The following is a 57,671-nucleotide window of genomic DNA, read 5'->3' as shown; positions in this document are numbered from 1 at the left end:
GGCCAGGACGGTGCGGCTTCTCAGCGTAAACGGAAGTGCTGCTCCGGATCGCGGTGTGCGGGCTACCTCACCCGACAGGACGAACGCTCCGCCGGCCACGCCGGTCGTGCGTCTGCCACCCTCGGGCAGGTACTCGCTCTCGCACTTCGCCCAAGCCACCGACACCGGCAGCAAGACGGCTATCGCCGCCAGAACTCCCACTACGACGACAACCCGGGGCACTCGCAGCAATGCTGCTCCGCTTCGACGGCCGACTCGCCGACCACCCAGCGGCAGCCATCGAGGAGCTGCGCCACAGAGTTGTGGACGTGTCGGTGCGTCTCGGTCCGCTCGGTGTACCGGAATTCCTGATGGCCGGCAGGATATTGATCCTGTCGACGCCGGCGGACGTCGGCAAGTCCCACAATCGGATTTATACCGCCCGTTTTTCTTTTGCAAGGACTGTCAGACGCCCTCTGGCAGTCGTATGTGCTCGTCCTGTTTAATTCAGGCGTTGGCCGCCGATCCGGCGGTTCGAAGCTGCCGTCGTGCCTCTGATCCGCCGACCGGGGGAGCACATGGGCGGGCGGCCGAACCAGGAGGATGCCACCGATGCGACGCCACAGCCGATTGCGCGCCTTGTTCCTGGCCCTGACCGCCACCTGCGCCACTGTCGTGGCCTGGCCCGCCCAGGCGCAGGCCGCGCCCAGCGCCATCGGCGCGCCTTCTGCGGCTGCCGATACCGTCGGGCCCGTCCAGCTGCGGTACACGGGCAGCGGCAGCGGGCCTCTCAACATCGCCCAGCGGGCGGCGACCGAGGAGGCGCTGTCCAAGGCCGCCGCGACCGGCTTCAACGCTTCCCAGTGCCGACTCACCAACGGCGTGGACCACGCCCAGGTCGGGAACTACTGGTTCTCGGTCAGGGAGTACACCTGCGTCGGGGAACCGGCCGTGGCCGCACCCCGTCTGAACCTCTACCGCTACTTCAAGCCTTACAAGGACCATGTCAGCAGCGTCTGGCACGTCCCCGACGGCTACAACCGCGAAGGCAGCCTGGGACTCCTCCACACCGCCCCGGCTCCGGGTACCGGCCCCCTGTACCTGTGCGTCGTCCGTGGGGACAACTTCCTCTCACGCGATGTCAACTGCGAGGGTCAGCAGTACGTGACCCGGCTCGGCTGGATCTACGACGCCCCGCCCGCAGGCGTGGCGAGCGTGCCGGTCTACCGCTGCCTGGTCAACGGCGTCCGGGAGCTGTTCGAGTCCAATGACCCGAACTGCGAAGGCCAGATCATCGGTGGGCCCCACGGCTACGCACTCCTCGGCTGAGCCTTGGTGAGGCGAGCTCGGAGTGGGGGGTTCGCCCTTTGCGGTCCCGCGTCCAGCAGATCTGTCCAGCGCGTGACGCCGGCCGCTCTTTGAGTGAAATCGGCCTCAAGCAGGCTCCGCAGACACATACATCTATTTTTGCGGGGGGGGGTGCTGCACAACCCCCACGGGGCCTTCTGTGATTGGACACAGGTGGGCCCCTCCCGAAAGAGGGGGCCCACGAAAGTGCTTCCGCCAGTAGGTCAGGGTGATGCAGCCAGGGCGACCGGCTTCCCCTGGAGTCCCATCCCAGTCAGAGTTGACTGCGCCAACGTCTGCACGTTGACCGCTCGGGGACGAGACGGCTGCGCACGGACGGTTCCCCCCTTGGTCGAACGGCCGGGTGGGCGGCGCCGGCGGAACCGGGTTGCCAGGTTGCCGGTGGCGCCCACCCGCATGCTGCTACAACTGGTCCGGGCCCGTGGACCGTCGCGGCGTTGAGGCACACGACCGGCACCGGACACCGTCGGTCAGCACGGCCTGACCCGCGGAAGCCCACCGGCGAGACGCGCGCCGGACACCGGGCTCCCGCCCCCCACGCTGAGCAGGAGTACCCGCTGACCAGCCCCGGCTTCCCGCCCTATGCCTTCACCACGCCCGCGCCCTTGGTCGACGGTGATCACCGGGGTTGCCGAGAGCCGTCGCCGACAGCCTCAGCAGGTCCTGGCTCGGCGAATCGGCCGTCATCTTGCTGTACAGCCCCCTTGCCGCCGCCCAGCAGAGCGATCGCGCCGAAGCAGAGCTGCGGCGCAGGCGGGGCCCGGCAGTCCGCCAGGCTGGGGGGCGAGCGCGGCAGGCCGCGTTCAAGCCGTGGAGATGGTCCTGGCCCGTTCGCGGGCCCAGCTCTCTGCTGACAGGACGTCCTCGACGGTCAGCGAGGCTCCGTTTGTCGGTGTCCTGTGTTCGGAGCAGACCTTGGCCACCGTGTCCACGATCTCCGTGAACGCGAGCCTGCCCTGCATGAACGCCTCGACACACTCCTCGTTGGCCGCGTTGAATACGGCCGGCGCGGTCCCGCCGAGCTCGCCGGCCTCGCGGGCCAGGCCGACGGAGGGGAAGGCTTCGGTGTCGAGAGGGAGGAACTCCCAGCTCGTGGCCTTGGTCCAGTCACAGCCCGGCGCCGCGTCCGGCACGCGGTCGGGCCAGCTGATGCCCAAGGAGATCGGCATCCGCATGTCCGGCGGACTGGCCTGGGCGATGGTGGAGCCGTCGACGAATTCCACCATCGAGTGGACGATCGACTGCGGGTGGACGACGACCTCGATCTGCTCGAAGGGGATGTCGTAGAGCAGGTGTGCTTCGATCACCTCCAAGCCCTTGTTGACAAGGGTGGCTGAGTTGATGGTGATCACCGGCCCCATCGCCCAGTTGGGGTGAGTCAGCGCTTGCTCGGGAGTGACGCCCGCAAGCCTGTCCCGGCTCCACCCCCTGAACGGCCCTCCGCTGGCGGTCACCACCAGCTTGCGGACCTCCTTGCGGGTTCCGGCCATCAGGGCCTGGAACAGCGCGGTGTGCTCGGAGTCGATCGGTACGATCTGCCCCGGCTTTGCGATCGCCTTGACCAGCGGGCCGCCGACGATCAGCGATTCCTTGTTGGCCAGTACCAGCACCCGCCCCGCGCGCAGCGCGGCCAGCGTCGGTGCCAGGCCGATCGAGCCGGTGATGCCGTTCAGGACGGAGTGGCACTCCATACCTGCCAACTGCGTCGCTGCGTCCGGACCGGCCAGGATCTCCGGCAACTGCCTGCCGGTGGGGGAGGCAGCTGCCAGCGCCGTGTGCAGTGGTCCGGCCGCATCCGCACGGGCGACCGCAACGACTGCGACGCCGAGCCGGATCGCCTGCTCGGCGAGCAGCTCGATCCGCTCGCCCCCGGCCGAGAGCCCGACTACCCGGAAGCGGTCCGGGTTGCGCAGTACGACGTCGATGGCTTGGGTCCCGACGGAGCCTGTGGATCCGAGGATCACCAGCTCCCTGGGGCAGTCGGGGCCGGCCGTGACCGTCGGCTCGAAGCACAAGTGCGGGCTGGCGAGGAGAGTCACATCAATCCTTTGTCATGCCTGGTGAGGTGCGGTGGGCGAGCTCGAGGGCGAGCCGGGGCCGCTCCTCAGCCGGTGGCGCGCCGCGGCGCGGGGCGCCCGGTAAGGAGGTCCAGGACCTCCTGTACGGAGGGTCTGTCTGCGTGGGGGGTGAGGAGGTCCCGGAACCGGTCGGCGACTCCCGGCGGCAGGATGCCGGCGCGCTCGACGGCGTGGCGGGCGGTGGCTGCGGCTTCCTCGAGTCGGTCGGCGGCCAACTGGGCTTCCACGACCAGGCACAGGTCGATGACCGAATAGGGGGTCGGGGGCCGGTGCGAGGGCGTGCCGTCACCCGTCAGAGCGTCGAAGCAGGACAGTGCACGCATCGGCTGCCCCAGGTGCAGCCAGGTGGTGCCGCGCGAGAGGGCGAGGTATCCCTCGTCGATGCTGGCGCCCGTGGGGTCGGCTTCCGGGTCCCACGTCCGAGGGCTCGCGGCGAAGGCGCGTTCGGCGTGTTCCAGGGATCTCATGCTGGTGGTGGGTTCGCGGAGCCGAGCGAGGGCGAGGGCCCGATGGGTGTGCAGGAGGACGGCCAGTCGGGGGGTGGGGCGGGGGACGATGGTGCGGGCGGCCCGGAGCAGGGAGAGCACGTCTTCGGGGTGACCGCGGCGATGGTGCCTGAAGCAGAGCTGTGTGAGGAAGGCGGCGACGTGGCGGGAGGCCCCCGCGGCGGCGGCGGCGCTGATCGCCGCCAGGTTGTAGCGCTCGGTCCGGGCGTCCTCTCCCAGGGTGTAGCTCGTCCAGGTGCACAGTGTGGCGGTGCGGGCGGAGAGCAGGAGCAGCCGCGTGCCGGTGGCGCGGTCGTATCCGCCGCGGGTCAGGAGGTCGCCGATCAAGTGGTGTTCGGTGCGCGCGGCCAGGTGGAGGGCGTCCGGGGAGACGGGGGTGCCGGTCTCCAGTTCCTCGAGGGCGCGGATGCGGGCCTCGGCCCAGGAGAGTGTTTCGGGGGCGATGCGGGGGCCATCGCGCTCCGGCGGGAGGGAGCCGCTGTCAAGGGCTGCCACGGCGCCGCGGATCAGGGCGCCGAGGGAGGCACCGGTGGCGATCGGGCCGGAGCTGCGACTCCCTGTCGTGTCTGCGGCGAACCGTGAGAGGGCCATGGCACCGCGCGGGCTCCACGGCTGCTGGAGGAGGTGGTGGTCGCCTGTGGCGACCATGAGCCACTGCGGCCAGCCCAGGCGGAGCACGAGGTCGTTGTCCACCTGGTGGATGCGGGCGATGGCGAGTTGGGCGCTGAACTCCGGGGCGATTCGGCCGGATTCCCAGCGGGACACCTTCTCCCGGCGTGCGGCCATCTGTCCGTGTCCGAGCTCCGCGTGCGTGCGCGCTATCAGTTGCGCGTACGCGGTCTGCGAGAGGCCGGTCGAGGCTCTCAGCGCGGTAAGGGGGTGTGTTGCCATCTCGGTCCGTCGGGTCTGTCTGCCGAGCGCCTCAAAAGTGGGTCGGCATTGAGCAAATTGTTCACAAAGACTGGTGAACCTAGCGCCTGGTCTCCGGGGCGTCAACGCGAAGAGGCACTACCGGAGGCACCCCCGTCTGTCTCGCGTTCCTCGGAGGCAGTGAGCTTCCACCCAGTCGGGCGTTTCCTGCCCCGTGCCGACGCGGACCCGCACGCCGCAGAGTTCTCATGGAGGAAAGCCCGCATTCCTGGCCCAGCCCTTGGTAGAACAGGGACGGTCCGAACGGGGGCAGGATTGCGTCTGGTCAATCTCCGCCACACGGGCGAGCGCGAAGCAGGACCCTGGCTGCGAGGGGAAGCGGTGCGTCGGTACTGCCGACGATGTCCTCGACCGTCCGCGACGAGGCGAGCCCGGTCGGCGGGCCGACTCGCTGGAATCGGGCTGAGCCGAACGGGCGCTGGCCAGGATCATGTGGGAGAGGTGGGAATAGCACACAGTCGGAACAACCCCCTCCCGCCAGTAGTCCTGGGCCTGCGATAGGGCTGCCCTCCGGTCTGCCGGCTCGCGGACTGTCGGCGGGCGAGCGAGCGGGCGAGCGGGCGAGCGGGCTGCACGAGGGTGACCTCGATGGCGATCGCGCCCAGGGCTTCCCGTTCCCGAGCGCAGGCGCCCGACCGGCTCGACGGGCAGGTCGCGCAGCAGATGGGCCGGGCGCGTCACGTCGTGGCCCGCGTCCATCACGGCCAGGACGTCCCGGTTCCCGGGCTCACCGGATCGGGCGACGCGAATCCACAGCCCCGGCCGGCCGGGGCTGTGGATTCGGTGCTGCCGGGGCCTGACGGAACCGGTCGGACGTCGGGGCGCCCGCCCCCGCGCAACGTGGACGCGGATCACGTCCCAGGCCCGGGACTTCGGTGCGACAGCCGGCGACGAGTCGGGCGTCAGCCGTGGAAGATCGTGATCTGGAGAACGGCGTCGTCGAAGTCCGCGTCCGGCCCGGGGAGCGGCAGGTCGAACGTCTTCAAGTGGCCGTGTGGCGAGACGAGGGTGGCCCTGTTGCAACCGTTGCAACCCTTGATCGAGGAGACACCGCGAGCCCTGTCGGGGTCGTTGAGAATCGCCCGGCCTGACCGTTCGCTTCGGCGGACGTGTGCGGCGACCAGGTGAGCGACTACGGCGGCCTGGCCGTCCCGCCCGGACGCCGCCTTCACGGGCACGGCCACCACCTACCCCCACGGCAACACCCCGGCCATGCCGATCGCCCCGTCGGGGCAGGCGTCAACATGTTCCGCGCCGAGGTCGCCGCGGCGTCAACACCGAACCTCACCCTCACGGACAACTTCACCGTCGAGATCGGCACCGACGGTCAGGGCCGCGTCGCCTTCGCGACGCCGCAGCGCAGAGCCTTCAGCGAAGGCATCCCGTGCCACTCCGGATCCAGCCGCGTCACACAGATCTCCCGAATCCTCGCCGGTGCCGGCTGGAGGCGGCCGAGTTCGAGGTGTCCCGCGCCTGACCCTCTCCCCCAGGTGCGGGGAGACCGCCTTCGAAAGCAACACCGAGGGTGTTCGAGGGGCGCGTGCAACTCGGTCAGCGCTCAGCGTTCGCCGGTTGGGTCGCGGAAAGCACGGCACTGGGCCGTGCGGGGCCGGGTGGTGCGTGCGATAGGGGGACGGTCTGGGGTGGGATGCTCGGGTGGTGCCCTGGGCCGGGTATGTCCTGGCGCGGCCGATGCGCGGCCGCGTTGACCGGAGGGATCCCAGTGATGCGCCGTAAGTTCCTGTTCACCGCCGCCGCGGCCGCCGCCGTGTTCGCCCTGACCGCCACGACGCCGGCCTCGGCCACCGTCCCGCTGCCGGGCAGCACGGTGCGGCTGAAGCAGTACATGTCCGACCGCTGCCTGGAGAACGCCGGCGGCATCTCGGTCTCCACCAGCCTGTGCAACGCGCTGGAGAAGGACCAGCAGTGGAAGTGGACCCTGCTGGCCCAGGGCGGCCCGGTGACGTACACCAACCGGGCCAGTGGGCAGTGTCTGGACAGCGACGCGGACGGAACCGTTCACACCAGCCCCTGCACCGCGGGTGCCGCCTCCCAGCAGTGGAACTACCAGGAGGTGCAGGACGGCGCGTTCCAGCTCCAGGACGTCGGCACCGGCCTGTGCCTGATGGGCCAGGTCACCGGCGACGTGTTCACCGCCCCCTGCCAGAGCGTCGGCACGTGGGTACCCGCCCTGGCCCTCTGACCGGTCCCGTTTTCGGGCGGGTGGCCCGTCCCCGGAACCGGGACGCTGTTGGCCAATTCCGCCCCGCTGGACCTTGTCCAGCGGGGCGGAGTGTCGTGAAGCGGCTGGTGCGGGTGGGGGCTCGGCGTTGGCCGGTGAGGTGGGCATCGAAGCGGGCGAGGTTGATGGCGGCGCCGGTGAGCTGATGTTGGAGGCTGGTCTTGACCCAAGACGGGGAGGTTTAGGTTCGCCGTCGGCGTGTCCGATCGATGGCAGTGGTGCCCTCGATGGTGATCTTCGCGTTCTGGACCGGGATGCTCTTCCTGGTCATGTTGTAGGCAAACGTCGAGATCGGGCGCTTGACCCGGCGGGGTTGGATCCTGGTCTGGCGGTGTGCGGGGGAGAGTTCGCGGGGATGAAGGATGGCCCGGCAGGTTGCGGGCGCGGCTTGGCCGCCGCCTCGCGGGGTGATGCCGGTGCCGGTGATCACCCCGCGAGGCGGCGGCCCAGCGCCCGGCTCGAATGCAGCCTCCTGTTCTGCGCCGACGCCGAGTTCAGCGGCGGTTCGTGCGACTGGGCCACCCGCGACTACGACTCGGTCCCGCTGGAGGAGGGCGAGGTGCTGCGGATCGTGGCCTTCACGCCCTTCGCCTACCAGGGCGACCCCTCCCGCCGTCCGGCCTGACCGCCCCCAAACCCCGACCCCACCAACCGATCCTTCCACGCCACCCCACCTCCACCGGTCCCCGCCGGGGCCTTGGCGGGGCCTCCGCAGGTGGTGGGGGTGCCGCCCGGACGGGTGGGGGGTGGGGTGGGTGCGGCGTGGCCCGGCGGGTGTTCGGCGGCTGAGTGGTACCCCTTCTGTGTACACACCGCCGCACCGAATCGGGAACCCCCATGACCCTCCGCCGTCTAGCCCAGGCCGCGCTCGTCCTCGCCCTGGCCTGTCCGCTCGCCCCCGCCGCTCCCGCGCTGGCCGCCGCTCCGGCCGTCCGGGCGGTCATCCAACCCCCGCTCCCCGTCGAGGACTTCCCGGGGCAGGTCGAACGGGCCTGCCGCATCTGGCGGGGCATCGGGTGGCCCACCAACTTCCGCCCGGTCAACTTCAAGATTTCGGGCCCGGCGTACATCCGGGGCAGCGGCCCGTACCACAACCGCAGCGGGGACCTCCCGTCCGGCGGCGACTACCACGAGTACGACGTCAACCCCCACCCGACGCCCATCATCCTCCCGGCCGCCGAGCGCCTGGTCCGCGACGACAACACCGAGCGGACCTGGTACACCAACGACCACTACGCCAACTTCCGCGAGATCGCCGAAGGCTGCTGACGTGCCCGTGGCTTCCGGCCCCCCGCCCAGGTCCGGCCCGGTGGGACCTCCTGCCGGGCCGGACCTGGGCGGGCTTCGCCACCGGCGCGGACCGGCTCCGCCTCGTCCGGGGCGCGAACTGCCGGACCGCGGCCGCCCTGTTCGCCGAGTGGGCGCGGACGCTGGCGTTCCCCGGCTACTTCGGCCACAACTGGCCGTTACTGACCTTGAAGTCGTCTTGTCGTGGGGGCTGACGGTTGGTGATCGTCGCGGTATGCCGGGTGTATGAGGTATCCGCAGGGTGGGGGTCTGAGCGCGGAGCGGCAAGCGTTTCGCGAGCGGATCAGGATGGAAGCAGTCACCATGTTCGCCGAGGGGCGGGGAAACCCGGACATCGCGAAGGAGTTACGGGTCGGCGTGCGGTCCGTCCAGCGGTGGCGCCGGTCCTGGCGCAAGTGCGGTCGGGACGCGGTTCGTTCCCGTGGACCGGTATCCCTGCCGAAGCTGAGCGACACACTGTTCGCCGTGCTCGAAGAAGAACTGGCCAGGGGCCCGCTCGCTCACGGCCGGCCGGACCAACGGTGGACGCCGGCCAGGATCAAGACGCTGTCGGGCATCTCCCAGATGCTGCGGCGCCGAGGCTGGAGCCATCAGGTCCCGGCCCGTCGAGCCGTCGAGCGTGACGGGACAGCGGTGGCCGGCTGGGTGAAGGAGGCGTGGCCGCACCTGGAACCACCGCGGCGGCGCTCGGGGCCCGAGTCGTCTTCGAGGACGAAGCCGGGTCCTCGATGACGCCGCCGACCTCCCGCACCTGGGGAAAGCGCGGATCCACCCCGGTTGTCCGGGTGAGGGGCCGTTCCCAGCGCCGGTTCTCCACAGCCGCCCTGTGCTGTTACAGAGCCGGCGAACGCTCCCGCCTGATCCACCGGCCCAAACGGCACACGGACCACAGGAGCGGCGGCCGTCAAAGCTTCGCCCGGACCGAGTACCGAGACCTCATCATCGCAGCCCACCAGCAGTTGAACGGTCCGATCGTCCTCGTCCGGGACAACTTGAACGTCCATAAGGACCGCCGGATGCGGGCCTTCGTCGACGCACAGGACTGGGTCACCGCCTACCACCTGCCGCCCTACGCACCCGACCTCAACCCGGTGGAAGGCATCTGGTCGGTACTCCGTCGGACCACCCACGCCAACGCCGCCTTCACCGACCCCGACCACCTCATCCGGCGACTGCGACATGGTCTTCGCCAGATCCAATATCGCAGCGGCATCATCGACGGATGCCTCACCGGGACTGGTCTCACAATGGCGACACCACGACTTCAAGGTCAGTAGACGGGAAGGGCGACACCACGACGCTTCCCACGTTCACCACCATCCGGTTGTCGAGTGAGCCGCCCAGCTGTACCCCGGGCAGCTTCGCCGTGCCTACGCCACAGGCTTTCAGCACGGCCTCCCCGCCGGCGCACCTGTCCGGCTCCGGAGACGCCCCCGCGCGATTCACGGGGGTCGAGCACTGCTTCCCGGCCCCGATCCGCCAGGTCGGAGCCGGTTCAAGTGTTACGGGGCTTCAGGCGCTGGTTCCTCTCGTACGGCGTCTCGTCTCCCTTGCCGGGCCCGCACCGTCTGGCAGTGCCGATGCGTCCCGTCGTTGACAGGGCTGCTTGCCGCCCTTCCGCGCGTCTCCGCGGTCAGGCTGCCCTCAGCTTCGCCAGTCTGCTACGACAGACCAGCGGCAAGGGTCTCTCACCCTTGCCCGGAATGATGGCGCCTCGTGGCTCACGAGGGCGTACTTGGTCGATCCGCGCTCGCGCCGCCTCCGCAGCCTGCCGGTCGGTGAGCCCTTCCACGAACTGCAACACCAGTACAAGCGCCAGCCGGCCCGGTGACCAGGCAGGCTTCCCGCGCGCTGGGGACAGGTCCGCGAACTGCTCGTCGCACAACAGCGCTCCCAGCTCGTCCCGCACCCGGATCGCCAGACTCCCCTTCGGGAACGCGGCCCGCGCCACCCGAACTGTCTCCGCCGGGATCTCCCCAGACCGCTCCGGTCGCAGCGACATCGACACCCTCCCCGTACGACAACGTCGGTTCCCAGGACCACAACCAGGTCCTGGGAACCGACGTCACGGCGAGGCCGGAAGTAGCCAACAGCGTCCCGGAACCGGGGACGGGCCACCCGCGGTGTGCGGGCTCAGCCGCGGTAGACCTGGAGCTCGCGGACGCTGTCGTTGAAGGAGCCGAGGCTGAAGGCCGGCAGGTCGGGGTCGGGGTTCGACTCCCGCTGGTTCATGTTCCACAGGTGGACCTTGTTGCAGCCGTAGTAGCCGTCCATCGAGGACACGCTCAGCGCGATCTCGTAGTAGTTGACGAGGTGGTAGCCCTCCGCGTCGCAGCCGCCGGCGTCGCCGTAGAACGAGTAGATGCTGGTTTCGCGGTTTTCGTCCTTGTACTCATCCAGGAGCAGCGTGCGGACCGGGGTGTTGCGCTGGCCGGCCGTGCGGTTGGGGGCGTCCGCGAGGGCGAGGGCGTCCTCGCGGGACACGGCCGAGCATGCCTCGCCGAGGACACGGGAGTGCCCGGCGGGATCCAGGGTCTTGCTGACGACGGTCGCACAGTACTGGGCCGCCGTCCTGGACGGCGACTGCGGGGCGGGCGGGGCCGCCGCGACGGTTCCGCCCAGGGCCAGACACACCGCCACAGCGGGACCGACGAGCTTCGGGGACAAACGCATGGACTACCACCAGACGTGGGAGGGGACGGCGGCCGGAACGACCACCGTCCCTCATTTCGACAGAAGCCCCACCGCACCGCCGGATCGACACGCCGCACCACCCCCAGGGCCACCCACCTGCGACAAAGCGGGCCGGGCCCGCCCCCGCGCCGACCCGGACAACACGGCCCCGGCTTCGCGTCAGCGGATGCGCGGACCGCGCTGGTCCTGGCGGCCCCGCGGCGGCCGGACCTGGCGCGGATCGGCTGGACGCTGGTTCGGGGCCCGGTCCTGGCACTGGCGGACGGACTCGGCCCGACGCCCGGTGCGGGCCCAGTGGTCCACGTGAGCTGTCCGCCGCGCTGCTGGAGCCCTACGCGGTCGGCCCGACGCTCGGTCTGGCGGCCGGCTCGGCGGCGCTCGGCGAGGATGGGCCGACGCTGTTCCTCCGCCTGCGACTGCCCGGGCCGAACGACATCTTCTCCCCAAGAGAACTCACAACGACAGCCGAGAGCCTGGCATCCGGATACGTGCTCCCCGCGACGACGGCGGGGCCCGTCCGGTGCGTACCGGACGGGCCCCGCCGTCGTCGCGGGCCGTCAGTGCACCGGCACCGGCCGCTGCACCCGCACGGTGGCGACGGCGAGCGCGCTCTGTCGCAGGAAGCACCAGCCCTGGGCCGCGACCAGGACCAGGTTGGCCACCGCCAGGGTGGCCCAGAGCGCGGTGAGGCCGCCCAGTGAGCCGGCCGGCCCGGCCACCAGGGCGAGCACGCCGTAGCAGACCGCGAAGCAGACCATGCTCGGGAAGGTCCGCTTGACGCCGATCATCCCGAAGCCCAGCAGCGCCTGCAGCGCGTCCGCCAGCACCGCGAGCAGGATCAGCGGCAGCAGGTCGGTCACCCGGGTGTGGATCACCGGGTCGGAGCTGAAGATTCCGAGCACCGGGCCGTGCACGGCGACCAGCAGCCCGCCGAGCAGCACCACGGCCAGCCCGGACACCACCAGTCCGGCCCGCACCCGCAGCCGCAGGCCCACCAGGTCACCGGCCCCGTGCCGCTCGGCGACCAGCGGGATGGTCGCCTGGCCCACCGCGACGGCGGCGGTGAACATCAGGTTCACCAGCGAGAGCGCCACCGAATGGGCCGCGGCCGCCTGGGTGCTGACCCTCGCGGCCACGAAGGCCAGCACGCCCAGCACGGCGAACTTGATCAGCACGGTGGTCGCCAGCGGGAGGCCGACCCTGGCCAGCTCCACCACCTCGCGCACCCGCACCGGCCCGGTGGCGGGCTGCCGCAGCTTCGGCATCCGGCGCAGCGCCACCTGGGCGACGGCCGCGTTGATGCCGGTGGAGGCGGCCATCGCCACACCGGCTCCCGCCAGGCCCAGGGAGGGGACCGGACCGATCCCGATCACCAGCAGCGGGGAGAGCACCAGCGCGGCCGCGGTGCCCGCCAGGCCCGCCCGCATGACCACCTTGGCGCGGTCGAGCCCGATCAGCGTGGCGGAGGCCGCGCTGTCGATCGCGGTGAAGAGGGCGCTGAGCGCCAGCAGCCAGGGGAGGGCGCCGAGCTGGTCCAGCGTCGTGCGCGGTACGCCGCCGGCCCGCCCGATCAGCGGCACCAGCGCCACCGCGACGGCGCCGAGCAGGCCGGTGGCCACACCCAGCCAGAAGCCGTTGCGCACCACCCGCTTCAGCTCGACCGGCCGGTCGGCGTGCTCGGTCACGAACGGCATCACACCGCGCATGCTGCCCGCGATGGCCGCGGTGGCCGGGCCGTAGACGGCCATGGTGACGCCGAACGCCGCCAGCGTGGCCGTGGCGTGCCGGCCCAGTACGGCGGTGTCGACCAGGGCGGCGGCCGAGGAGACGATCATCGAGACGTAGAGGGGGGCCGCGGTGTTGGCGATCTTGACCAGATGGCCGACGAACCCGGGTGCGGGATCGGTGTCGGTCGCTGTGTCGGTCACGGGGTGGCTCCTGGGGCGAGTGTGCGGACGGGGAGAGGGCGAGCGGGGCGGGCAGGACAGGACGGACAGGCCGAGCGGGAGTGACCGGCGGAGCGGGACGAACGGGCAGGCACCGTTCAGAGCCCGGCGCAGGCCCGGTTGAGCGCGGCCAGAGCCTGGAGGCCCGCCAGTACCTGGTCGGTCGGCAGGCCGAAGTCGATCAGGCAGGCGATCTCGTCCACACCGAGCTCGGCCAGTTCGGTGACCAGCGGCAGCGCGGTCTCCGGCGAGCCGATCAGACAGGAGGGGACGAACCGCTCGAAGGCGATCTCCAGCAGGTCGTCCAGATCGGCCTCCGCCGCGGTGCCGACCGGCGCCGTCTCGGGCCGGCGGAGGCCGAACAGGTCGAGCGAGGAGCGCAGGTACTCCTTGAGCGGCGCGCGGGCCCGGTCCAGGGCCGCCGCCGGATCGTGGTCCAGGTGGGTGTGCAGCATCACCGCGACCCGCTCCGCCTGCGGCGGGTGGCCGTGCTCCTCCAGGGCGGTCCCGTAGTCGGCCAGCCGCTCGGCGAGGTCCGCGGTGCTCTGCCCGAGCAGATGGGTCAGCACGCCGGTGCCCAGCTCCCCCGCCAGCCCGAACGTGGCCGGTGACCCCGCCGCGGTGATCCACAGCGGCAGTTCACCGCGCACGGGCCGCGGATGGGTGCGTACCCGGTGGCTCACCCCGTCCGGGCCGGTGCGGGTGACGGTCTCCCCCGCCCACAGCGCCCGTACGTCCGCCAGGTGCTCGCGGAGCACCTCCTTGCGGCGGTCGAACACCTCGGGGGCGAGCACGAAGTCCTGCGGGTTCCAGCCGGAGGCCAGCGCCACCCCGGCGCGGCCGCCGGAGATCCGGTCCACCACCGCCCACTCCTCGGCCACCCGCAGCGGGTCGTGCAGCGGCAGCACCACGCTGCCGGCCCGCACCTCGACGCGGCCGGTCACGGCGGCGACGGCGGCACCGGTGACCGCCGGGTTGGGGAACGGGGCGCCGAACTCGTGGAAGTGCCGCTCGGGGGTCCAGACGGCGGCCAGTCCCTCGGCGTCGGCGAACCGTGCGGCGTCCAGCAGCAGCCGGTACTGCTCGGTCGGCGCGTCGCCGGTGGCGAAGAAGAAGAGGCTGAACTTCATCAGCGGGTGCTCCGATGCTGGGAGGTGGCGGGTGACGGGGTGGCGACCAAGGTCTCGACCGGCTCGGCCGGGGCCTCGAAGAGCAGTGCGTAGAGCGCCTGCCGATAGGCCGTCAGCAGCCGTTCGGCGGCCTCGGGCCCGTCGGCGGCGAGCACTGTGGTGCTGAACCCGGCGACGCCGTCCCGCACCGCCAGGTCGAGGCGGTGGGTCGGCTCGGGGTCCGGGGACTCGATCCAGCGGGCGCCCTCGGGCTCCCGCCCGTCGTCCCAGGCGTAGCCGAACCGGACCTGCGGCAGGCCGGGTGCGGCGAGCTCCGGGTCCGCCGCCGCCAGGTCGGTGTACGGCACGGCGCGCAGCCGCTCCAGTTCGGCCAGCACCGGCTTCAGCCGGTCCAGCAGGACGTGCGGCGGCCGGTCCGCCGCCACGGGTACCGGCAGTGGCACCACGTTGGCGAACGCCCCGACGGATTCGCCGAGTTCCGGGTGGACGCGGCCGTCCAGCGGCACCGACACGCAACCCCCGGGCCGCTGCTCGGTGCGGCTCAGGGCGGTGGCGAGCGCGGCCAGGTGCAGGGCGAAGGGCGAGGTGGCGTGCTCGGCGGCACGGGCCAGCAGGGCGGCCCGCAGCTCGGGCCCGGGCGTCCACCCGGCCCGGCCCACTGGGACCGGCTCCGCTGCGGGCCGGGCCGGTTCCCCCGCGGGGCCGGACGGCAGCCCGTTCTGCAGACGGCGCCAGGCGGCGGCCGCCTCGGCGGCGCGCGGGGTGCCGACCAGCGCGCCGCGCCAGGCGAGGTAGCGCGGGTAGCCGGGGTCGGGCCGGGCGGCGGGGTCGAGGGGTTCGGGCCGGTGGTAGGCGGCGAGAAGGTCGCGTTCCAGCACCTGGAGGCCGAGCCCGTCGAGTGCGGCCAGGTGCACCGTCAGGGCGATCAGCCGGCCCGCGGTGTGCAGGCGCCAGAGCGGCCCGGTGCCCGGGTCGATCAGGTCCTGCCGGGCGGTGGCGCGCAGCCACTCGGCCGGGTCGGCCGGCGTCGGCCGCTCGGGGAGGCGCAGCGCGCGGACCGGGCTCGCCGGCTCCTCGGCCGGGCGCAGCCGCGGTCGGCCGGTCGGCCCGTCGGTGGTCAGCCGCAGGGCGCTGTGCTGGTGGGTCAGCAGGTGTGCCGCCGCGGTCAGCCGGGGCAGGTCCACCTCCTCGGCGAGTTCCAGCACGAAGGTCTTCTGGGCGCGCGGGGAGGTGGTGGCCGCGGTCTCCCGCAGGCCCGGTGGCAGGACGGCGGGCAGCGCGGCCTGCGGCAGCGGCTCGAGCCCGAGCCCGAGCCCGAGCCCGACGGAAGCGTCGTCGGCCCGTGTCGACGGCCGCCCCGCCAGCAGCCGGGCGACGGCCCGCGGGCTCGGGTGCCGGTAGAGCTCGGCGACGGTGAGTGCCCCGGCCAGCCGGTGGCGCAGCGCGTGCACCAGCCGGGCGGCCAGCAGCGAGTGTCCACCGGCGGCGAAGAAGTCCTCGTCGGGCCCCAGCCCGGGCTGTTCCAGGGCGGTGCGGAAGGCGTCGAGCACGGCTTCCGGCACGTCCGGTGCGGCGGCGGGGGTCGCACCGGGGACAGCCGCGGGGGCCCGGCTTCCGGCGACGGGGGCAGCGCCCGGGGCACGGCTTCCGGGCGCGGGCAGCCGCGCGGTGTCGACCTTGCCGTTGGCGTTGACCGGCAGGGCGTCGAGCAGGGTGAAGGTGGCGGGTACGAAGGCGGCGGGCAGTTCGGCCGTGAGCACGGCCCGGGCCCGTGCGGCCAGGTCGTCGGCGGGGCCGGCGGCGACCAGGTAGGCGTCGATCCGCCGCTCCCCCGCCTCCCCGCGCACGGCCAGCGCGACGTCCTGCACCCCGGGGACCCGGCGCAGCGCCAGGTCGATCTCGGCCGGCTCGACCCGGTGGCCGCGGATCTTCAGCTGCTGGTCGTCCCGGCCCAGGAACTCCAGGTCTCCGGAGGGCAGAAGTCGGACCCGGTCGCCGGAGCGGTAGCCGGGCCGCCCGGCCAGGCGGGGGAAGCGCTCGGCGGTCAGCTCGGGCAGCCCCAGGTAGCCGTCCGCGGTGCACGGGCCGGCGATGTCGAGCCGGCCCACCGCTCCCGGGACGACCGGCAGGCCTCCCGGGCGGGCCAGCGAGAGCCGCACGTTCTGGATCGGGCGGCCGATCGGGGCGTGCCGGGGCCACCGCGTGCTCGGGCCGGTGAACCGGTAGGAGGTGACCACATGGGTCTCGGCGGGGCCGTAGTTGTTGACCAGTGCGCAGTCGGGCAGTGCGGTGAGGAAGGCGACGGTGCGGTCGGTGAGCCGCAGTTGCTCGCCGGTGGTGGCGATCTCCCGCAGGCCGGCGAACCGCTCGGGCCGGTCGTGGAAGACCGCGGCCAGCGAGTGCAGCAGCGAGACCGGGAGGATCGCCTTCTCCACCCGGTGCTCGGCGACGAAGTCGGCGAGCAGTTCGTGGTCGTGACGGGTCTCCTCGTCGGCCACGTGCAGCGAGCCGCCGGCGCACAGCGCCGCGAAGATCTCGTGGAAGGCCGCGTCGAAGCCGAGCGAGGCGAACTGCAGCCAGCGCAGCGCCCGGGTGTGGCCCCCGGTCTCCCAGTGGATCAGGTTGGCGAGCGCCCGGTGCGGGAAGACGATGCCCTTCGGCCGGCCGGTCGTCCCGCTGGTGTAGGTCAGGTACGCGGTGGCCGATCCGGGCACCGGGACCGCGGCGAACGGCCGGGGGCCGGCCGGCAGTGCCTTGACGGGGGGCAGTTCGACGGTGCGCAGGGCGGTGGCGAAGGCGGGCGGCACGGGCCCGTCGTGCAGGACGACGGCGGGTGCGCAGTCCTCGGCCATCAGGGCGAGCCGGGCGGTCGGCAGCGTCAGGTCGAGCGGCACGGCGGCGGCGCCCGCCCGCAGCACGCCGAGCACGGCCGCCACCGACCGAGCGTCGCGCGGCAGCGCCAGGCCGACCCGGTCGCCCGGGCGTACGCCGTGGTCCGCCAGCAGGTGGGCGATCGCGGCGGACAGCTCGTCGAGCCGGCGGTACGTCAGGTGCTCGTCCGCGTCGGCCAGGGCGAGCCGGTCGGGATCGCGCTCGGCCCAGTCGGCGACGACCTCGTGCACTGCCCGGTCGGGCACCGTCACCACCGGGCCGCTCAGCGCGGCGGCGGTGTCACCACCGGCCGGGTCCTGCTCGGCCAGGGGGCGCTGCAGTTCGGTGGTGAGCCGTTCCAATAGACGGGCGAAGGCGCGCTGCCAGCCGCGTACGGTAGCCGGGTCGAACCGGTCGGTGTCGTAGAGGAACCGGCCGCCCAGGGTGCCGTCGGGCCGGAACCACCAGTCCAGCGACAGCTCGTAGGGGCTGGAGGGCCGGTCGAAGGGCACCGGGTGCGCGGTCAGGTCGAGGTCCGGCAGCGGTTCGCTCTCGGCCTGGCCGTCCAGCAGGTTGAAGAGCACGCCGACCAGGTCCTCGCCGGGGCGGCCGAGGCGCTGGGCGAGCACCTCGAAGGGCAGGTCCTGGTGGTCGAAGGCGCCGGCCAGGCGGCGGGCGGTGTCGGCCAGCAGGGCGTCGAAGCCGCGGGCCGGGTCCAGGACGGTGCGCACCGGCAGGGTGTTGACGAAGTTGCCGACCAGCTCGGCGGTCTGCGGGCGGTGCCGCCCCGAGACCGGTACCCCGATCACCAGGTCGGTGCTGCCGCTCAGGCCGCCCAGCAGCGTGCCGAAGGCCGCGAGGACCACGGTGAACGGCGTCACCCGGGCGCGTTGGGCGGTGGAGCGGACCAGCGCGGTCTGCTCGGGGGTGAGGGTGAACTCGAGCTGGGCGCCGCGGAAGCGGCGTTCGGCGGCCCGTGGGCGGTCGCCGGGGAGTTCGGGCGCGCCCGGCGCGTCGGCGAGTTCGGTGCGCCAGTAGGCGAGTTGGCGGTCCGCGGCCGGGGAGTCGAGGAAGTCCGCACCGGCGCGCAGCATGTCCGCGAGCCGGCCGGTCAGGTCCGGCAGTTCGGCGTGCGTACGGCCGGACCGGCGGGCCAGCAGCCGGTACAGGTCGGCCAGCAGGATCCCGGTGGACCGGGCGTCGGCGCAGATGTGGTGCACCGAGAGCGCCAGGACGTGCCGCCGCTCCCCCAGTCGCAGCAGTGCGGCGCGCAGGGCGGGCGGTCGGTCCAGCGGGAGCGGCTGGACCAGCAGGTCGGTGACGGCCCGCTCCAGCTCGCGCTCGTCGGCGAGTTCGACCACCGGCAGCGGCACCGGCCCGGGATCGACCACCTCGCACTCGGGCCGTCCGCCGCTCTGGTGGTAGCGCAGCCGGAGTGCCTCGTGCCGTCGCACCAGGTCGCCCAGCGCCTGTTCCAGCAGGGCCGGGTCGAGCGGGCCGCGGAGTTCGGCGAGCACCGGGACGTGGTAGGCGGTGGCCGCACCGGGCAGCTCCGCCAGGTAGAGGAACCGCTCCTGGAGGGCGCTGACCGGCAGCAGGACGCGCTGCTCGGCGGCGGGGCCGGACCCGACCCTGGGCTGTGCGGAGCCCGCCCCGACCCCGGACCGAACGGCGCCGGACCCGACGCCGGACTGTGCGGGGCCCGCCCCGGCGAGCAGCTCGGCGAGCCGTTCGGGCGTGGGGTCCCCGAGGAAGGTGCCGAACGGCAGCTCGACCTGCCAGCGGCTCTCGGCGCCGGCGACCAGCTGCTGGGCCGTCAGGGAGTCGCCGCCCAGCACGAAGAGGTCGTCGTCCGGCTCCGGCCGCCCGGTCCCGAGCGCCTCGGCGAACAGGTCGAGCGCCACCTCCGCCCAGTCCGGGGCCGTCGCGCCGGTCCCCGGTTCCTCCTGGAGCGGCCGGGGCGGCGGCGTGCTCGGCAGCCAGTGCCGCTTGCGGTCGAACGGGGTGAGCGGGCCGCCCGGTCCGCCCCGGGCACCCTCGGGGGCCTCCTCGACCAGCACGTGCACATTGGTGCCGCCGACGCCGAAGGAGCTGACCCCGGCCAGCCGCGGCGCCCCGCCCGGCCAGGGGCGGCTCCCGGCGCCGATCTCGAACGGGGTGGTGGCCAGGTCCAGGTGCGGGTTCGGGCGCTCGAAGCCGCGCACCCCGGGCAGGGTGCGGTGGCGCAGCGCCAGCACGGCGGCGATCAGCCCGGCCACCCCGGCCGCCGAGTCCAGGTGACCGATCGCGGACTTGACCGCACCCAGCGCGCAGCCGCCGACCGCGCCGGTCGAGGCGCGGAAGGCCTCGGTGAGCGCGGCCACCTCGATCGGGTCGCCGAGCGCGGTGGCGGTGCCGTGCGCCTCCAGGTAGCCGATCCGGTCGGCGCTCACCCCCGCGTCCCGGTGCACGCCGGCGATCAGCTCGGCCTGCCCCTCGACGCTGGGCGCGGTGTAGCCGCTCTTGCGGTCGCCGTCGTTGTTGATGCCGCTGGCCCGGATCACCGCCAGCACCCGGTCGCCGTCGGCGAGCGCGTCGTCGAGGCGGCGCAGCACGACCAGGCCGACGCCGCTGGCGAAGACGGTGCCCTCGGCCCGGTCGGAGAACGGTCGGCACCGGCCGTCCGGCGAGACGATGCCCCCCTCGGTGTACTGGTAGCCGTGGTCCTCGGGCCGGACGGCGGCGCCGCCGGCCAGCATCGTGTCGGCCTCGTAGTCCAGCAGCGCCCGGCAGGCCAGGTGGACGGCCGCGAGGCTGCCGGAGCAGCCGCAGTCCACCGCGAGCGCGGGGCCGGTGAGCCCCAGCCGGTAGGCGATCCGGGTGGCCGTGAAGCCGCGGTCGCTGCCCATCAGCACCCGGTGCCAGCCGTGCCGGTCGACCACCTCGGGGTGGGCCAGGACGTGCCGCAGCAGGTAGTCGGAGTGGTTGAGGGCGACGAACACGCCGGTGCGGCCGCGCCGCGCGGCCGGGAGTGCGGCGTCGTCCAGCGCGTGGACGGCCGCCTCCAGCAGGAACCGCTGCTGGGGATCGGTCAGCGCGGCCTCGGCGGGGGTCATGCCGAAGTACTCGGCGTCGAACAGGGCGGGGTCGGCGAACCGTTTGCGGACCCCCACCCAGCGGTCCTCGGCCGGCCACTGCTCGCTCGGCACGGTCTCGGTCGGGTCGATGCCGTCGCGCAGCAGCTCCCAGAACTCCTCCGGGGAGTCGGCGCCGGGTACCCGGCAGGCCATGCCGACGACGGCGATCGCGTCGGCCGCCCCGGTCTCCCAGTCACTCTCGGTCATGTCGCTCTCCAGGTCGGGATCGTCGGTGGTGACAGGGCCTCGAGGGCCTCAGGGGGCGGCCGGTCCGGCGCCCTCGGCCAGCCGCTTGCGGCGCACCTGCTCGCGGCGGCGCCGACGGGCGTCCGAGACCTCGGCCGGGGCGGTGGCGGCCGGGGCGGCGGCCTGGGTCGCGGCTGCGGGCGCGCCGCTCAGGTGGGCGGCGAAGCCCCGCACCGTCGGGTGACGGAAGAGGTCGACGATCCGGCTCTGCGGCGCCACCCGTTCGCGGACGGCGGCCAGCAGCGCGGCGACCAGCAGCGAGCTGCCGCCGGACTGGAAGAAGTCGTCGTCCACGCCCAGGTCCGGCCGGCCCAGCACCTGCTGCCAGCAGGCGAGCAGCCCGGCCTGCACCTCGTCGGCGGGGGCCGCCGACGGCGCCGCGGAGGGCTCCGGCGGGTCGGGCAGGGCGCGCCGGTCGACCTTGCCGCCGGTGGTGGTCGGAAGCGCGGGCAGCTCGACCCAGGCGGTAGGCACGTACGGGTCGGGCAGTTCGGCGGCCAGTGCGGCCCGCAGCTCCTGCGGGTCCGGCGCGGCGGTGGGGTCGGCCGGCACGTAGTAGGCCGTCAGCACGGCCCGGCCGCCCGGCCGGCGGACCGCCGCGGCGCCGGCGGCGACCGCGGGCAGCGCGAGCAGCGTGCGCTCGATCTCCTCCAGTTCGATCCGGTAGCCGTTGACCTTGACCTGGTTGTCCAGCCGGCCGACCAGTTCCAGGTCGCCGCCGGGCAGCCGGCGGGCCAGGTCGCCGGTGCGGTAGCCGCGGGCGCCGCCGGGCAGGGTGACGAACCGCTGGGCGGTCAGCTCCGGCGCGCCCGCGTAACCGGGCGCCACGCCGTGGCCGGTGAGCACGAGCTCGCCGAACATCCCGGTGGGCAGCGGCCGCAGCGCGTGGTCCACCACCACCGCGCCGGTGTTGGCGAGGGGGCGGCCGACCAGGATCCGCTCGGGCTCGGCGGGCACCTCCCAGGCGGTGGACCAGACGGTGGTCTCGGTCGGCCCGTAGACGTTGAGCACCCGGGGGATGCCGAGGCCCTTGAGCCGGACGGCCAGCTCCCGGTCGAGCGGTTCCCCTCCGACCAGCAGCAGACGCAGCCGGGCCAGCGCGGCCGGGCCGTCCGCCAGCCGCAGCACGGTGCGCAGCAGGGTCGGGGTGGCCTGCAGGGCGTCGGCGCCGCTCGCGGTGAGCAGCTCGGGCACGGTGAGCGGACCGGCGGGGTCGGCGGTGGCCAGGGTCTCGGCGTTCTCCGCCAGTACCACCGGCACTCCGCGGGCCAGGGTCCACAGCAGTTCGACCACGGCGATGTCGAAGGTCACCGCCGTGACGGCCAGCCAGTGGGCCCGCTCCGGCAGCGGCACGGCCCGGTCGAGCGCGTCGAAGAGCGAGGCGAGGTTGCCGTGGCTGATCTCCACGCCCTTGGGCCGGCCGGTGGAGCCGGACGTGAAGATCAGGTAGGCGGTCTCCCCGGGAGCGGGGCGGTGGGCGGGCACCGGCGCGGCCGGGGCGGCGGGCAGCCGGTCGAGTTCGAGGCGGTGGCCGGTGAACCCCGGGCAGTGCGCCGCGTACTCCGGGCCGGTCAGCAGGGCGGTGCAGCCCGCGTCGGCGAGCATCGCGGTCAGCCGGGCCTGCGGGTCGCGGCCGTTGAGCGGCACGTAGGCGAGGCCGGCCCGCCAGACGCCCAGCAGGGCGGCGACCAGGTCGGGCGAGCGGCCGACCAGCAGGCCGACGCGGTCGCCGGGCCGCAGTCCGGCGGCGCGCAGTCCGGCGGCCACCGCTTCGGCCCGGTCGGCGAGTTCGGCGCCGGTGCGGCGGAGGTCGCGGAAGCCCAGCAGCGGTTCCCGCCCGCCCTCGGTCAGCCGGGCGGCGATCCGCTCCGGAACGGGCCTCCAGTCGTCGCCGGGCGGCGGCGCGCTCGGCAGCTCCTCCCGGCGGGTCGGCTCGTCCTCCGGGCCGAGCAGTGAGAGCTCACCGACCGGGCGGTCCGGCCGTTCGGCCATCGCGGTGACCAGCCGCTCGAACCAGCGGACCAGGCGCCGGGCGTCCTGCGCGCTGAACAGCGCCGTGGCGTGGATGAGCTGACCGAGGTAGCCGTCCTCCTCCTGGCGCAGCTTCAGCATCAGGTCGTACTGGGCCGAGTACACCGGCTCGGGTGCCGGACCGGTGGTGATCCCGGGCAGCTCCAGCTCGGCGTCGGGGTAGCTCTGGTAGATGAAGATGCTCTGGAAGATCGGCGCGTGCGCGCTGCTGCGCTCCGGCGCGACCTCCTGCACCACCTGGTCGAAGGGGAGGTCCTGGTTGGCGAAGGCGTCGAACGCGGAGCGGCGCACCCGGGCCAGGTAGTCGAGCACGCTCTCCCGCTCGTCGATCACGGTGCGGACGGTGATCGAGTTGAAGAACAGACCGAGGGTCTGCTCCAGCGCGGTGTACGGCCGGCTGGCCAGCGGGCTGCCGATCGCGATGTCGGTTCCGCGGGCCATCCGGGAGAGCAGCAGCGAGTAGGCGGCCATGAAGACCACGTACGGCGTGGCGGCCGAGCGTTCGCACAGTTCGCGGACCAGGCCGAGGGTGCGCTCCGAGAGCCGGAAGTCCAGGCCCTCGCCGCGGTAGCTCTGGACGGCCTCCCGCTGCTGGCCCTGCGAGGTCTCGACCAGCGGCGGCAGATCGGCCAGTTGCCCGCGCCAGAAAGCCTTCTGGCGCCGCGCCAGTTCGCTGCCCAGCCAGGACCGCTCCCAGACGGCGTAGTCCGCGTACTGGACCGCGAGTTCGGGCAGCTCGGCGGGCCGGCCCTGGACCCGGGCCGCGTACAGCTCGGAGAGTTCGCGCCGGATCACGCCGGTGGACCAGCCGTCGGAGATCACGTGGTGCTGGGTGACCACCAGGATCCAGCGCCGTTCGGCGCAGTGGACGAGGTCGAACCGCACCAGCGGCGCGACCGCGAGGTCGAACCGGGTGCGGGTGATCTCGTCCATCAGCGGGTCCAGCGCCTCCGCCGGAGCACCGGTCAGGTCGTGGCGGCGGAAGTCGGCCCGCAGGTCGGGCAGGATCACCTGGCGCAGGCCCTCCGGCGACTCCCGCAGCGCGGTGCGCAGCGCCTCGTGGCGCTCGGTCAGCCGGTCGGCGGCCCAGCGCAGCGCCTCCTCGTCCAGCTCGCCGGTGAGCGTGGTGGCGAAGTACATGTTGTAGACCGGCAGGTCGGTGGCGAGCTGCTCGATCAGCCAGAGCCGCTGCTGGGCGTAGCTGGCGGGCAGCGGCCGGGACCGGTCGGCCCGCTCGATCCGCACCGCGCGGCGGGCCTCCTCCTCCGCCCGCTCGCGCAGGAACTGCAGGATCTCCTCGCGGCGGGCGCGGATCAGCTCGGTGGTGGGGCCGTCGAGCACGCCGGCGGGGGCGCTGACCGAGAGCTTCCGGTCCGCGGCGGCCAGCCGTACTCCGCGGCGGGAGAGGTCTTCCAGCAAACCGATGAGCGTCACAGTTCGACCAGGTCCAATCCGTCGTCGGCGCTCCCGGTGGTCAGGGAGCTGTAGAGGCGGTCGGCGGCCAGCTCGGCCTCGACCAGGGCGGCGGTGTCCGCGAGGGTGTCTGCGTCCAGGAAGTCGCCGAGGGTGAGCCGGACCCCGAACCGTTCGCGGATCCGGGTCAGCACCTGGGCCGCGATGATCGAGTGGCCGCCGAGCGCGTAGAAGTTGTCGTCGGCGGCGGGCTCGTCGATGCCGAGCACCTCGGCCCAGATCGCGGCGAGTCCGCCCCGCACGTCCGGCGGGAGCTGCGACGCCCCGCCGGGCCGCTCCCGCAGCGCCGCGAGGGGGGCCAGGGCGCTGCCGGCGGGGGTGGCGGGGCCGACGGGGGTGGCGGCCGGGTGCCAGTGGCGGTCCCGCCGGAAGGGGTAGCGCGGCAGGGCGAAGCGGGCCGGCCGGGGTCCGGCGGGGCGCAGGGCGGCCCAGTCGACCGTGGCGCCGCGCTCCCAGCAGTACGCGACCAGCCGCAGCAGCGCGACGCGGTCCGCCGGGTCCCCGACCCGGGGCAGCCGCTCGTCCGGCGACGGTCCGGGGGTGCCGAAGGCCGCCGTTTCGACGAGCGTGGCGAGTTCGGTGCCGGTGAGGGGGTGTCCGGCCACGAGGCTGCGGTCCAGCGCGGCGGAGCGCAGCCCGATCCGGGGCGGCTCGGGCCGGGTGCCGGTCAGCTCGGCGACCAGGGCGGCCAGCACCCGATGGCCCTCGGTACCGGCGCCGCGGTCCAGGGCGGCCAGCGCCTGGGCCTGGCGGCCGGCGAAGTCCCGGGCGCGGTCGGCCGGGAGCGCCCCGCTGTGCGCGAGGGCCGCGAACTCGCCGGCGCCCTCGGCGTGCAGCGCGGTCGGGACGATGCCCAGCCGGGCCAGCGCCTCCAGACCGGCCAGCTGGGCGTCGAACTCCCGCCCGGCGGCGTCCGCGACGGCGTCGGCCTCGGCGTCGGCGGAGCCGGCTGCGAGGGACGTGGTGGGCGAGGTGGGCGCGAGTGCCAGCACCAGCTCGCGGTCGGTCACCGGCTCCAGCTCGGCCAGCGCGGACAGGTCGTCCGGGTCACCGACCACCAGGGCGCGGCGCAGCTCGCGCGGGCGCCGGTCGTCCTGCAGCGCGGCCGCCAGTGCGGCCAGTGCCTGCGCCGGACCGGTGCGGCCGACCGTGGCCGCGGCGGCGAGCAGGTCCGCCCGGGCCTGGGCGAAGGCGCTCGGGGTGTGTGCGGAGACCGGCAGGAGCTGCGGCTGCGGCCCTTCCGACGCGGGAGCGGCCGCCGGGGCGGTCGCGGTCACGGGAACGGGGGCGCTCGCCGGGGCGGTCCCCGGAACGGGAGCGGTCGCCGGGGCGGTCGCGGTCGGGGGCTGTTCGACGATCAGATGGGCGTTGGTGCCGCCGACACCGAGCGCGGTGACCGCCGCACGGCGCGGACCGTCGGCCTGCGGCCACGGCTCGGTGGCGGTGACCACCCGCAGACCGCTGCCGGCCAGGTCGATCGCCGGGTTGAGCCGCCGGTGGCCGCGGGTCGCGGGGACGACGCCCTCGCGGACCGCCAGCACCGCCTTGACCAGCCCGGCCACGCCGGCCGCACCGTCCAGGTGACCGACCGTCGACTTGACGGCGCCGATCGCGCACGGGCTGCTCACACCCAGCACCCGGCGGGCCTCCAGCAGCGCGGCCAGCTCGACCGGGTCGCCGAGCGGTGTGCCGGTGCCGTGCGCCTCCAGGAGGCCGACCGTCGCCGGGTCGATCGCCGCGTCCTCCAGCGCCGCCAGGATCACCTCGCGCTGCCCGGCGACGCTGGGCGCGGCGAAGCTGAGCCGGTCCGCGCCGTCGTTGTTCAGCGCGGAGCCGCGGATGACGGCGTGCACGGTGTCACCGCTCGCCAGGGCGTCCGCGAGGCGCTTGAGCACCAGGACCCCGGCGCCGCTGCCGGGCACCGTGCCGTCGGCGTCCGCGTCGAACGGCCGCAGCGCGCCGGTGGCGGAGAGCACGCCGCCGTCCTCGGCCAGGTAGCCGTGCTCCTGCGGGAGCGCGAGCGAGACCGCGCCGGCCAGCGCGGCGTCGCACTCGCCGTTGAGCAGGCTGGTCCGGGCCAGGTGCACGGCGGCCAGCGCGGTGGAGCAGAGGCTCTGCACGAACACGCTCGGTCCGCGCAGGTCCAGGTGGTACGAGATCCGCAGCGGCAGTGCGGCGGCGGAGCTGCCCAGGCCGGGATCGGCGCCGGCCGCCCGGAGCAGCTCGCCGTAGCGGTTCTCCCCGCTGCCGCAGAAGACGCCGATCCGCCGGTCGGCGGGCAGCCGGGCCCAGCCGGCGTCCTCCAGGGCGTGCAGCGCCTCCTCCAGCATCACCCGCTGCTGGGGGTCCATGGCGGCGGCCTCGGCCGGGGCGAGGCCGAAGTAGGCGGCGTCGAAGTACTCGGTGTCGGCCGCCCGGCCCGCCACCGCGAGGTAGCGGGGGTCCTCGGCCACGTCGTCCGGCACGCCGGCGGCGGTGAGTTCCGCCGGGGTGGCCGGCTCGAGCGCGCTGCCGCCGGCGAGCAGCAGCGCCCAGTAGTCGTCGACGGTCGGGGCGCCCGGAAGGCGTACGGACATGCCGACCACGGCGACGGCGCGGTCGTCGGTGCTTGGGGTCATCGGAGTCCTTGGTGCGGGGCCGGGGCGCTCAGCGCGGCTGCCACGGCGGCGACGGTGGGGAACTTGAACAGGTCGGTGACCGGCAGATCGGCCTGCAGCTCGCGCCGCAGCCGGGCGTGCAGGCGGATCAACTGGAGGGAACTCCCGCCGAGTTCGAAGAGACTGAGATCGCGCGGGATGTGCTCCTCGGCGATCTGCAGGACGTCCGCCCAGAGCGCGGCGAGCCTGCGCTCCAGGCCGGGGCGTGGACGGCGCGGGGCCGCCAGCGGCCCGTCGGCGGGCGTGGCGGAGCTCGGCGCGGGCAGCGCCCGCAGATCCACCTTGCCGCTCGCGGTGAGCGGGAACTCGAGCAGTTCGACGAAAAGTTGGGGCAAGTACCCGGCCGGCAGGGTGCGGGCCAGCGCGGCCCGCAGCTCGGCGGCCTCGACGGCCACCTGCCGGTGCGCCAGGTAGTACAGGGTGAGCCGGTCACCGCTGTCGCCGGTGAGGGCGGCGACGGCGTCCCGGACCCCGGGGTGGGCGAGCGCAGCGGCGACCAGCTCCGCGGTCTCCAGTCGCACCCCGCGCACCTTCAACTGACCGTCCGTCCGGCCGAGGTAGCGCAGCCGACCGGATCCGTCGCGGCGCACCAGGTCGCCGGTGCGGTAGAGGCGGGGAACCGGCCGCTCGGGCTGGTCGGGCAGCTCGGACTGCTCTTTGCCGGCACCGAACGGATCGGGCCGGAAGGACCGGCCGGTCAGATCGGGCCGGTTGAGGTAGCCGGTCGCCAGTGGCATTCCGCCGAGGTGGAGTTCCCCGACGAACCCGTCGGGCAGCAGCTGGTCGCCGACGCCGAGCACCAGAGCCCGGCAGCCGTCGATCGGCCGGCCGATCGGCACCGTGCCGTCCTGGCCCGCCGTGCCGTCCTGGTTCTCCGTGCCGTCCCGGTCCGCCGGGTCGGCGGCCGACCAGCGGTGGAAGGTGGCGTCGATGGCGGCCTCGGTGGGCCCGTAGAGGTTGACCACCTCCGCCCCGCACCGCTCGGCGGTCCTGGCGGCCAGGGCCTGGTCGAGCACCTCGCCGCCGAAGCAGACCAGCCGGATCCGCCCGTGGTCCAGCCCGGCCGGCTCGGCCAGCACGGCCTTGGCCAGGGTCGGGACGAACTGCACCACGGTGACGCCCAGTTCGATCATCTCCCGGGCCAGGACGGCCGGGTCGCGGTGCGCCCAGGACGGGGCCACCACCACGGCCGCGCCGACGGTCAGCGGGAGCAGGTACTCCCAGACCGAGGCGTCGAAGACCGCGGGGGTCTTGAAGTAGACCCGGTCCTCGGGGCCGAGCCCGAACTCTGCGGCCTTCCAGCGCAGGTTGTTCGCCAGCGCCCGGTGCGGCACACCGACACCCTTGGGCTGGCCGGTGCTGCCGGAGGTGGTGATCACATAGGCGCCGTCGGCACCGCCCACCGCACGATCGGGTCCGTCCACGGCGAGGCCGGGTCCGGCGGTCTCCGGCGTCCCGTCGAGCGACGCACCGACCACCACCGTCCCGGCCGCGGCCCAGGCGGGCCGGCCCCCGTCGGCGGTGATCAACCCGGCACTGCCGGTGTCGGCCAACAGGTAGGCCAGCCGGCGCGGCGGCTGCTCGGTGTCCAGCGGGAAGAAGGAACAGCCGGCGCGCAGCACACCGAGCGCGGCGGCAACGAACTCCGGCGAGCGCGGCAGGCCGAGCGCCACGACCGAGCCGGGCGCGACCCCCCGGTCCACCAGCCCGGCGGCGATCCGACCGGAGGCGTCGGCCAACTGCCGGTAGTTCCAGCTGTGTTCTGCCGTCACCAGGGCGGTGGCCGAAGGTGTGCGCCGGCTGTGCCCGAGGAACAGCTCGGTCACCGGAACGGGCTCTCCCGGGTACGGCCCGGGGTCGAGCAGCCGCTCGCGCTCGGCCTGGTCGACCAGCTCCACCGCGAGCGCGGGTGCGGCCGGGTGCTCGACCACCTGGGCGAGCACCCGGGCGAACGCGGCGCCGATCCGCCGGGCCCGGTCGGCCGGGCAGCGGGCCGGGTCGTACTGCAGTCGGGCGGTGGTCCCTCCGGGCGAGGTCTCCACCGCGATCAGCAGTCCGGTCTTCGGGGACCGGGGGTAGACCGGGATCCGCTCCACCGCCAGGCCGTCCAGCGTCAGGTCCGTCCCGGTCAGGTCGTGCAACGAGAGCATCACGGCGGGCTCGTCCGGCGCGCGCAGGTCGGCGCCCGGGGCGTTCTGGTGCTCGAGGCAGTCGAAGAGCCGGTCGGCCGCCCGGGCGACGTACGCGGCCAGCGTCTCCCCCGGGAGCGGCTCCAGGCTGCGGAACGGCAACAGGTCGGTGAAGAGCCCGACGCCCTCCGGGTGGGCCGCCCGGTTCCAGTCCACCGCCGGGTAGCTCAGCAGCGCCTCGCCCTCGCGGCCCAGCAGGTGATGGGCGGTCAGCGAGAGGGCACCGAGCAGCAGGGAGAAGAGCGAGGCCCGCTCACGGTGCACCGCCGCCTCCAGGCCGGCGGGCAGCTCGATCGCGAACTCACCGGCCACCTGGCCGACGGCCACACCGCGCGCCCGGCCCGCCGCACGGGCGGGCAGGCCGGCCAGGTAGCCGCGCCAGAACTCCGCGTTGCGGTCCGCCGCGGCTCCCGCGAGCTCCCGCTGCTGCTCCAGCGCATAGGTCACATAGGAGAGTTCGGGCACGGGGGGCTCGATCGGACGCCCACCGAGCGCCGCCCCGTAGGCCTCGGACAGGCCGGCGCCGAGCAGCGCGACCGACGGCGCGTCGATCACCAGGTGGTCGTACACCATCAGCAGGACGGACTCCGCACTGTTCCGGACACGGATCAGGTGGGCGGCGAAGCGCAACGGCGCCTCGGGGTCGAACGGGCGCGAGGCGAGTTCGCGCAGCAGTTCGCCACCGTCCGGATCCACCGGTTCGTGCACCGTGAGCACCCGCCCGGGGGGCGGTGCGACGGTCTGCCAGGGCCCTTCGTCGAAGGAACGCGGCCCCGCGGTGGCGCCGGGGAGTTCTTCGACCACCCGTGCGCACAGCACGGGATGGGCGAGAGCAAGATGCCGCAGCGCACGGTCCAGCGCCTCGGGGTCCACCTCCCCGCTCAGCCGGAAGGCCATCGGTATGTGATAGGAATCGCCGCCGCGATCGAGCAACTGCGCCATCCAGACGGCTTCCTGTTGTCTCGTCAGCCGTGTGACGACAGGCATGACACTGTCCATCCCCCACCTCCGGCTATACAATGTCACACGTCAGATTTTCTGTCTCCCCTTTCTCTCCAGTCCCGGGAGACACAGCCGCGACCAGCGGGCCCGACCCCTTGGAACAGGAGCACGCACACGATGGACACCACTCGGTCCGCCCCGAGCACCCCCGAGGCCCTGCGCTCCGCCGTCCGCGACGCCTGGGCGACCGTGCTCCAGCACGACGAATTCACGGACACCGACCCGTTCTTCTCCGTCGGCGGCACCTCGCTGCTCGGCGCCCAGCTGACCGCCGTCCTCGGCGCCGGACTGGGCCGCCGGGTACCGGTCCGTCTGCTCATCGCCCACCCGACCGTCGAGGAGCTCGCCGCGGCGCTGACTCCCTGACGACCGCCCGCACCACGCAGCACCGCCCGCACCGGCTGTGCGGTGCGGGCGGTGCGGGCGGTGGTGCGGGCAGTGCGGCGGTGCGCACGGTCGTCGGCGGAGTCGCCGGCGGACGCGTCGAGGCCGACCGCGCTCACCTGCCCGGTCCGGACGCCGCCATCACGCCGACCGCGGTGCGCCCGCCCCGGCGGGCACACCTACTGGGTGGCGTCGCAGTCCTGGCAGCGACTCACGGCGGTACGCCCGGTGTTGCCTCCGGTGGCCCGGAGCGGGCTGGAGGCGGAGAGCCGGCGCCACGCCCCCGGCGACGGCGCGAGCACCCAGCCGTAGACGGGCGGTTCGACGTCGACGGCGACGATGTGGGGACAGCCGGGCAGGTGAGCCTTGCGGCTGGCGTGAATGATGATCGCCGACCCCGGCCAGCCGTCCCACTCCGCACTCGGAGCACTCCGGCCGGGCCGCGCGGGCGGGGCGCACTCGGCGCAGTTGCTCAACTCGTGGCGACAGTGGTCCATGGCGCGCCCTCACTCCGTCCGGCCCTGCACCGAAGTCTACGGGGGCGCGCCGCCGCCTCCGTACCTCCCGCCCGCCGGAGCGGCGGTCCCAGCCGCCCAGGAGCAGCCGGGACCGTCGCGCGCCCGCGGTCGTGCCCGGGGTCAGCCGGCGGGGGCGGCTGCGACCAGGTCCCGCCGCGGGTCGGCGAGTTGGCCGCGCCGCACGAGCAGGTCCTCCGGCGCGGTCGGCGATTCACCTCCTGCGGACGGTAGTTGAGCCGTTCCGGTGGACGGCGGCGGAAGCGGGACCGAGACACAGGGGGTCCGCGCGGACTCCGACGCCCCGTTGATCGCGGTGACGCAGAACTCGTAGTTCCAGTTGCCCGGGAAGAGGAAGGCGATCCGGTGGTCGGGCGTGTCGGTGACGTACGGTTCCGGCGAGACCGGGCTGTGGTCGGAGACGTTCCGCACCCAGACCCGGTAGCCGGCCGCCTCCGGGGAACCCTGCCAGTTCAGTTGGACCGTCGTGGGGTCGACGGACGCGATCCTGAGGTTCGCCGGCACGGGCGGCACCCCCGCGCCGATCGTCACGGACCTCGCCACGCCGGGCATGCCGCCGCCGGCGCGGTTCCAGGTCACCAGTGCGACGAGGTAGTGGTGCCCCGGGACGAGACCGTCGATGTGGACGGACGTCCCCCTGACCGCCGTGCCGCCGATGTAGGCGCCGGGGACGTCCCTGTCCCAGGTGATGATCTGGTACCGGTCGATGCCGTCCGTGTGGGGACCGGTCGCCGCGTCCCAGGACACGTCGACGCCCGTGGCCGTCGCGCGGGTGACGATGTTCCGGGGTGGTGCGGCGGTCTCGGGGTGCGCGGTCGCGGTGACCGTGCCGGACCACACCGACTCGCCGTCGCCGTCGTTGTCGGTGCGGACCTGGTACTCCCAGGTCCAGCCGTCCTCGGTCCAGGTGGTGTCGTAGCGGTTGGTCCATACCCGGGCCTCGTTCCACTCCGTGAGACCCGCGAGCCGGTAGCGGACGGTGTAGCCACGTGCGCCGAACACCGGTGTCCAGGTCACCTTCACACCGCTCGGGGCGGACTCCGCGACGACGCTGTTCACCGGGAGGACCGGCCGCCGGGGGACGGTGCCGGGGATGCTGGGCACGAACTGCCCGATGCCGTAGCCGTCGTGGAGGGTGCGCTCGAAGGCGGACGCGATCTGGAACTCGCCCAGCGCGTTGGGGTGCAGGTTGTCGTACGCGGCGGGGCAGGTGTTGGTGTCGCAGCTGTACGCCCCCTCCCAGTCGACCGGCTCGACCGGGGAGGCGGGCGTGCTCCAGCTCGGGATCGCTTTCGCCAGCAGGGTGTTGTACTGCCGGGTCTTGACGATCAGGTCCTGCCGGCCCTCGATCAGGGGCCGCATCGGGACGTTCGCCACGGCGAAACGGAGGTCGGGCTTGGCCGCGCGCGCCCGGTCGACCATCGCCTTCACGCTCTCCAGCGTGCCGGGGGCATCGCTGACGAGCCACCCCATGTCGTTGAAGCCGATGCCGAAGAGGACGAGGTCGGGCCGGTACTGCGCGACCACGGGCCCGATCAGGTCCTTGTCCTGGGCCGCCTGACGCCCCCACACGGCGAAGTGGTCGCTGTCGAAGCCGGCCGGAACACCCTGGGCGTACGCGCCGTCGACGGGCGGAGGCACGGCCGAGGGGTTCTCGATCTCGCCCTGCAGCGGCGGCGGGCCGGGCGGACCGTTCGGCGCGTCCGGCTGCTTGGTCCCCCGGTACGGGCCGACGAAGTCGACGGCGACGTGCTGGTTCCTGAACCACTCCCAGAGCCGGTACCGCCAGGTCCAGTCGCCCTCCATGCCCTGGGTCATGGAATCCCCCACCACCAGGACCCGCAGCGGCACGGAGCTGTTGCCGACACCCCGCTGGAGGCGCCGCAGCGAGTCCAGCAGGCGCGGCGCGAAGGGGTTCAGGGCGTTCGCCATGAAGCCGAGGGTGTTGCCGAGGTTCCCGAGCTTCGTCCCGAAGTTGCGCAGGGCCGTCTGCAGCTCGGCGATGGCGGTGGGACCGCTGCTCGCCGCCCAGTTCAGCAGGGCCCCGCCGAACGCTCCGGCCACCGCCGGCCAGACCGAGGCGGCCACGGCGTCCGCCCAGACGGTGCCGTCGGCGACCGACTTGCCGTCGAAGGCCGCGTTCAGGATCTCGGTGGTGAGGGAGCCGAGGGCGCCGGAGACCGCGCCGCACACCGGAGCGGCCGCCGGCGCGCCGGGCCCGAAGGTGACCAGGCACCCGGCCCCGACCAGGATGCTGACGGCGACCCCGACCCCGCTGGCGATGAACTTCTGCCACCAGGTCTCCTCGAAGCCGATGACATCCATCGGGGTGACCACCACGAGGCTGTCGTCCACGGCGTGCACGGTGCCCCGGAATTCGGCGCTGCCCTGCTGCGTCGGATAGATCCCGACACCGTGCTCCCGGGCACGCTGGGTGAACGCCGCACCCAGCGACATCCCGGCGTCCTGGTCGGCCCGGGTCTCGGCGACCACCGCCGCGGTGAGGTCACGTGCCTGCTGACGGCGCCCGGCGGCGGGGAAGTCGAAGGCCAGCACCAGGTCGTCGTCGTTCGCCGCGAGCGCGCGCAGACCGCCCGCGTCCTTGGCACAGCCCAGGCGCGCCGTCATGGGCGCTCCCTCCTCCCCGGGGGTGGAGAAGGACGTGGCGTGCGTGCCGCACAAGGCGGCGGCTGCGGCGGCGGAATCCCGCGTCCCGGCGCCCTGCGCGGAGGCGGATCCGGTGACCGTGCCGAGCACCAGGGCCAGCGAGACCAGCAGAGTCAGCACGCTCCCGCGCCAGGCGGAGGCGGTCGACCCCCTTCGTTCACGGACTCTTCCGGCCGTACGTCCCGATAAGCGCATGTCGTGCATGTCGTTCGGTGTCCCCTCGGCGAGTTCCCCGGCACCGCACGTCGAACCGGCGTGCGGGCCTACGGCGTCCCGAACCTCCTGCCCGGCCGCACCCGGTCGTGAACGCCCGACCGCAGCCGTCCGTAGCGGAGCGCCCGGCACCCGTTCCCCGGAGCCTGGGTGAGGTCGCGGCCCTGGACTCGGCGGGCACGGCCGTGGTCGGCCTCCCGCTCGGCTCGCCGCCGGAACGGCCCTGGGCCCGGGTCAGGGCCGGTCGGCCGGGGTCGGCCCGGTGGGCAGGTCCCGCTCGTAGTGGACGTAGTGGTCGGCCGGGACGAAGGTGTCGTAGAGGCGGCGGGCCGGGTTGTCGTGGGCGGTGAGCCAGTGGACGCGTGCCCAACCACGGACGGCGGCGAGGTCGAAGAGGTCCTGGAGCAGCAGGCGGCCCGCGCCCAGCCCGCGGTGGGCGGGGTCCACGAAGAGGTCCTCCAGGTAACAGACCTGGCCGGTGAGCCATGTGCTGTGGTGCAGCACGCTGTTGGTGATGCCGATCACGGTGCCGTCGTGCTCGGCGACACGTCCCAGCAGTGGCTGGTGCGGATCGAGGAGCCTCCGCCAGGTGGAGTCGGTGGCCTCCGCGGGCACGGTGGACCCGTAGAACTCGAGGTATCCGGCCCACAGCCGGCGCCAGTCCTTCTCGTCGGCAGCGACGAGGTCGCGGACGGTGATCGCGGGGACTTCGGACATCTCGGCTCCAGGTGAGGGCGGTCAGGGGCGCCAGGCGTTCTGACCTGCGAGGTCGGGACGCGGCCGACCGGGGGCCCGCCTGCGCGTGCGGTGTGTCCGCGAGGGTGATTGTAGGCGGTGAGCCGGTCGGAGCAGGCGCCGCGACGGGGGCCGGTCGGTGCGGCACGGCGGTGTGTCCGGACGACGGACGGGACGGACGGCGGAGCCCCGCGCCGACAGCACGGGGGGCCGGTCGGCGGTCGCCCGCCGCCCGGCCCCCCGGTCCGGTCGCCCCTGTGCCGTTCACCGTCCCCGATCCGCCCACAGCCGGGGGCAGCAGGCGGTCAGGAGAGGGCGAGCTCGGTGACGTTGTCGGCCTCCAGGGTCCACTGGGAGGTAAGGGCGCCCTCCTTGACGTAGGCGACACCGCCGGCCTTGAGGATGCCGATGCGGCTGCCGGACAGCGCGAGCTGGACGGTGTTGTCCGCCTCGTTGGTCCACTGGGCACCGAGACCGCCCTCCTTCACGAGCGCGGTGCCGTCACCCCTCAGCACACCGATGCGGTCGCGCGAGAGCTCCAACTGGACGGTGTTGTCCGCCTCCAGGGTCCACTGGGACGCGAGCGCACCCTCCTTCACATAGGCGACGCCGTCGCCCTTGAGGATGCCGATGCGGCTGCCGGACAGCGCGAGCTGGACGGTGTTGTCCGCCTCGTTGGTCCACTGGGCACCGAGACCGCCCTCCTTGACCAGGGCCGTACCGTTGCCCCTGACCACGCCGATCCGGGCACCGGAGAGCTGGAGGGACTTGACGTTGTCGGCCTCCAGGGTCCACTGGGAGGTGAGCGCACCCTCCTTCACATAGGCGACACCGTCGCCCTTGACGATGCCGACGCGGTCGCCGGACAGCGCGAGCTGCTTGACGTTGTCGGCAACGAGGACCCACTGGTCGCCGAGGCCGCCCTGCTTCACGAGCACCGACCCGTCGTCCTTGAGGACGCCGATGCGGTTGCCCGCGACGACGGTCTGCTTGACGCCGTCGGCCTCGTTGGTCCACTGGGCGCCGAGACCGCCCTCCTTCACCAGGGCGGTGCCGTTGCCCCTGAGGACGGCGATGCGGTTGCCGCCGTCGCCGGACACGGTCCCGGGGACGGCGGCGGCCGCAGCCGCAGCCGCTGCCGTGGTCGCGAGGAGCGTCGCGGTGAATGCCGCGAGCGCGGCAGCTGTCAGGGAATTCTTCATGGTGGGGCCTCCGTACGGCAATGAGGAATCACGCGGGCACGGAGGACGTGCACGTGCCCGCGTCGGACGCTTCGGGTGCTCGGGTGCCGAGGAACAGCAGATCACCGGAATCCCGGCCGCAGGGCGGCGCACCGCGAGCGCACGGGCGCACCTCTTCACGTGCGCGTCACGGGTGTTCTCGTGGGCGTCACAATCACCGGCCCGGCCCGGGAGAACCCCTGCCACAACCCCGGCCGCAACACCGGCCGCAGCACCGAGAACGGCACCGGGAACGGCACTGGCGGGCACACCGAGCACGCAACGGCCCGCGGCGGTCAGCGGGCGGGGCGGGGCAGCAGGAGGCAGGCGGCCGCGGCCAGGGCGGCGGCCGTGGTGACGGTGAGCCAGACAGCGGGGCCGCCGTGCAGGCTCTGGAGCAGGTGGGTGCCGAGTCCCGCGCCCAGGGGCGAGCCGATCGCGCCCGCGAGGCCGAGCAGGCCCAGGGCACGGCCGGTCCGGCGGGGCGGGGCCGTGGTGACGGCCAGTTCGTCGAGGCTCGGTCCGATCAGCATCTCGGCGAGGGTGGCGGGCACGGTGAACAGCAGCAGTGACAGCCAGCCGGCCTGCGGCAGCAGGACGAGGTAGGCCACGGCGAAGGCCGCGAACCCGGCGGTGAGCAGGGTGCGGGGCGGCAGGTGTCCGAGGAAGCGGCGTAGCAGCGTGTACTGGAACAGCAGGACGAGGGCGCCGTTGAGGGTGAAGACCACCGTGATGGCGACGGTGGTGCCGGTCAGGGCCCTGGCGGTGAGCGGGATCACCGCGTTGAGCTGGCTGTAGAGGGCCCAGTAGGCGACGGCGGCGAGGAAGAGGACGGCCGGTCCACGCCGGCCGGGGGCGGTGGCGGTGTGTCCGGGGTCCGGCTTCCGTTCCGGGGCGGCGGGAGCGAAGGCGAGGTCCGCCGGTGCCTGCGCGGCCTCGTCCTTGGCGAGGAAGGTCAGGTGGAAGCCGAGGCCGAGGTGGGACAGGACGGCCGCAGCGAGGATCGCGTCGAAGCCGAGCGGGTAGGCGACCGCCCCGAGGACCGGCCCGAGGACCACGCCGACGTTGCCGAAGGTCGAGCGCAGGGCGAGCATGCCGCGGGTGTCGTCGTGCGCCGCCGCCTCGATGACCAAGCGGGTCTTGACGGACAGCACCAGCAGTGACCCGCCGATGCCGACGGCCGCGATGCCCGGCACCAGGGCCGCTCCCCCGGCGGATATCAGCAGGTAGCCGACGATGCGGCAGGCGAAGCCGGCGGTGGTGGTGGTCCGCGCACCGACGCGGTCGACGAGGTGGCCGGACAGCACCGAGAAGCCCTGCCCGCACAGCGAGAGCAGCCCGATCAGGAGCCCGACCCGCCCCACCGGGGTGCCGGTGGCACTCAGGTGCAGGGCGAGCAGGGGCAGGAACATGAAGGTGGTGACGCCGGTGGTCAGGACGGTGGTGAGCAGCGCGCGTCCGGTGGCGGACGTGCGGGACCAGGTGGAGGGGCGCGAACGGCCCCGGGGCGGGGTGGCGGTGGCGGCGGACACGGAACTCCGTTACTGTCGTTTCTGTTTTCGACAGTCATGACTATGACGAAGGGATGCGTGACCGGTCAAGTGGATTTCGACAGTCACAACACCGCGATGGTGCAGGGCGCCGCCGACCTGGTGAACCTCGCGACCCCGGGCCTGTCCCGCACCCGTCCCTACCAGCCCCCGCCGGAAGCCGAACTGACCGAGCGCACCAACGCCCTCCTGCACGCGGCCGACCGCCACGCCACCCCCCTCGGCACCGCCGACGCGACCCGCCTGGCAGCCCTCGCCCCAGGGCTGCGCGCCGTCTTCGAACACCTCGCGGCCGACGACCAGGACGGAGCGGTCGCGGCCGCCAACACCCTGCTGGCACAACTGCGCCCGTTCCCCGTCCTGGAACGCCACCGCGACGAGCCCTGGCACCTCTACCACCGCAGCACCGCCGGCGACGAAGCCTCCGACTGGGCCGCCCGCCTCACCCTCGGCCTCGCCGCCGCCCTCGGCAGCCACTTCGCCGCCCGCCTCGGCATGTGCTCCGCACCCGCCTGCGACCGCGCCTACGTAGACGTCTCCCGCAACGGCACCCGCCGGTTCTGCTCCACGGCCTGCCAGAGCCGCGTCAAGTCCGCCGCCCACCGCGCCCGCGCCCAGGACTCCTGACGACGGTCCGGACACCTCAGGATCCCTACGGGGGGACGCGCATCGCGTCGACAACGAAGGGCCGCCCGGGTGGAGCCTGGGCTCTGGCTTCCACCCTCGAAGAGGACCAGGCGATCGGCGATCATTTCCGCCCCGGTGCGTCGCCATGAACTCCCGGATGCCCGGATATTCCGGGCATCCGGGCGGAGAAGACGCGGCCGGCGACCTCGACCGGCCGGCCTCCGTCGACCCGCGATCGTACGGACCCACCAGCACGCCACCCTCGACAGAAGGGGGCAGCCGACCCGGACGGCGCCGGTCAGCACGCCCTCGGCCGACCCTGCGCCCCACCGCAGACGCGCCGGCCGCCCCTCGCGCGCACCCAGGAACCAACACCTCAGCCCAGGCGTTACCCCACGCCCAGCTACACCCCGACAGGCCTCACGAGCGTTCCGCCAGTACAGCCGAGGAGGCAGAACGGGTGCCTTGGGGCGTGACTACCTCAAATGATGCTCAGATCATCTGATGGATCATCAGCACCTGATCTAGGGTTTTTCTTGCCCGCCGAACAACGGGCGAACAACAGGGGTGAGCAGGCAGGGAAACGTTGCACCGACCGCCGTCGGCCTGCACTCGCAGGGCCGACTGGTCAACCGTAAACAAACTGAAGGTAAATCGGAAGAATTCCGATCAACTATTTCCAGGCCCAGCAATACCCGAGTTCCACTCGTTCGTCCGGCCGAATTGAGAGTGGGGCACCCAGGAACGGGAACTCCTGAGCGCCCCGAGCGGCTCCGCTAACGAATCCGCCATCAGCTGCCGACTCGAAACATCTAGGAGCAACGGTGTCGAAACCGATCAATCGGCGGTTCTGGTCCGGCATTGGCGGTGCCGTCTTCGCGGCCATCCTGATCGCATCAGGTCTGGGCTACCTGGACTCCGGGGCTGAGAAGTCCCCATGGATCTTCCTCCTGGGCTCGGGTCTTGTCCTGGGCGGCCTTGCGGTGCTGCCGTCCTCCGTGCGTAAAATTCGGCGCCATTGATGGTCCGGTTGGCCCAGCCTTCTCCGGCTGGGCCAACCGGCTTTCCGCCGTGCGTGAGGAGGTTCATTACTCCGGCAGTGACCTGCGTACCGGACCCGCCGGGTGGCTCACCTGTTGGTGGCCTGCCCTGAGGTCACGACGAGGTCCGCCGCGGACTCGGGGCGGGCGGACGGGGTCGGCGGGGTCAACGCGTCGTGGCGTCGCTGCGGAAGTAGCCGGGCGCGAGCCGGTCGGAGTTGGCGCACAGCAGCACACACCGCTCATCGAGGAGACCGTTGATCTGTGCGGGCGCGCGACGCAGGCGGCGAGGAGGGCGGCAGTCGGGAATCCGCTCACGTCACTGGCGTCGACTGCACTGGTCGGTGGCCGACAGGTCGCGGAGTCCGTCGTCCGGGACCACGGCGAACAGGGCCCGTGCGGCCGGTGTCCACCACGTGCCTCCCACGTGCCTCCTCCTCGGAAGCGTTTCCGGGTTCCCGGTGCCGTGAGTGCCCGCCTTCCTCCTGGCCGGGCTCCCCAGCCCCAAGGGAGAACGGGCATTTCGACCTGCACCACCCCCTCAGGAGGGAGCAGGATGCTGCCCCTTGTCCCGCGCTCTCGGGGTGCTTCGCACGCGATTCGGCCGGTTACCTTGGTTCCGGCCGGCGCGAGGTGCGCGACGGCCGCGGACGAACAGACGTGGCACGGTGGACCGGCCCGACGATCGAGAGCAGAGGGCGGGAACCGAGCATGATCCGGGTAGTGGTGGTCGACGACGAGGCACTCGTCCGTTCGGGCTTCAGCCTGATCCTCAACGGCGCCGAGGACATCGAGGTGGTCGCCGCGGTGCCCGGCGGGCAGGCACTGGCGGCGTTCACGGAGCACTCCCCGGACCTGGTCCTGCTGGATGTACGGATGCCCGACGTCAACGGACTGGCCCTCCTGGAGCAGTTGCTCGCGCTGCCCGCACCGCCCGTGGTGGCCATGCTCACCACCTTCGACTCCGACGAGTACATCGCGCAGGCCCTGGGCTCGGGCGCTTCGGGCTACATCCTCAAGGACACCGACCCGGACGACCTCCCTCCCCTCGTCAGGTCGCTGATCGGGGGTGCCGTGGTACTGGACCGGAGGATCGCCCCCGTCGTGGTCGGCGGATACCTCAGCCGCCAGCACGAGCCGGAATTCGACTCCGCGCGCGGCACCGCGCTGAACCGTCGCGAACGCGAGGTCGTGACGCTGCTGGCCCAGGGGCTGACCAACGCCGAGATCGGACGGCACATGCACCTGAGTACCGGCACCGTCAAGGACCACGTCAGCTCGCTGCTCGCCAAGCTCGCGGTCGACAACCGCGTCCAGGCCGCCCTCTGGGCCCAGCGCGCCGGGCTGCTCGTCGACAACGGGGTCAAGTGAATTCCGTGCGTCCGGGGACGGCGCGTGTCCGGCGGACGGTGCCCCGGTGGGCGGTGGACGCCCTCCTGGTGGCGATCGCGGCGGCAACCTCGTGGATACACGCCCTCGCCACCAAGCGCCATGAGCTCGACCCGCACCTGTCGTTCGCGGAGCTGGACCAGACACTCGTGGTAACGGGCTCGGCAGTCGCGCTCCTGCTGTTCCTGCGCCGGCGCTTCCCGGTCCCGGTGTTCGTGCTCTCCCTCGTGTACATGGCCGTGGCGGAACGCTACGACGCACCGACCGTGCTGGTGGCACTGTCGACCGTCGCGGAGGGGTCGCTGCGCCGGGGTGTGGTGGGCGCGCTGCTGTACCTGGGGGTGGCGATGTCCTGCCAGTTCTGGGCACTGCCCGAGACGGTTTCGCACCACTCCGTCGTCGGACCGGAGCACCTCTGGAGGGTGCCCCCTCCGGCCATGGCCGCCTTCGCGGCCGTCGCCGTGGGCCGACTGCTAGCGATTCGCGCGGGCCTCACCCGGAGCATGGCCGACCTGCACGAGGCCCAGGAACACCGGCGCGAACTGCACGCCCAGGCCGTGCTGGGGCGGGAGAGGGCGCAGCTGGCACGGGAGATGCACGACGTGGTGTCGCACCAGGTCAGCCTGATCGCCGTGCGCGCCGGTGCCCTGCAGGTCGGTGCGGACAATGCCGACACCGAGGAGGCGGCCCGGACGATCCGGAAGCTGAGCGTCACCACCCTGGACGAGCTGCGGCACATGGTCACCCTGCTGCGGGCCTCGGGCGGCCGAAACTCCGAGATCACCCCCCAGCCCACCGCGGAACAGCTCGCGGAGCTGGTGGCGGGCAGCGGTCTCGATGCCAGGCTGGTCGGCGAGGTGCCCGCCGACGCAAGCGCCGCGGTGCAACGCACCGTCTACCGGATCGTCCAGGAGGCCCTCACCAACATCCGCAAGCACGCCCCCGGCGCGAGCGCCGTGGTCGAGATCCACCGGTCCGGCCCGGGCCTGGAGGTGAGCGTGGTGAACACCGCGCCGACCCGACCGGGCCTCCAACTGCCCAGCTCCCGGCACGGCCTGATCGGGCTGCGGGAGCGTGCCGAGAACCTCGACGGCGCCCTGACCAGCGGCCCCGCGCCCGACGGCGGCTACCGCGTGCACGTCGCCCTGCCCGACTACCGGAAGTGACCGGACTCGTCCGGCACCGTCCGGCGTCGGGCACGTCGGGCACGTCGGGCACGTCGGGCACGTCGGGCGCGTAGGGCGCGTAGGGCGCCGGGCGTCCGCAGTCCGCCGTCCGACGGCAAGCCGCCGCCGAGCGGCCGGCAGTTCCACCGCCGATCGGCGGATCGTGCCCCGCCACGGGGCCACAGTCGCCCCGAGCGACCCTTGGCGCAGCCGGGGAACACCCGGCCGACGGTAAAATTCAGCGGTAGAGGCACAGTGGTCGACTCCATCGACGAAGCCGGCGCACCCCCAGCAGGGAAACAGGTCGCACGCCGGACGGACGACGTGTTCGATCCTCTCCCGCCGTACCGGCAGCCCATGGACTGCCCGGGCAGGGGCCTCGCGTACTGATACAGGTGAAGCGGTGTGTCCAGGATCCCCGCCGACGTGCGGCAGACCTCCGGTGCTCCTGTTCCCGACGACCCTCCAGGTTGCACAGATGACTCATCCACTCGCCCGGCTCAGGGCAACGGCAGGTCTGTCCCATCCCGACTACGCGCGGCTGGTCGCCCAGACCCACAGCAAGCTCGGCTACGGGCACATGGCCGCCAGGAGGGAGAAGGTGTCGCGCTGGGAATCGGGCCGTACCGTCCCCGAGCACACCGCCCAGCTCGCCATCGCCCACATCCACGGCATCGAGCCGAGAGAGGTGTACCGGCTCGGCTGGCCCGCCTGGCTGCGCATCGCCACCGGGGACGCCGACTGGCTGGAAATACCGTACACAAACGAAGGTGCCGTCGAGACCGTCCACAACGCCATCGGCCTGCCCGAGGCCCACGCCACTCCGACTCTCGTCGTGGGCGGCCCGGCGCTCGCCCGCCAGCTGCGGGCCGTGCGGGCGCGCCTGGCCCGCCCGCAACCGTGGCCCGCCCGTGACGGACCTGGGCTGCCCGACGACTACCTGGACTGGGCGGAGGCGCGGACCGAGGCCCTCGAACAACACGAGAGCGGCACTCTCGTACCGCCCGCGGCGCTGTACGGATCGGCGCACGCCGAGTTCCGGATGATCGTCCACCTGCTGACCAGGACCGGATACGACCACCCGACCGGCCAACGCCTCCTGCGGCTCGCCACCCGGATCTCCCTCACTTGCGCCTGGCTCAGCAGCGCGCTCGGCGAGGAGACCCGAGCAGAACGGCACAGCCTCACCGCGCTGCGCACGGCCGCCGCGGCGGCGGACCCGGAGTACGTCTCGGCCGCCATGGATCAACTGTCCATGCGCCATCTCCTCGTCGGTGATCCCGCGGACGCCCTGGCGCTCCTCCGCGCCGCCCGCGCCACTTACCCGCGGCCGTCGCCGCACACCTCGGCCTCTCTGTACGTCAAGGAGGCCCTCGCCCATGCGCGACTCGGTCTGACGGACGCCTTCGCGCGGTCGCTGGACCTGGCCGCCGAAGCACGCACAGCCCCCAGCGAGAACGAGGAAGTCGGCGGCCCCTTCGACATCAACGTCGACGACCACCACCTGGCCGGCGCGGGGGCCGCCGCCTGGTTCTTCCTCGGCCGACCCCACCGGGCCAGGAGCTACTTCGACGCCCTCACGGACTCCCTCGCCGAGCCCCGCCCCACACCTCCCTCACCCCTCACCGCCCGTCGGCTTCTCTCCGGGGTCGACACCTACCTCGCGCTGAACGAGATCGACCTCGCCTGCTGGACCGTCCACAGGGCCATCGCCCTCACCGGACACCTCTCCCCCGGCCTGACCACCGCGTACCGCGACCGCCTGAACCCGTACCAGCACGAGCCCCTCGTCCGTGCCGCCCTCGACCACCTGAGCGACAACACCGCCGACCGGTTCCCTGTCTGAGTACTCGACCACCGGACACCGCACCCCCGGACGCACGGCCCGCCACCGCTCGCCGTCGGACCGGCGCGCGGACAGCCGTCCTTCAGGTCCGATGCGGCCAGTCACCTCGGGGGCCGCCACCCGGTGGGAAAGACCGGCCGGACGACGGGTGGGATCCCGCCGCCCGATCCCGGTTCCGGCGCCCGGACTCCGCCTACGATGACGTACCGGGACACGACAGCCGCAGGACGAATTCCGGTGTCGTGGCCGCTTCGCTCCCACAGCAGCCCTGCGCTCGCACAGCAGCCCGGCGCTCCCCCGTCCGCCGGGCATGCGCGGACGGGCGCGCGCCCCGATGAAACGGACCACCGAACCCATGAACGGACCACCGAACCGATGAGCCGACCCCGGCCTTCGACAACCACCACCTGCCTGTGCGAACAGTCCGGACCGCCGGCACCGCCGCCGCCGCGCGACCTGTCCGCGCTCACCGAACGGGAGACCTCCGTCCTGCTGCTCCTGGCGTCCGGACTGGGCAACGTCTCCATCGCGCTTCGCCTGGGCATCACCGAACGCACCGTCAAGAAGCACGTCTCGAGCCTCTTCGACAAGCTCGGTGTGCGCTCCCGCCTGGAGGCCGCCCTGATCGCCATCCTGGACCACGACCGGATCTGCCGTCGGCGCGCACCCTCCTGACCGGCAGGTGGCCGCCCGCACACCGGCGCCGGCGCCGGCCGATGCGTGACGTCGCCTCGAGCACCGTCCGCGACAGTACGATCCGCCGCAGCGATTCCCACCCTCCCGGCCGGCCGGCGCCACAACGACGGCCGCCACAACGTGCAGGACGACATCATGGGCAGCAGGAGGAAGACCACTCGGCGGCGCAGCGGCAACCCCGCTCTGTGGGAAGCCGGACCGCGGGGCGACGCTCAGGCGGCGGCCGCGGTACCGCACCAGAGCGTCGAACCGGGCATCGTCCTCCGGGGCGACGGCCGGGTCGACGTCAACCTGGGCACCGGGGCATCACTCCCGGCCGTCCTGTTCGGTCTCGAAACACCCTTTCCGCCGGAGCGGCGGCGCGAATTGCTCGAGGGGTGGGGCTACCGGATCGAACTACCGGCCGTCCTGGACCTCCTCCATCTGGTCGAGGACGGCCGGGCTGACCCCGGACAGGCCAGGGAACTGCTCCTGCGCGCCGCTCGCGAGCTGTACATCCCCTTCGAGGCCCACCTGTACGAGGACGAGGACACGCTGAAGGACCGCTGCCTGCGGGACCCGCTCGACTGCCCCGTGTGCCGGACGCACCGCAGCGGGTTCGACAGCGCGCTGGACGTCGCCGACATCCGGTGGGCCCGGTACACCGAGCCGGAGAAGTACCCCTTCATCGCCGGCAGCAGAGGCCTGCACGAGGTCGGCTGCTCCGTGGTCCGGCGGGAGATGCCGAAGAACTACGCCCGGCCGGCCGGTGCGACCTACACCTCCGAGCTGCGCCGCCACGCGCACAGGCCCGAGCACCTCGGCTACCGCTCCCCGCTGGAGGAGTCCCGCGACTATCCCCGCTGGAGCGCGATGACCGTGGCCGAGGCCCGCGCCTGGACGGCCGAGCGCACCGGGCCCAAGGGCGGGCGCTCCTACCGGACGTGCAGCCGCTGTGCTCCGGCACCGTGAGCCCCGTTCTCCCCCCGCCTCGCAGTCGCGGAGGAGAAATCAGGCGAGGCAGAACTCGTTGCCCTCGATGTCCTGCATCGTGATGCACGACTCGTTGACGCCGTCGGCGCGCTGCGTCAGCACGTGCTTCGCGCCGAGCACCGTCAGCCGCGCGCATTCGGCCTCGAGCGCGGCCAGGCGCTCGTCACCCACGAGCCCGACGCCGGCCCGCACATCGAGATGCACCCGGTTCTTGACGACCTTGCCTTCGGGAACCCGCTGGAAGAGCAGGCGCGGGGCCACGCCCGAGGGATCGGTGCACGCGAAGTAGACCGCGTCCTCGGGCGGCAGCGAGCGGAAGCACTCCTCCCACGTGGCGAAGCCCTCCGGCACCGTCGGCAGGACGTACCCCAGCACCTCGCACCAGAAGGCGGCGAGGCTCACCGGCTCCGCGCAGTCGAAGGTCACCTGGAACTGCTTGATCGTTGACATGGGCGCACAATAACAGGGGCCCTGACCGTCTTCCCAGGTCAGGAGGTTCGCACGTGGTCGGGAGGAGGGCTGCGCCCGCTCTCGTGCCGTGCGGTCGCAGGGGTGGACCGAGGTCGCCGTCTCCCCGAGGGGCCCGGCCCGCCCGGATAATTGGCATGCACATGTATCATCTGTCTGATGTCGGACAGTCCGGATCGCGCCGGCGGACGCGCCTTCCGGCAGGCCGCAGGACGGGCCAAGCTGGTGATCGCCGCCGGAGAAACCGACCGGACGGCGAACCGGAACGAGCGTCAACCGCGGGACGTCGAACCGGAACTCTCCCATCCGATCACGTTGTTCAGGAGAATCACCGACATGCGCACTTCCCTGGCCAAGGCCGTCGCGGTCACCACCCTCGCCCTCACCGCCCTGTTCGCGGCTCCCACCGTCCTCACCCCCGCCGCCTCCGTCACCCTCGGTGCCGACGCTCCCGTCCCCGGCGCTCCCGCCGGCACCGTGCCCGGCACCGGCAACAGCCTCGGCTGGGGCTGATCCTCCGTTGGACGTCGTCTACGCCAGCCTGCGGCGCAAGGACTGCGGTGAGCTACCGCCTGGGGAAGCGAGCGAGGTCGTCGGCATCCTGTGGGCCCACGCCCGGCCCGGCGACGGGCTCCAGCACATCACCGTCCGCAGCCAGGACGACCGGGTGGACCTGCTGCTCTACCTCCTCACCCGCCGCACTGCCGACGGCTCGTCGGACCCCGTCGCCTCCGCTCACACCCTGATCGCCCGGGGTCACCGCGCGTCGCCGCTGCTCTCCCGCCGCTACCACCCGCCGGCGCCGGAAACCTGTTGACCGTCCGTCGTCGGGCGGCAGTACCGGGCCGACGGCGGTACCAGCCGGGGCCGACGGGCTCCCGGTGCGCGTCCCCCCGCCCTCCCGCGCCAGACGGCTGCAGGGTGGGCTGTCGCATACGCCGGACCCGGCCGGCGGGCTCATCGGCCGTCCGCGCCCGGCTGCGCCGGCTGCCGCGGACCGCCTCCGTTCCGGGCCCGAGGAAGCCATGCCGTTCACCCCTGTACGACGCCTTACCGCTTCCGCGACTGTTCTCCCATCTGCCTGATGCCCCCGCGTCGCCGTCCGAGACCGCCGGCTGATGTTGCGGCGCCGTGCCGAACGTCGGCAGTGAGAACGCGGGCGGGGAGGGGAACGAGTGCAGGGACCGGGTCCCGGGGACGTAGGGGGGTGATCCGCGGGACCCGGCCGTGGGGGCCAGCAGCGCCGGAGGCACGGCACGGCTGATCTGGCCGGCGGCCCTGTGGTGGGCCGCCGTGCCGGGAAGCCTAGACCCGGGAATCGACCGTGACCAGGGCTTTGACCTGGGATTTTCCAGCCGCGAACATGCCAGGTGGAAAACCTCGTACTCCGCCCGCGAGCAGTCGAACAACCAAACCGAGGCGGCAGCCCCAACCCTTGAACGACGAACTCGAGCTGCCCCGGACCCATCTCGCCCCGACTCACCCCGGCAAGAATTCGGACGCTCTGGGGCCGCTCAGATGGCACCATGCTGCGTCATGGCAGATGACAGCACCGATACGTTTCGGACGGGCCGAACGGGACTCGTCGTCCGGATCCCCGAGGCGGAGCCGGTGGTCGGCGGTTGGCGCGAACGGTTCGATCCCTCGGCCCGGGCCGGGGTTCCGGCGCATGTCACCGTGCTCTTCCCGTTCCTCGACGGGAGTAGAACGGATGCACACATCCACTCCGTCCTCGCAGACATTCTCGGCGGCCCCCCGGCCTTCGACCTGCGGTTCGAGAGATGCGGGCGGTTCCCGGAGGTGCTGTATCTCGCCCCGGACCCCGACACGCAACTGCGGCGGCTCACGGGCGCGATCGCTGACCGCTGGCCCGAGGCCCCGCCGTACGAGGGCCGGTTCACCGACGTCATGCCGCACCTGACCGTCGCTCACGGTCAGGAAGAAGCCGTTCTGGAGGAGATCGAGGCCGACCTCACCCCCAGGCTCCCATTCACTTCTCGCATCTCGTCGGTCGAGCTCATGGTGCACGACGGCACGAAATGGCGGGAACGAGCGTCGTTCGCACTCGGAACCACCAGGTCATGACGTTCGCCGGTCCGCTGTCCTACGGGCAGCGGACCGGCGCAGGCGCGGGTGCCGGCGACCGCGCCGCAGCCCCGAGGAACTCGCCCGGCAGGGCGAACCGGGGAAAGCGCCTCGTCCAGCTCGACCGGGTTCGTGGTCACACGTCCCGAGGGTCGACGAGGGACAGAACGGATTGCTCGCGCGCGGGCCTGCCGGCCGATTCGCGGAACCTCCGCCGCCCCCGCGTCAGGACCGCACGGGGAGGCGCCCCTCCGCCCGGTCCGCCGCTCCCTCGCCCGGCGCCTCGGGCCCCAGTCGGCGGCGCAGCAGCACTGAGGCCAGTGCGGCCAGTGCGAACCCCGCTCCCGCCCAGGGGAGTTGGCGGGTTCCGGCGGTCGCGACCACCAGGCCGCCGGCGGCGCTGCCGATGGTGATGCCGAGGTTGGAGAAGGAGATGAAGAGGCTGTTGCCGAACTCCGGCGCGTCCTGGGCGTCGCGGGCCAGCCAGGTCTGGCTGACGACAAGGCCTCCCGAGTGGACCGCTCCCCAGAGGAGCACGGCGAGGACCGTCGGGACGGCCCACGGGCCGACGGTGTGGAGGAGGGCGTAGAGCAGCGCGTAGAGGACGGGGAAGGCGGTCACGGTCCGGACGGGGTTGCGTTCCAGGAGCCGGCCGAAGACGAGGTTGCCGAGGACCATCACGGTGCCGAAGGCCATCAGCAGCGCACCGGTGGTCGATCCGCCCAGGTGGGTGACGCGTTCCAGGTATTCGGCGAAGTAGCCGTAGACGGAGAACATCGCCGCGAAGACGAGCACCACGGCCGCCAGGGAGAGCCACAGGCGGGGGCGGTTGAGGATGCTCAACTGGTCGCCGTAGGAGAGTCGTTGCTCCGCGGGTGCGGACGGGAAGAGGGCCAGGATCCCGAGCAGGGCGAGCAGGTTGGCGCCGGCGCCGAACCAGAACGCGGCGGCGAGGGAGAGGTGTTCGGCCAGGTAGGAGGTGATCGGAACACCGAAGGCGAAGCCCAGCGTCACCCCGGCGAAGACGGTGGTGGCGGCCCGGGTGGCCTTCTCCGGTGGCACGAGCCTGGTGGCGGCGGTCAGCGCCACCGCGAAGAACACCGGATGGAAGAGCGCCGGCACGATCCGGAACACGAGCATCACCGGGAAGCTGTCGGTGAGCGCGTAGACGGCGTTGGAGGCGGCGAACACCGCGAGCGCGGCCGCCAGCACACTCTTGCGCCGCACCCCGGAGGCCAGCAGCGTCGCGAACGGGCCCGCCACGGCGACCACCAGGGCGAACACCCCGACCAGCCAGCCGGCCTCGGCCGCCGTCACGCCGAGTTCCTCGGATATCCGGGGCAGGACGCCGACGACGCCCATCTCCGTGGTGATGATCCCGAACACCCCCAGGGAGAGGGTCAGGACAACAGGACCGGTCTTTGCCATGACTGCCTTCCGCGGCCCGGCCGTGCGCGGGCACGGCTGCGCCGCCACCCCACCAGACCGAGCTACAAATCTAGATAGTTAGATGGATTATCGCGCGAAGAGGGCACACCCCTCCCCCGCGCCGACCCGGGAACGGAGGAGTCAGAGCTCGTCGCGCACGTACGCCGCGAATGCGGCGATCGTCTCCTCGTTGCGCCGGTAGAACGTCCACTTGCCGACCCGCTCCGAGACCAGCAGCCCGGCGTCCCGCAGGATCTGCAGGTAGCCGGAGACCACCGACTGGGCCAGCCCGGAACGCTCCCGGATCTCCGTCACGCACACACCGATGTGGAAACCGACACCGCGCTCGAGGTAGTACTCCTCGTCCCAGTAGCGCTCCGGCGTCTTCAGCCAGCGCAGGAACTCCGCCCGCGCGGGATTGGCGAGCGCCTTGTGAACGGCCAGCGGATCCACCGCACACCCCTTTCGCGAGCCGGACCGGACCTCCCGGGACGCATCTAATATTCTCGATACGAAGAAACGTGTCAACCCGGACCCGGTGACCTGAGCCCGACGCCACCGCGCAGGGTGGACCGGCCGCGTGCTCGGGCCCGCCGGACCGCCGAACACCCCGAACACCCCGAACCGAACCGTTCAATGGACACCCGGGAAATCGAACGACCGGTTCGCAGGCGTGACTTGCGAGTGACTCTCCGGATGCGCGGCCGGCCGAGGGCCGGTGGGGCAGCCCGGGTCGACCGGTCAGCCGCCGCTGGACCTGTCGACCTCGTAGTACGCATCCACCAGATAGGTGCCGTCTCCCTGGCGTTCCATCGTCACCCGGTACTCCGCGAGCAGCGGCTTCGCCGTCGCGCCGCCTGCGGCGCTCCAGCCCTTCTCGTCCATGAAGTCGTACTGGAGGCGGACCCCCAGGCTGACCTTCTGACGGGTCAGCGGCGGCGGTGAGTCGGTGTCATCGGTCTTCTCCAGCATCACGTCCGCGGCGAACACCTCGGACCAGCCGTGATGGGCCCGGAGGTCCTGGAGTTGCGGGCTGCCTCCGGTGAGCGAAGTCGATGCGTAGAGCTGCCGCTTCTCCCGCAGCTGGGCGGTCAGGTAGCGGGCCGAGCGCGCGGTGACGTCGGCCTCTGTCTCACTGTGGTCAAAGCTGTAGGAGGTCACGGCCCAGGCCAGCGCCACCGACTCGGGGTCGCGGGGCGCCACCGTCAGCGGCGGGGTCTTCGCCTGCGGTCGCCGGGGAGCGGAAGGCGAAGCGGGCGGTGGGTAGGTGATTCCCGGCGGCTGCTTCACCTGCTGGTGGTCGTCGTCGAGACAGACGTTGGTGCACCGGGATGCGCCGAGGAGCGCTCCGCTCCGGTAGTCGGTCCGTGGTGTCGGCAGCCCGAAGGTGAGCATGGTGGAGCGCTCATCGCGCACCCCGGAGATCTGGAAGGGCTTGCCGCCCTCGGCGGTCAACGTCCAGGTCCGGTCCTCGCCGTCGACGGACCCGTCGACCTTGATGACGTAGTCGTAGCTGTGCTCGGAGGCCAGCGTCGTCACACTGAAGACCTCCGGCTTCTGGTTCTCGAGGTAGTGGAACCTGTCGCGGAAGTACGGCGTGTAGGACATCTCCCCTTCGGCGTAGCCGACCAGTGCGACGGGCGCCGCCGAGTCGAGGTCGAGCCCGAGCTTCCCCACTTCCCCGATGCCCTGCGAGACGCAGCCGAGCACGGTGCCGTTCTGCGGTGGCCGAGGGGCTCCGATGCGTTCGGCCCGGATGTTGCGGATCGCCACGGTCCGGTCCTTCGCGCCGACCAGCTGGAGATCGATCGCCGAGGTACCGATGTCCGTCCCGCCGTGCTCGTGCGCCCAGCGCCGACTGCCCACGCACTCGGTCCCCGCTTCGGCCGGGATGTCCGGTGCGCTCATCGCCTGGGGCACAACCGTCGGATTGCCGACGGTGCCCAATGCGTAGCGGGCGGAGAACTGCGGGTCGTCCTTGCCCAGGTCGTCCTGCCACACCGTGGTCAGCAACCCGACGGGGACCCCGACGATCAGCAGCAGCACCCCGACCAGAACGCCGATCAGGACCTGCTTGCCGCTGCCCGGTGCGGCGGGGGCGGACGGCGGAGCACCCGGTGGCGCGGGTTCCGGTGGCGCGGGTTCCGGCGGCGCAGCTTCCGGCGGCGCCGGAGGCGTGCTGGGCGGCGTGCTGGGCGGCTCCGCTTCCGGTGGTCCCTCACCCTGAACACTCACCAGTGGCTCCCCCGAACCCGGACGGATGTTCCACCGCGAGCATATCGACCGCACACCGGCCGGGACAGGGTGCCCGTAGCCGTCGCCCGAAGACCCCGACGTCGCCGTGCACCGGCTCGCCCGGCTTCGGCGAGGTGCCCGGGTGCCCAGGTGCCGTTCGTAGGCCCCGGCACTCCGTGCCGGGGCAGGGATCCGGGAGTTGACGTCGTAGCGGCGGCGGCGTCAGCCGGTGCGACGGGGCCGGGCGCGGCCGGGCCGGCCGCCCGCCCGGATGCGCGGGCGGGCGGCGCGGGCGGCGCGGCGGGGTGCTGCCGGTCAGCTCGCGGCGGCGGTGGTGGGCGCGGGGAAGGTCTCGCGAGGGCCGAAGTCGGTGTAGGCCACCGTGATCACCGTGCTGACGGTCGTGCCGTCCTTGGGGATCTTCATGGACTGCGTCTGCGCCAGGACACGCCCGGCCCGGTCGATCCAGACGTCGATCTGCTTCCCGCTGACGCCCTTGTCCACCAGCTTCTGGTACTCCTTGGGATCGATGGTCTTCATCTGGGCGGCGGTCATGCGGGCGCCGAGGTGGTAGGCCGGGACGCCGTTCTTCTGCTCCATCCCCTTGCGGGCTGCCGGGCCGGCGTCGACGAGTGCCTTGACGTAGTCGCCGATGGTGTCCGACCGGGTGTCGTCCGCGGTGGTCGACGGGCTCCAGGCGCCGCCCGGCTTGCTCTTGTCCCGCATGAAGACGGCGCTGCCGGTGTTGACCACCTCCAGCCAGAACATCGGCTCGTCGCTGCCGGTGATCGTCATCTTCGTCTCGGTCCGGCCCTCACGGGACGGGGTGTTGAAGTTCACCCGGCCGGTGGCAGTGATCACGGAGCCCTGGCCGTCCGCCGACGCGGTCGTCTTCATGGTCTCGGTAGCGGCGTACGGCGTCCGGTCCGCGTTGGCCAGCGCCACCGCGGGGTCGAACGCACCGGTGGCGTCGACCGGCGCGCCAGTGGCAGTCGGCGTGGGGGGCGGCGTCGGCGTGGCGGTCGCGGTGGGCGTCGCAGTCGGAGTCGGGGCCTCCGTCGTCCCGGACGGGCTCGGAGAAGCACTCGCGCTCGCGCTCGCGTTCACGGCGGGACTGGCAGTGGCCGGGGCACTGACGGCCGGCGGAGCGGACTTGGCGTCGACGCCGTCGTTGCAGGCGGCCACGGCGGACAGGGCCACCAGCGTGGCGGCGGCGGTCAGGGTGGTACGGCGGATCTTCACGAGTTCTCCGTCAGATGGGATGATCAGGGAGAACACTTGCACGAACCGCTGACATTCTCGAAAATATTTACGACGCGGTCCGCCGGGCCTGTGGTGCGGTGACACGTACTCATGACGAACTGTGCTTCTGTCCCGCGTTGCTGACGCCGCCCGAGCCGAGTGTCGGGACGGGTCGCATCACCTTGGCCATGACCTGCGACAACGGGTTGAGGCTGCCGGCCCGGCCGGCGCCGCCACCTCCCCCGACCGCGAGCTGCCGGTCCCCCACATCGGTCGGAGCCCGATCGGACACACCGAATCGGGACCCGATCGGCCGCACCGATGACTGCGGGCGGGCGCCGGGGACGGCGCCCGCCCGGAGGGTCCGGCGGTCAGCTCCAGGGGTTGGCGGGCTGGTCGTTGATGGCGGTCCAGAAGCGGGTGTTGGTGGGCAGGGTGCCGTTGGCCCACAGGCCCCAACCGGAGGCGTCGTGGAACTCGGCCATCCGGAAACCGGCGCCGAAGGCACCGGCGCACTTCTGGTCGGCGGCAGCCCGGCTGGTGAGCTGGCTGCCGGGCAGCGGCGCGGTGGCCTTCACCTCACCGCCGGCCCAGCTGTGGAAGCCGCTCGTCGGGACACCGGCGGGGGCGGGACGACCGTCCTGCTTGAGGCACAGCAGGGGCAGCACGGCACTCGACGGGGTGTCACCGTTGTACGGGTTGCTGTTGGTGGAGTTGTCGTAGCCGACGTGCACCACGTTGTCGGCGCGCTGCTCCAGGTTGGCCCAGGTCATGCCGGCGTGCCGACCCGCGAACAGGGCCTGGTAGGCGGTGCTGTAGATGTTCCACTGCTGGTAGCTGCCGTAGTCGCAGCCGCGCATGACCAGCTTCCAGCCGCCGAAGGTCTTCTTCGAGTTGTCCAGGCAGTCCGAGGTCGACACGTTCTTCAGCCGCACGCCGAGCAGGCCGTAGAGCGGCGGCTCCGCCTGGAACGGGGTGATCTCCCACTGCTGGCTGGTGGCACCCACCCGACAGCCGGAGCCCACCACACCGTCGAACTGCGTGAGACAGCGGTCGCCGTCGGGAGTGGGGATGGTGATCGTGTACCGCTCCGGGTAGCCGGCGACGGGCTTGATCACCCACATGCCGGGGTTGTCGGACGGTGCGCAGGGGTGCATGTCCTGGGACTCGGCATGCCCGTCCGGACAGCGCTCCGAGTACTGGTTGAACAGGACGGTCGCGGGCGTGTCGGCGGACGCGCCGCCGGGCACCAGGCCCAGACCGGTCACGGCGAGCGCCAGGGCGAGCCCGAGGCGCCTGAGGGTCGAGCGCATGACTGTCTCCTTGAAGGATCGGTGGGGTGACGGACCGCCGGGCGGGGAAGCGCGTCGGCCGGCGGCCGGCTGCCGGTGTACGGCTGCCGGTACGAGTACGAGTACGGGCCGGGACCGCGATGCCGCAGCGGTCCGGACGAGGGAGAGTCTTGTCGTGGGGCACGGGTCGCCGGTAGTGGCGGATGCCATCGGCCGGGCGGGCGGTGTCATGGCCGACCGATGACAGTTGTCATGGCCTTTTGGCTGGTTCGGCCACAGACAACAGCGGACGGCGGACTCTAGGCTGGCCGGACATGATCACCTCACCTCCGGGGTCCGGGACGCTCGAGCCGGGGAGACTCGAGCTGGGGAGACTGGGCCGCCTGACCTCCTGGACGCTGCTCGCGCTGGGGCCCCTGTGGCTGCTGCTGGCCGCGAACGACGTCGTGTTCAACCTGAGCCCCGCGCGCCGGGCGCTGACCGCTCCGGTGGTCGTCGCCGTCGCCGTCCAGCACACCCGGTTGATCCGCCGGGCGGTGCCCGGTGGCCTCGGGGGCCGGGGCCCACTGGACGGCTCGGCCGTCGTCGGCGGGTGGTGGAACGTCCTGCTGCTGGCCGCGGCGATCGCCGTCTGGGGCGACATGGCGGACCGCCCGTACACCGCGATCGACTGGGCCATGGTGCCCGGGGCGATGGCGGCGGCGCTGGCCCTGTCCCTGCCCCCGCAGGCGCGCTGGCGGCTGCTGGCGGCGGTAGCACTGGTCTGCGCGGTCCTGGGTGAGACGGTGGCGCAGTGGCGCCAGGCCCACCCCGACCTGCTTCCCGGGGTCCCGGCGGTGACCGGCGCGGCGATGGTGCTGTTCATCACCGGAGTGGAGTCGGTGCTGGCCCGGCTGTGGCGGGCGGTGCTGGAGGCCGAACACGTCCGCGGGACCACGGCCACCCTGGCCGTGGCGGAGGAGCGGATGCGGTTCGCCGCCGATCTGCACGACCTCCAGGGCCACCGGCTCCAGGTCATCACGCTCAAGGGCGAACTCGCCGAACGGCTGATCGGCCGCAGTGACCAGGAGGCCCGTGCACAGGTCAGGGAGATCACCGACCTGGCCCGCGCCGCGCTGGAAGAGTCCAGGGCCGTGGTCCACGGCTACCGGCGCGCCAGCCTGAGCACCGAACTCGCCAACGCCGCAGCCGTCCTGGAGGCCGCCGGGATCCGCACCACCGTCGACGGCGACGCCGCACACATCCCGCACCAGCTCCAGCCGGCCTTCGCCGCCCTGGTCCGCGAGGGCGTCACCAACATCCTGCGCCACAGCCGGGCCCGCCACTGCCGTATCACCGTCACCGCCTCCCCCGGCCGGGCGCGCCTCCTGCTGCGCAACGACGGCGCACCGGCGCGCACCGCGGAGCCCGGCAGCGGCCTGGCCGGACTGCAGGAACGCTTCCACGCCATCGGCGGGTGCATCCGCATCGCCACCCACCCCGGCGGCCAGTTCGAACTGGCCGGCCACGCCTCCCGGGAGACCCCTGCGTGATCCGCATCCTGCTCGCCGACGACGAGGACCTCGTCCGCGGCGCCCTCGCCGCACTCCTCGATCTCGAACCCGACCTGACCGTCACCGCCCAGGCCCCGGACGGCCGCGCGGCCGTCGAAGCCGCCGCCCGTCACCCGGTCGACATCGCCCTTCTCGACCTGGAGATGCCCCACCTCGACGGCATCTCCGCAGCCCAGGCCATCACCAGGCACCACCCGGTCCGCACCGTCATCGTCACCCGCCACGCCCGTCCCGGCGTGCTGCGTCGCGCCCTGGCGGCGGGTGTCCAGGGCTTCGTCCCCAAAACCACTCCCGCCGCCGAACTGGCCGCCATCCTGCGGGACATCCACACCGGCGGCCGCTACATCGACCGCCGCCTCGCCACCCACGCCCTCACCGAGACCCCCTGCCCGCTGACCCCGCGCGAACTCGACGTCCTGCGCGCCGTCCACCACGGCCAGGCCATCGGCGCTTTCGCCGAACAGCACCACCTCGCACCCGGCACCGTCCGCAACTACCTCTCCGCCGCCATCACCAAGCTGGCCGTCCGTACCCGCCACGAAGCGGCACGCCGTGCCTGGGAGGAAGGGTGGATCTGAGGCCGCGCGCGTGCGGGCCGACGCGGGGGTGGCCGACGAGCCGGCTCCGGCCGGCCGGCACCTGGTCACGGACTTCGTCGCCATCGGGCGGCCTCGGCGTCGTCTCCTTGTTCCGGGTAGGTTGATCCCTTCGAACACATCATCAGGGGGAGTCTTGACAGCGCCATCGCCGGACCTCACCGACCGGTTGGTCAGTGCCGTGGTTTCAAGGGACGCCGCCACCGTGCGGTCCTGTCTGGAGCAGGGCGCGGCGCCGGACACCTTGGGCCCCGACGGCCTGCCCCTGCTCTGCACCGCGGCGGCCGGGTTCGACCACCTCACCGCAGAGATTCTGGTCGAGGGGGGCGCCGACCCGGACCGTGAGCTCGCGGACGGCAGTACTCCCCTCCTGCGGGCGGTCGACACCGGCTCTCCCGCACTGGTCGCCGCGGTACTCGGAGATGCCCCTCGGCTCCGTGTGCCCGAGGCTTCCCGACGACAACTGCTCGGCCTGGCCCGGCACTGGTACGAGATCGGCGTGGTCGAGGAGCTGCGCCGCCGGACCGGAGCCGCCGGGGCCGCCGTCACACTCCGGATGGACGACACCCACGACGACGGCGCGATCGACGAGATCTCCCTCGGCGGGCTCACCGCGCGGGCCGGACACGGGGCAGTCCTCACCTACCTGGAGTGGCGATTCGGCCTGCTGCCGCCCCTTTCCGAGGTGATGGCACGCGCCGTCCCCCATGCGGAGGACGGAGACAGCAACTGGTACTTCGCCAGCTACTGTCTGGGCCGGCGTCGGGGACCACGCATCTGGTCCGAGCTCACCGCTCTGCGTCGCCATCCGGACCCGAAACACCGCCGTTTCCTGGCCTCGGTTCTGTGGCACCGGGGCACGTCGGTGCCGGTCGACCGCGCATCGGACGTCGTCGGCGATGCCGACTTCCTGGCGTCCTGGGCCCGGGACGAACCCGACGGGCACGTGCTGGCCGACGTCCTGGGCGCCTACAACAACAGCGATCATCCGGGGCAGGAAGCCATCGGGCTGCGGCACGCGGACCATCCGGACCCGCGCGTGCGCCGCGAGGCGGCGTTCTGCCTGAGCCGGGAGCGGACCGCACGCAGTGCGGCGGCCGAATCCGCACTGCTCGACATGGTTCGCGATCCCGATCCTGACGTCCGGGCCACCGTGGCCCAGGTGTTCGCTCCACGGTTCGCTCCCGACAACCCACTCGCCCCGGCGATCCGGGACGCCCTGCTCCTGCTGCTCGCGGACGACGCCCTCCGAGTACGCCGCAACGCCGCCGAGTCGCTCGCCCTCTCCGACGACCGGACCACCCCTGTACTGAACGCCTTCCTCGCCCTCCTCGACGACGACAACGAGGACCTGCGCCTGGAGGCAGCCTTCGCGCTCGCCCGTCGTGGCGACCCGCGGGCCGAGCAGGCCTACGAGCGCGTCGGACCGGTCGATGCCTTCTCCGAGCACGACCACCGGCTGTTCGCCCTCTGGCGGTACGGCGTGGGCGGGCAGCCCGATCGGGCTTGACGGATCGGAGAACCGGAGGACATGACGATGGAGGCACCGCGGATACGCCTCGGCAGCGGTGGAGCGTGACTGGAGCCGGCCCGGGCCGGTGAGGACAGCTGGCGGGTCACCGCCGACCGGTGCTCGTCCCTGTCGGCCGACTTCACCGCCCACCTCACCAGGGCCGAGGTCGCGGACCTCCCGCGCGGATGCTGTCCGATCTGCGGTCCCCGTGGGGCTCCTCGTTCTCATCGGCGGTGACTCCGATCGCAACAACCCGCTGGTGGTGAACACCGAACCGGTCGGGCGCGGGTTCGCCTTCTCGGTGCGTCTGCCCCCCCAGTGACGACGATGCGTGTCACCTGCAGATGGAGATCGATCCCGTCGACGCCACCGACCTCCGCGACATGTTCGGTGCGTTGCACGCAGCTTTGGCACTCCGACCAGACCGAGGTCCAGGCGGTCGAGCTTCGCGT

At 72.8% G+C, this 57,671-nt stretch carries 41 protein-coding genes and 1 pseudogene; 20 read left to right on the top strand and 22 right to left on the bottom strand.

The window, feature by feature from the left end; all coding sequences use genetic code 11:
* Positions 1-591 precede the first annotated feature (591 nt).
* Positions 592-1,308 carry a hypothetical protein gene (locus BLU95_RS39930; protein WP_231978133.1) on the top strand — a complete coding sequence of 239 codons (717 nt, stop codon included), beginning with the start codon at positions 592-594 and terminating at the stop codon, positions 1,306-1,308.
* Between the two features lie 842 nt (positions 1,309-2,150).
* Here the strand turns inward: BLU95_RS39930 and dxr are convergent.
* The 3 genes from dxr to BLU95_RS39915 all read right to left on the bottom strand — a co-directional run bounded on the left by dxr (position 2,151) and on the right by BLU95_RS39915 (position 6,039).
* Positions 2,151-3,386, bottom strand: coding sequence for a 1-deoxy-D-xylulose-5-phosphate reductoisomerase (gene dxr, locus BLU95_RS39925; protein ID WP_173862208.1), 1,236 nt, complete (start codon positions 3,384-3,386; stop codon positions 2,151-2,153).
* A 65-nt stretch (positions 3,387-3,451) separates the two neighbouring features.
* Entirely contained in the window at positions 3,452-4,822 is a 1,371-nt protein-coding gene (locus tag BLU95_RS39920; RefSeq protein ID WP_159425237.1) for an NsdA family TPR-like regulatory protein, read from the bottom strand.
* 941 nt (positions 4,823-5,763) lie between these two features.
* Positions 5,764-6,039, bottom strand: coding sequence for a hypothetical protein (locus tag BLU95_RS39915; RefSeq protein WP_093864342.1), 276 nt, complete (start codon positions 6,037-6,039; stop codon positions 5,764-5,766).
* Positions 6,040-6,587: 548 nt separating this feature from the next.
* Here BLU95_RS39915 and BLU95_RS39910 point away from each other — a divergent pair.
* The 5 genes from BLU95_RS39910 (at position 6,588) to BLU95_RS45915 (ending at position 9,688) form a co-directional block, all read left to right on the top strand.
* The gene (locus BLU95_RS39910; protein WP_159425236.1) at positions 6,588-7,064 is read left to right on the top strand and encodes an RICIN domain-containing protein; all 477 of its coding nucleotides are present in this window, start codon (positions 6,588-6,590) and stop codon (positions 7,062-7,064) included.
* Positions 7,065-7,491: 427 nt separating this feature from the next.
* Positions 7,492-7,728 (top strand): hypothetical protein, encoded by a 237-nt coding sequence (locus BLU95_RS39905; RefSeq protein WP_093864340.1) that lies wholly within the window; start codon positions 7,492-7,494, stop codon positions 7,726-7,728.
* A 212-nt stretch (positions 7,729-7,940) separates the two neighbouring features.
* A complete protein-coding gene (locus tag BLU95_RS39900; RefSeq protein ID WP_093864339.1) occupies positions 7,941-8,372 on the top strand; it encodes a ribonuclease domain-containing protein in 432 nt (143 codons plus the stop codon).
* Complete coding sequence (locus BLU95_RS45705) at positions 8,318-8,605, top strand: barstar family protein (RefSeq protein ID WP_093865465.1); 288 nt, start codon at positions 8,318-8,320, stop codon at positions 8,603-8,605. The genes BLU95_RS39900 and BLU95_RS45705 overlap by 55 nt, the downstream gene beginning before the upstream one ends.
* 31 nt (positions 8,606-8,636) lie before the next feature.
* Positions 8,637-9,688 (top strand): IS630 family transposase gene (locus tag BLU95_RS45915; RefSeq protein ID WP_502689773.1). Its coding sequence is split into 2 segments (ribosomal slippage): positions 8,637-9,047 and positions 9,050-9,688, totalling 1,050 coding nucleotides; the frame shifts between segments, so codons are not numbered across the junction.
* A 461-nt stretch (positions 9,689-10,149) separates the two neighbouring features.
* Here the strand turns inward: BLU95_RS45915 and BLU95_RS39880 are convergent.
* From BLU95_RS39880 to BLU95_RS39845, 8 genes and pseudogenes are all read right to left on the bottom strand, one after another.
* Positions 10,150-10,413: pseudogene (locus BLU95_RS39880) on the bottom strand (transposase); the annotation flags it as partial.
* 131 nt (positions 10,414-10,544) lie between these two features.
* Positions 10,545-11,084: a hypothetical protein gene (locus BLU95_RS39875; protein ID WP_159425234.1), complete on the bottom strand. Its 540-nt coding sequence runs from the start codon at positions 11,082-11,084 to the stop codon at positions 10,545-10,547.
* Positions 11,085-11,662: 578 nt separating this feature from the next.
* Entirely contained in the window at positions 11,663-13,033 is a 1,371-nt protein-coding gene (locus tag BLU95_RS39870; protein ID WP_231978132.1) for an MATE family efflux transporter, read from the bottom strand.
* A 116-nt stretch (positions 13,034-13,149) separates the two neighbouring features.
* Positions 13,150-14,181 carry a MupA/Atu3671 family FMN-dependent luciferase-like monooxygenase gene (locus BLU95_RS39865; RefSeq protein WP_093864335.1) on the bottom strand — a complete coding sequence of 344 codons (1,032 nt, stop codon included), beginning with the start codon at positions 14,179-14,181 and terminating at the stop codon, positions 13,150-13,152.
* Entirely contained in the window at positions 14,181-20,375 is a 6,195-nt protein-coding gene (locus tag BLU95_RS39860; protein WP_093864334.1) for a non-ribosomal peptide synthetase, read from the bottom strand. The genes BLU95_RS39865 and BLU95_RS39860 overlap by 1 nt, the downstream gene beginning before the upstream one ends.
* Before the next feature lie 48 nt (positions 20,376-20,423).
* Entirely contained in the window at positions 20,424-23,864 is a 3,441-nt protein-coding gene (locus BLU95_RS39855; protein ID WP_159425233.1) for a non-ribosomal peptide synthetase, read from the bottom strand.
* Positions 23,865-23,875: 11 nt separating this feature from the next.
* The gene (locus tag BLU95_RS39850; RefSeq protein ID WP_093864332.1) at positions 23,876-26,536 is read right to left on the bottom strand and encodes a type I polyketide synthase; all 2,661 of its coding nucleotides are present in this window, start codon (positions 26,534-26,536) and stop codon (positions 23,876-23,878) included.
* Positions 26,533-29,751, bottom strand: a complete 3,219-nt coding sequence (locus BLU95_RS39845) for a non-ribosomal peptide synthetase (protein ID WP_159425232.1) — start codon at positions 29,749-29,751, stop codon at positions 26,533-26,535. The genes BLU95_RS39850 and BLU95_RS39845 overlap by 4 nt, the downstream gene beginning before the upstream one ends.
* Positions 29,752-29,883: 132 nt before the next feature.
* Here BLU95_RS39845 and BLU95_RS39840 point away from each other — a divergent pair, with 132 nt between their 5' ends.
* Complete coding sequence (locus BLU95_RS39840; RefSeq protein WP_093864330.1) at positions 29,884-30,132, top strand: acyl carrier protein; 249 nt, start codon at positions 29,884-29,886, stop codon at positions 30,130-30,132.
* A 197-nt stretch (positions 30,133-30,329) separates the two neighbouring features.
* On the opposite strand, the gene BLU95_RS39835 is transcribed toward BLU95_RS39840, so the two are convergent.
* The 5 genes from BLU95_RS39835 to BLU95_RS39815 all read right to left on the bottom strand — a co-directional run bounded on the left by BLU95_RS39835 (position 30,330) and on the right by BLU95_RS39815 (position 37,053).
* Positions 30,330-30,647 (bottom strand): hypothetical protein, encoded by a 318-nt coding sequence (locus BLU95_RS39835; RefSeq protein ID WP_093864329.1) that lies wholly within the window; start codon positions 30,645-30,647, stop codon positions 30,330-30,332.
* A 141-nt stretch (positions 30,648-30,788) separates the two neighbouring features.
* Entirely contained in the window at positions 30,789-33,473 is a 2,685-nt protein-coding gene (locus BLU95_RS39830; RefSeq protein WP_107452655.1) for a fibronectin type III domain-containing protein, read from the bottom strand.
* 327 nt (positions 33,474-33,800) lie between these two features.
* Positions 33,801-34,283 (bottom strand): GNAT family N-acetyltransferase, encoded by a 483-nt coding sequence (locus tag BLU95_RS39825; protein WP_093864327.1) that lies wholly within the window; start codon positions 34,281-34,283, stop codon positions 33,801-33,803.
* A gap of 323 nt (positions 34,284-34,606) precedes the next feature.
* Positions 34,607-35,503: a peptidase S1 gene (locus BLU95_RS39820; RefSeq protein WP_093864326.1), complete on the bottom strand. Its 897-nt coding sequence runs from the start codon at positions 35,501-35,503 to the stop codon at positions 34,607-34,609.
* Between the two features lie 314 nt (positions 35,504-35,817).
* On the bottom strand, positions 35,818-37,053 hold the full coding sequence (locus BLU95_RS39815; protein ID WP_093864325.1) for an MFS transporter: 1,236 nt from the start codon (positions 37,051-37,053) through the stop codon (positions 35,818-35,820).
* A 57-nt stretch (positions 37,054-37,110) separates the two neighbouring features.
* On the opposite strand from BLU95_RS39815, the gene BLU95_RS39810 reads away from it, so the two are divergent.
* From BLU95_RS39810 to BLU95_RS39785, 7 genes are all read left to right on the top strand, one after another.
* Complete coding sequence (locus BLU95_RS39810; protein ID WP_197698679.1) at positions 37,111-37,698, top strand: CGNR zinc finger domain-containing protein; 588 nt, start codon at positions 37,111-37,113, stop codon at positions 37,696-37,698.
* A gap of 824 nt (positions 37,699-38,522) precedes the next feature.
* The gene (locus tag BLU95_RS42790; protein ID WP_159425231.1) at positions 38,523-38,720 is read left to right on the top strand and encodes a hypothetical protein; all 198 of its coding nucleotides are present in this window, start codon (positions 38,523-38,525) and stop codon (positions 38,718-38,720) included.
* A gap of 729 nt (positions 38,721-39,449) precedes the next feature.
* Positions 39,450-40,109, top strand: a complete 660-nt coding sequence (locus BLU95_RS39805) for a response regulator (protein WP_093864323.1) — start codon at positions 39,450-39,452, stop codon at positions 40,107-40,109.
* A gap of 53 nt (positions 40,110-40,162) precedes the next feature.
* On the top strand, positions 40,163-41,293 hold the full coding sequence (locus BLU95_RS39800) for a sensor histidine kinase (protein WP_231978131.1): 1,131 nt from the start codon (positions 40,163-40,165) through the stop codon (positions 41,291-41,293).
* Positions 41,294-41,771: 478 nt separating this feature from the next.
* Positions 41,772-43,139 carry an NsdA family TPR-like regulatory protein gene (locus tag BLU95_RS39795; RefSeq protein WP_159425230.1) on the top strand — a complete coding sequence of 456 codons (1,368 nt, stop codon included), beginning with the start codon at positions 41,772-41,774 and terminating at the stop codon, positions 43,137-43,139.
* 375 nt (positions 43,140-43,514) lie between these two features.
* On the top strand, positions 43,515-43,814 hold the full coding sequence (locus BLU95_RS39790) for a response regulator transcription factor (RefSeq protein WP_093864320.1): 300 nt from the start codon (positions 43,515-43,517) through the stop codon (positions 43,812-43,814).
* A gap of 156 nt (positions 43,815-43,970) precedes the next feature.
* The gene (locus tag BLU95_RS39785; protein WP_093864319.1) at positions 43,971-44,786 is read left to right on the top strand and encodes a hypothetical protein; all 816 of its coding nucleotides are present in this window, start codon (positions 43,971-43,973) and stop codon (positions 44,784-44,786) included.
* A gap of 39 nt (positions 44,787-44,825) precedes the next feature.
* Here BLU95_RS39785 and BLU95_RS39780 read toward each other — a convergent pair whose 3' ends face one another.
* The gene (locus BLU95_RS39780; protein ID WP_093864318.1) at positions 44,826-45,257 is read right to left on the bottom strand and encodes a VOC family protein; all 432 of its coding nucleotides are present in this window, start codon (positions 45,255-45,257) and stop codon (positions 44,826-44,828) included.
* A gap of 354 nt (positions 45,258-45,611) precedes the next feature.
* Here BLU95_RS39780 and BLU95_RS42785 point away from each other — a divergent pair, with 354 nt between their 5' ends.
* The 3 genes from BLU95_RS42785 to BLU95_RS39765 all read left to right on the top strand — a co-directional run bounded on the left by BLU95_RS42785 (position 45,612) and on the right by BLU95_RS39765 (position 47,360).
* Entirely contained in the window at positions 45,612-45,788 is a 177-nt protein-coding gene (locus BLU95_RS42785) for a hypothetical protein (RefSeq protein WP_159425229.1), read from the top strand.
* A gap of 7 nt (positions 45,789-45,795) precedes the next feature.
* Positions 45,796-46,092: a hypothetical protein gene (locus BLU95_RS39770; protein ID WP_093864316.1), complete on the top strand. Its 297-nt coding sequence runs from the start codon at positions 45,796-45,798 to the stop codon at positions 46,090-46,092.
* 719 nt (positions 46,093-46,811) lie between these two features.
* Positions 46,812-47,360, top strand: coding sequence for a 2'-5' RNA ligase family protein (locus BLU95_RS39765; RefSeq protein WP_093865463.1), 549 nt, complete (start codon positions 46,812-46,814; stop codon positions 47,358-47,360).
* A gap of 225 nt (positions 47,361-47,585) precedes the next feature.
* On the opposite strand, the gene BLU95_RS39760 is transcribed toward BLU95_RS39765, so the two are convergent.
* The 5 genes from BLU95_RS39760 to BLU95_RS39740 form a co-directional block, all read right to left on the bottom strand.
* Complete coding sequence (locus BLU95_RS39760) at positions 47,586-48,788, bottom strand: MFS transporter (protein WP_093864315.1); 1,203 nt, start codon at positions 48,786-48,788, stop codon at positions 47,586-47,588.
* 141 nt (positions 48,789-48,929) lie between these two features.
* Complete coding sequence (locus BLU95_RS39755; RefSeq protein ID WP_093864314.1) at positions 48,930-49,241, bottom strand: ArsR/SmtB family transcription factor; 312 nt, start codon at positions 49,239-49,241, stop codon at positions 48,930-48,932.
* A gap of 288 nt (positions 49,242-49,529) precedes the next feature.
* Positions 49,530-51,023: a hypothetical protein gene (locus BLU95_RS42780; protein ID WP_159425228.1), complete on the bottom strand. Its 1,494-nt coding sequence runs from the start codon at positions 51,021-51,023 to the stop codon at positions 49,530-49,532.
* A 315-nt stretch (positions 51,024-51,338) separates the two neighbouring features.
* Positions 51,339-52,265 (bottom strand): hypothetical protein, encoded by a 927-nt coding sequence (locus BLU95_RS39745; protein WP_093864312.1) that lies wholly within the window; start codon positions 52,263-52,265, stop codon positions 51,339-51,341.
* 371 nt (positions 52,266-52,636) lie between these two features.
* Positions 52,637-53,578, bottom strand: a complete 942-nt coding sequence (locus BLU95_RS39740) for a ricin-type beta-trefoil lectin domain protein (protein WP_093864311.1) — start codon at positions 53,576-53,578, stop codon at positions 52,637-52,639.
* A gap of 293 nt (positions 53,579-53,871) precedes the next feature.
* Here BLU95_RS39740 and BLU95_RS39735 point away from each other — a divergent pair, with 293 nt between their 5' ends.
* The 3 genes from BLU95_RS39735 to BLU95_RS39725 all read left to right on the top strand — a co-directional run bounded on the left by BLU95_RS39735 (position 53,872) and on the right by BLU95_RS39725 (position 57,216).
* Positions 53,872-55,089: a sensor histidine kinase gene (locus BLU95_RS39735; RefSeq protein WP_159425227.1), complete on the top strand. Its 1,218-nt coding sequence runs from the start codon at positions 53,872-53,874 to the stop codon at positions 55,087-55,089.
* The gene (locus BLU95_RS39730) at positions 55,086-55,688 is read left to right on the top strand and encodes a response regulator transcription factor (RefSeq protein WP_093864309.1); all 603 of its coding nucleotides are present in this window, start codon (positions 55,086-55,088) and stop codon (positions 55,686-55,688) included. Before BLU95_RS39735 ends, BLU95_RS39730 begins: the two co-directional genes overlap by 4 nt.
* 154 nt (positions 55,689-55,842) lie before the next feature.
* Positions 55,843-57,216 carry a HEAT repeat domain-containing protein gene (locus BLU95_RS39725; protein WP_231978130.1) on the top strand — a complete coding sequence of 458 codons (1,374 nt, stop codon included), beginning with the start codon at positions 55,843-55,845 and terminating at the stop codon, positions 57,214-57,216.
* Positions 57,217-57,671 lie beyond the last annotated feature (455 nt).

The organism is Streptomyces sp. TLI_053 (assembly GCF_900105395.1).
Taxonomy (GTDB): Bacteria; Actinomycetota; Actinomycetes; order Streptomycetales; family Streptomycetaceae; genus Kitasatospora.
Note: the sequence above shows the minus strand (reverse complement) of the source record. Positions and strands in the feature narration are given on the sequence as shown.

Bases quoted from the DNA above. Each gene is read 5' to 3' on its own strand.
- BLU95_RS39875 (WP_159425234.1), bottom strand. From the start codon at position 11,084: ATGCGTTTGTCCCCGAAGCTCGTCGGTCCCGCTGTGGCGGTGTGTCTG.
- BLU95_RS39785 (WP_093864319.1), top strand. From the start codon at position 43,971: ATGGGCAGCAGGAGGAAGACCACTCGGCGGCGCAGCGGCAACCCCGCT.
- BLU95_RS39920 (WP_159425237.1), bottom strand. From the start codon at position 4,822: ATGGCAACACACCCCCTTACCGCGCTGAGAGCCTCGACCGGCCTCTCG.
- BLU95_RS39850 (WP_093864332.1), bottom strand. From the start codon at position 26,536: ATGACCCCAAGCACCGACGACCGCGCCGTCGCCGTGGTCGGCATGTCC.
- BLU95_RS39825 (WP_093864327.1), bottom strand. From the start codon at position 34,283: ATGTCCGAAGTCCCCGCGATCACCGTCCGCGACCTCGTCGCTGCCGAC.
- BLU95_RS42785 (WP_159425229.1), top strand. From the start codon at position 45,612: ATGCGCACTTCCCTGGCCAAGGCCGTCGCGGTCACCACCCTCGCCCTC.
- BLU95_RS39765 (WP_093865463.1), top strand. From the start codon at position 46,812: ATGGCAGATGACAGCACCGATACGTTTCGGACGGGCCGAACGGGACTC.
- BLU95_RS39805 (WP_093864323.1), top strand. From the start codon at position 39,450: ATGATCCGGGTAGTGGTGGTCGACGACGAGGCACTCGTCCGTTCGGGC.
- BLU95_RS39860 (WP_093864334.1), bottom strand. From the start codon at position 20,375: ATGACCGAGAGTGACTGGGAGACCGGGGCGGCCGACGCGATCGCCGTC.
- BLU95_RS39790 (WP_093864320.1), top strand. From the start codon at position 43,515: ATGAGCCGACCCCGGCCTTCGACAACCACCACCTGCCTGTGCGAACAG.
- BLU95_RS39740 (WP_093864311.1), bottom strand. From the start codon at position 53,578: ATGCGCTCGACCCTCAGGCGCCTCGGGCTCGCCCTGGCGCTCGCCGTG.
- BLU95_RS39845 (WP_159425232.1), bottom strand. From the start codon at position 29,751: ATGCCTGTCGTCACACGGCTGACGAGACAACAGGAAGCCGTCTGGATG.
- BLU95_RS39900 (WP_093864339.1), top strand. From the start codon at position 7,941: ATGACCCTCCGCCGTCTAGCCCAGGCCGCGCTCGTCCTCGCCCTGGCC.
- BLU95_RS39780 (WP_093864318.1), bottom strand. From the start codon at position 45,257: ATGTCAACGATCAAGCAGTTCCAGGTGACCTTCGACTGCGCGGAGCCG.
- BLU95_RS39760 (WP_093864315.1), bottom strand. From the start codon at position 48,788: ATGGCAAAGACCGGTCCTGTTGTCCTGACCCTCTCCCTGGGGGTGTTC.
- BLU95_RS39910 (WP_159425236.1), top strand. From the start codon at position 6,588: ATGCGCCGTAAGTTCCTGTTCACCGCCGCCGCGGCCGCCGCCGTGTTC.
- BLU95_RS39735 (WP_159425227.1), top strand. From the start codon at position 53,872: ATGATCACCTCACCTCCGGGGTCCGGGACGCTCGAGCCGGGGAGACTC.
- BLU95_RS39930 (WP_231978133.1), top strand. From the start codon at position 592: ATGCGACGCCACAGCCGATTGCGCGCCTTGTTCCTGGCCCTGACCGCC.
- BLU95_RS39840 (WP_093864330.1), top strand. From the start codon at position 29,884: ATGGACACCACTCGGTCCGCCCCGAGCACCCCCGAGGCCCTGCGCTCC.
- BLU95_RS39865 (WP_093864335.1), bottom strand. From the start codon at position 14,181: ATGAAGTTCAGCCTCTTCTTCTTCGCCACCGGCGACGCGCCGACCGAG.
- BLU95_RS39795 (WP_159425230.1), top strand. From the start codon at position 41,772: ATGACTCATCCACTCGCCCGGCTCAGGGCAACGGCAGGTCTGTCCCAT.
- BLU95_RS39820 (WP_093864326.1), bottom strand. From the start codon at position 35,503: ATGAAGAATTCCCTGACAGCTGCCGCGCTCGCGGCATTCACCGCGACG.
- BLU95_RS39835 (WP_093864329.1), bottom strand. From the start codon at position 30,647: ATGGACCACTGTCGCCACGAGTTGAGCAACTGCGCCGAGTGCGCCCCG.